The sequence below is a fragment of the Paenibacillus xylanexedens genome (genome assembly GCF_017874615.1).
Classification (GTDB): domain Bacteria; phylum Bacillota; class Bacilli; order Paenibacillales; family Paenibacillaceae; genus Paenibacillus; species Paenibacillus xylanexedens.
The window spans coordinates 1-57,671 of the sequence record NZ_JAGIKV010000019.1; the positions used below are offsets into that span (position 1 = coordinate 1).

Sequence of the window (57,671 nt, forward strand, 5' to 3'; positions counted from 1 at the left end):
TAGACCAAATTAAAACGCGGCTCAGAGTCGCATAAGGATACTGTCAGGTTTTTTAACTTACAAATATTTGAAGAGATTATTGGCAAGTACAGTAAAGAAGATGGAACAACTGTTCAGATCTCAACCCGCTCCATCATTGATGCGACGCAAGATGCGGATATTGCAGCCGCTGCAGGAGTTCCATATTCCATAGGCAGACAAGATATTGGAGATGGTAAATCCAAAATGGTCTCTACGCTCGTATTCAAGCTAAGCGGTGTTACTGATGAGGTATGGCAAAAGTTTAGGGAAAGAGAGGGAACCGGGGTTGATAAGATGAGTGCTTGGGGGTACGGTGATGCTAGAAAATATGAATCCTCCAATCCACAACATATTAAGATTCGCAGTCTGAATATCGGAAGACAAAATGATGATACAATCTTGATTAATACCATGCAAATCTTTGGGGTAGATCCTTTAGATCCGATATCTGTGAAAAAAGGTCTGGAAATCGGGCGTAAAGAAGCCCCACTAATTGTTGATTTTCTGAAGAAAAATTATGATGAATTTGCAGGGCTACAATATGCTGGAACAGCGAACGAACTTTACGTGAGGGAGTCACGTCATATCTATGGCGAGTACCGATTAACATTAGCTGATGTCATGGAAAATCGTGATCATTGGGATGCCATCGGATACGGCTCATACGATATTGATATTCAGAGCACGAGTGTTGGAAATCCCGGCACGATTATGTTGAGTCCGATTCAATATGGTGTACCTTTTCGCTCGCTTGTACCGCTAAAGGTTGATGGTTTGCTCGTCGTTGGACGTGCAGCAAGTTTTGATACAATCCCACACGGTAGTGCAAGAGTTGTCCCACTGGGAATGGCAGAGGGAGAAGCAGCAGGAGCGGCGGTCAAGCTGGCATATATCCATAAGGAGTCCTTCCGCGAACTCTCAACTTCCGAAGAGCGAGCATCTGAACTACGTAAGATGCTGGAGAATCAGGGGATGGATCTGAAAGTACATCGTTTCGAGCAGCCTGATTATATGGAGCATAAGGATTACAAGGGATTGCTGGCTGCAGCGAGTATGTACATGACTTCAGGCAATTATAATAACGATGGTTGGGAACTGGATAAAGGAATGAATCCAGAACGATTTTTAAGTAAATTGAAAAGAATGCAAGCGATGTTTCCAGAAGCCTACACAGGCAGTGCCGACCAAGCTCTAGCAAATATGGAGAATGCCGTAACTCTACCTTTAACGTTGGATCAGGCTGCGTATATGTTATGTCTGGCAATGGGATCTTCAGAAACGGAAACTTCACTTGAACAGGCACTTGCTCAATTACAAACGCAAAACTTTATAAGTGCCGACACGCTTGCTGGCATTACTGATAAGAACAATCTTACCAATGGGGATGCGTTTATGCTCATTCGTGATGTAGTGGAGTATTATTCTGGAGTTGTATTCGACTAATTGGTTGACAATTACTTGTAAATGAACTAATGTGGTCAAAAATGATAACAGCGTTATAACGAGGACATGATTTTGCAAGCCAGCTTCAACAGAGAGGGAACAGTGTGGTGCAAGGTTCCTGTAGCTGCTTCATAAATTCCTACCTCGCGAGCTGCGGAAGAGAATGCCCATACAGGGTTGCAACCTCCGCCGGCAGGGCCCGTTATGCCCCGTAGGACTGCATGTTACAGATCGCATAGGTTGCGAACGGATTAATTTGCAGTTAAATAAGGGTGGTACCACGACACATTCGTCCCTTGACGGATGTGTCTTTTTGCTGTTTATGCGCCGTATTTGATAACAAAAAGGAAGATTAGGAGTGTGTTATGATGCGTCAAAGTGAAATGCTTGTCCCAACATTACGTGAAGCGCCAGCGGAGGCAGATGCAGCGGGACATCGCTGGTTACTGCGTTCCGGCATGATTCGCCAACTGGCAGCAGGGATATACAGTTACCTGCCCCTTGGACGGCGTATATTGTTAAATGTTGAACGGATCGTTCGTGAAGAGATGGATCGTGCGGGATGTCAGGAAGTATTGCTGCCGATTATGCAGCCTGCCGAGTTATGGGAAGAATCCGGAAGATACACACAGTATGGTCCCGAATTGATGCGTCTGAAGGATCGTCATGCACGGGAATTTGCTCTTGGACCAACACATGAGGAAGTCGTAACCGCTTTAGCGCGGGACGAGGTGAGTTCGTATCGTAAGCTGCCATTCACGCTGTACCAGATCGGAACCAAGTTCCGGGATGAACGCCGTCCTCGATTTGGATTGCTGCGCGGTCGTGAGTTCATCATGAAGGATGCGTACTCCTTTGCTTCGGATTGGGAAGAGCTTGATCGGACCTATCAGGCCATGAACACAGCTTATAGTCGCATTCTGGAGCGTTGTGGTCTGGACTATATCCGTGTTGAGGCGGATGCAGGAACGATTGGCGGTCAAGGGGAAACACACGAGTTCATGGCTCTTGCTGATGTGGGTGAGGACACGATTGTAACCTGCAAATATTGTGGATATGCTGCAAATCTGGAGAAAGCGGATTATCAGACTTCTGGAGATATTGAGAAAAAAGAAGGAAGCTTGGAAGTTCCAGCCGACTCTGCGAGTGCAGACTCCGTGCTTCAAACGGATCAACACTCAGGAGCGGAAAACGTAGTACGCATCTCCACACCTGGCGTTCGTACGATCGCAGAGTTAACCACTTTTGTGGGCAAAGGTGCTGAACATATGATCAAAACGCTGCTTTATGTGGCGGATGGTCAGCTCGTCGCAGCCCTTGTACGTGGAGATCGTGAACTGAATGACATCGCATTGAAGCAGGTGTTGGGGGCAGAAGAACTGATCCTAGCAGACGATGCAGCAATTGCGGCACATCCGAACCTGAAGGTAGGTTTTCTGGGTCCGATTGGACTAAATCTGCCGATGGTGGTGGATGCTGACGTGGCAGTGATGAAGAGTGCAATTACAGGAGCCAATGAATTGGATGAGCATGTTTCCGGTGTACGCCCAGGGATTGATTTTGCATTGGAGCGAGTAGAACGAATCCGCTTTGCTGCGGAAGGGGATGCTTGTCCAACATGTGGATCGCCACTTATTTTTACCAAAGGCATCGAGGTTGGACACATATTCAAATTGGGAACGAAATATAGTGATGCCATGGGTGCTTCATTCCTGGATCGTAATGGTCGCCAGTGTGCGCCAGTCATGGGATGTTACGGCATTGGCGTATCCCGCCTGATGGCCGCTATAGCTGAGCAGTATGCAGGAGATGAGGGCATTCGTTGGCCGGCCGCTGTTGCGCCTTATGATGTGCATCTGATTACAGTAAGTTGGAAGGATGAGCAGCAACGTCAGCTCACCCTCCAACTGGAACAACAATTGATCGATGGCGGTTACACGGTATTGGTTGATGACCGGGATGAACGTCCAGGTGTGAAATTCAAGGATGCGGAGCTGATCGGATTGCCTGTGCAGATCGTTATTGGCCGAGGAGCAGCAGAAGGTCAGGTCGAACTGGGATCACACGCACTTGCAGCATCAGGTGAATCGAAACGAATCGGGTTGACTGCACAGGAGGCTGTACTTTATGTGAAGGAACAGCTCACTTCCTAAATTCAGGGATTCGCTAATTATATGAGTTCATATAATAGTACCGAATATGATGCGGTAGATGATTTTGATTGCTGGAGTTCCAATGTGAGCATGAAAAAGAGGGCTAAAGGCGTGCAATTTGGTAGGGTTTTATGAGTGATATCATACGAAATAACTAAATTTGGACATATATATTTAGTATACAGATGATTTTATGATTAAGGATTTGAAGATGATCATACTCAGACAGATTTATGTGCAAGTATGCAATGTTGAGAAGACAGAGATGTCGAAATTAAATGTACAACAAGCGCATGAATACGGTCATTCCGGAGATTTTTTATATAGTTCGGTGTCGAAGGCACATGATAAAGTTGGTCCGTAAAGGCCAGGCTGGGGTTTATTTTTACCTCAGAGGAGAATGTCAGGATCAGCAGGATATGTCCACAGGAAATGTTCAAGTATCTGATGTGGATTGATTTAAGAACTGAGATACAAAAGGGTGTCCCCCTTAACCAGTAATCTGGCTTGGGGGACACCCTTTTGGTTATGACAAGATAGATTCGTTATGTTGTTGCGCCTTATAAGCGATCATGCCTATATGCACTTTGCTTTGCTGAGCTTAAGAAACTGCAGGCAATTTCAATTGTTGACCTGGATAAATCCAGTGTGGATTTTTGATATTGTTCAGCTTTTGCAATGCCTGCCAAGTTGTGCCGTATTGTTTGGAGATAGAGTACAGGGAGTCTCCGGATTTCACAACATGCAGTTTGGCTGGAGCTGGTTTACTTGGTGTTGGTTTAGACGGTTTTTCTGGTTTTGGTGTTTCTGGTTTTGGCTTGGTTGGAGCTGGAGTTTCGGTTGCCGGAGTTTCCGGCTCTACTGCAGGTTTTACCGCTTCACTGATCCGACCATCTGTTTTGATGTCTACAGCGCCAAGCTTTTGCATGTAGTTGATCAACGCTTCATCCAACGCGCCGTACATACCTGTTGTAGCATATTTGGTGAACATGGTGTATTCGTCACCGCCAACAGCAGTGAAATCATTGGTCGCCAGCGTGTATGTTGCTTCCGGATCAAGGGCTTTATCGCCAACGGTTACGGAATGTACACGGCTACCTTCTGCAGCGGAAGTATCAATTTTGAACTTGATACCAGATACTTGCGGGAATCCACCGCTTGGTTCCGGGTAGGAAGCTACACCGACTTCAAGGGCTGCCAGAATATCGGACCCTTTCACTTCAAGGGTTACCACTTGATTACCAAAAGGAAGCACTGTGATGATATCACCTTTGGTTACGATCCCTTTTTCGATGGAAGCACGGATACCACCACCGTTAGTCAGTGCAATATCGGCTTTGCTGACATCACGAATGGCATCTGCAAGCAGGTCACCCAGGTTGGTTTCTCCTGCACGTACCTGTTCACGTTTACCATCCAGCAGAATAGCTGTATTGGCTACTTCTTCTTTCAAGATAGGTTCTTGTTCTTTTTGAATGGAGTTCACGAGAGTCGCGACTTTCTCATCTGGTTTGATGTCTTTTGCTTCCGTTTCATCAATTAATGTTGCTTGTTTCTTTGTTACTTTACCACCGTCTACCCACAGATCGATGACACCGACGTAGTTGGTGTATTCTCCTGCGCTTGCAATCAATGTTCCGTTATCGGATACAAGGCCATCTTGCAGTACAGTGTGACTGTGACCATCGATGAATACGTCGATGCCAGGAACTTCTTTAACAACTTTAAAGCTAGTATCCGTGCTGGATGCATCTTGTCCAAGGTGTCCCAATACAACAACAACATCTACTTTGCTGCGGATTTCGTTTACCAGAACTTTGGCTTCCGCAGATGGATCTGTAATATCAAGACCTTCTACGTTTTTTGGATTTGTTTTGTACAACGTTTCTGGTGTAGTCAAAGCGATGATACCGATTTTCACGCCATCCACCTCTTTAATGAGGTAAGGATCGAAGAGACGTGTTCCGTCTTTTTTCTTCACGTTGGCACTCAGCATGGGGAAGTTCATCATGTCCGCCAGTTCGATCAGGCGATCCGAACCATAGTTGAATTCGTGGTTACCCGGTACGATGGCTTGGTATCCCATTTCATTCATGACTTTCACGATGCTCTCACCATTCACAAGAGTGGCAAATGTTGTACCATGCACAGCATCTCCAGCATCGAGCAAGAGTGTGTTCGGGTTTTCGCTACGATATTTGTCAGCGATTCCAGCTACTTTGGCAAAACCCATAGCAGGTGAAGATTCAACTGCACGGGCATGCGTATCATTCGTATGTAGAATGGTAATGTGTTTGCCTGTGCCCGGAGTGGTATCCGTTGCAGCTGCGGCAATACCTACACTGCCAAACAGCAAACAGACCGTTAGCAGAAGTGAAACGTAATTCTTCCAGATTTTCATATGAATCCGAAACCTCCCATAATAATAATCTACTTGAGCGTTTACACAGCTCAAATAGTATTTTAACAGACTATTATTAGGAAATCTCGCGAATTACGTAAAAATAAGTAACCTGAAAGTGACATGTAAATCTGCTGTTGGAAAATATAAGCTTTGAAAAGAACGTATGTTCTTAAAGAGTGTAAAAAAAATGCTGCGCTTCGCGCGGCAGTCCGGTACGTAAACAAAATTTCTCCAAAGATTCATCCGGTTCAGGCATCACTCCGGAGGTTAGCAATTGAATGGCAAAACGATTGGCCTGTCTTTCCAGTTTACCTGGTGCAAAATAGGAATGCTCCTCCAGAAAGAAACGATTGATCCCTTTATGAAGCCGGTCATGGCCAAGCTCATGGGCGCACACGAACCGTTGCCATTCCGGCGGCAAATCATTGTGTATGACGATAAACCTGCGCCGGAGCTTGCGAAAGTATAGTCCCTTGGTGGACTTCCCCAAATTGGTGAAACGAATCTGTATTCCAACCGCGCGGGCAATGCTGAACGGGCAGTTGGTCCGGTGTTTTCGAATCAGCTTTGTTACGATGTCATCCATATGATCTCACCTGCTGCCTCATTAAATTCAGTGGGTCATGCCTCATGGGCGATTGTCCGATTCGTCTGTCTTTTTGCGTTTGTTCATCTGTTTGGCTTCCCAGAACAGACCTGTCAGCACATCCTTGATTCGTTTCTTGTCTTCTTCATCGAGTGGAATGCCGTCAAACATCAGATCATCATCGTCCTCCAACATCTTTTTGAAATCACGACGGTCTTTGTATGTAGCCCATTCCGGTACGTCCTGAAGTTCAGTGGCACTCCCTGGTTCAATATAACCAGCCTGCTTCATCATCTCTGTATAGGGCACCGAGAGTGCATCTGAAATCTTGCGGATGGTCGCTGGTTTCGGTACACCCCGGACCCCATTTTCAATACGTGAAATCTGTGAGTTGCTTATTCCGGCTGCTTCGGCGAGTTGATTGATGCTGTATCCCTGTTGCTCGCGCAGTTGTTTCATATAAGGACCAAAAGCGTGCTCCACAATTATGCCAACTCCTTCGATTCGTACAAGTGCTTGAAATTAATATTAAGAAGAAAGTTGAATGCGACAACTCCTAAACCTCTGCGGGTGCGCCGTTCCGGATTCGGATCGTTCTTTTGATCGCTGTTATCCCCGGATTTCCTGTTTCCCTTTCCTAAAGGGTGAAATCCGTTGATAAAGGCGAACGCTTTGCTTCTTCAGAATCGATTCCGTCTCCTCCACTACGTTCGCTCTTGGTAAGTACATTAACACATATTTCAAAGGTATCTTCTTAATATTAAAAATCAAATGACTTGTACGGAAGTTCATTAATTAAACAGTACTATAACGTATATATACCATTAGGTAAAGAGATATGAAACAATTATGCCAAAAGGCATAGGAAATGAGAGCGAAGGTTTTATTTTATCGTCAAAACGAACCAAAATGAAGGTTTACTCCGATCTCCAGAAAGTGGTATCCTCAAATAGAAATACGAACACTATACGAACAAAATGTAAAGTTGACGCGACGTGAGGTAAGTAAATCATCTTCTGAAAAGTGGAATTCCCCGGATTATAGCAGTTTGGAGTGATTCCAAAAGGCAACAGGGGGAAATTGAAGAAATGTCGTTATTATTTCAGAGATCTGGATAACTCTAATAAAAGATGAGAGCATGAGGGTTTAACTTTTATAGAATGAATTTTAAGTTACGCAAGAACGAAGAGGGCAGAAAAAAGCTGGAGAAGCGAAGTGTTCGCCTAAAAGCTTTCTGAAAGAAAGCTGCATCGGAAGCATACGCTTATCAATGGATTTCCACTTTTGAAAATATAATCAAAGAAATCCGGGGATAACAGCGATCGGAAGGTTGTTCTGTCATCAGAGTGAATATGCGAAGCTACTAGACTTTCATTCTATAGCGAATGTTAAAGGAGGAGATTGAATATGGAATTGATGCTGCCCGAATTGGACCGACGCAAAACACAAACGGCTGTTGAAGCTGCGCTGGAGAAATACCGAATCTATAAAACCATTGCATTTGAAGAACGAGAGGTTATGGTGACGGCAAGTTATGCCGAGCGTTTCCACGGTGCAACCAATGTGACGGGGGATTCCACGGCGAGAACGGCGATCTACAATGTGGACGTGCAGCGCGCACGTCAGGCATATTGCGATACGATTGATTTTGTTGTGTCCCGGCTGAGTGAAAAGGAACGTGTACTCGTCTGTGAACGGTATCTGAAAGACGATGATGTGTTTGACTATAAGGTGTATAACCATGTGTTTGATCCACCTGTCAGCAAGGATACGTATACGAAGATTCGTACACGTGCTTTCTACAAAATGGCGCTGGCTCTGTCAGATCGAGGTCTGATTAATATGGAGCCTTTGTCTGTGTCCCGCAAAGAGCGACAGAAGCTGGGCTGAGTGAGTGATTGAAGAAGTTGATCCTTTAATATCCAAGGTGGATTGGTTACAATAGTTGAACAAACCACAGTTGGCATCAGCCAAAGGAGAGAAGTCTGCCATGTCGGAAGAAGTCGGAATGCAGGAAATGGTCACGTTGAAGACAATCGCGGAAACGCTCAATACGTCCAATGATCTGAACTTAATGCTGGATACCGTGGTCGGCAAATTACTGGAGTTGACCGGATTAACGGCAGGCTGGATGTTTCTGATTAATGAACGTGGAGACTATACCTGTGTTTCGGATTATAATCTGCCCCCGGCATTACTGCGTAAAGATAAAGAGCCCATGCGAACGGGTACCTGCTGGTGTGTGAACCGCTTTAAGGACGGTCGACTTAATCATGCGGTCAACATCATTAACTGTAAACGGCTGGAGGATGCCGTGGAATTCCAATGGGGAGATACCCATGATATTACCCACCATGCAACCGTCCCGTTAAGGTCAGGTGAGAAGATGCTCGGCCTGCTCAACGTGGCTGCGCCAGCCAAGGAACAGTTCAGCGATAGTGAACTGGCACTGTTACAGGGCGTGGCATACCAGATTGGTAGTGCGGTAGAACGGATGAGATTGTATCGCGCGGAGCAGCGACGAGCTGATCTGTATGCCAAGCTGGGGGAGTTCAGCACGGCTTTGGGACTTGCAGTGAACGAATGCAGCAATTCTGATGCTTTTTCTTTAAAAGTTGTACAGCTGATTGGGCAGCATTATGATTGGCCTTTTGCTACAATCATTCAGCAGAAAAACGGAATGTTCGTTGTGCAGGCAGCCTATGCAGATGATAAGGTTCGAACGTTATCAAGTACTCCGTTATCTATAGAAGTGGCGAGCCACATTAACCATGTAATCAATAGTCATCGTGTAACATCTCTGTCTGGGACACAGATCGCTGAGATATTTACCCTGTGCAAGCCTGACCAGACTACGAATTCCATTGCCTCGGGAATTGCTGCTCGACTTCCGTACCATACGCCGGAGGAAACGGGAATTCTGGTAATCGGAATAGGAACATCAGGTCCTGCGCAGGCGGACCGTGAAGTGCTGGAGGCATTGGCGGAACATATTGCGGCCTCATGGGAGAGTCTGAAGCTGGCGGAGAATCGCCGCGAACTTGCACGAATGGAAGAGAGAAACCGGTTGGCTCGCGATCTGCATGATTCGGTTAATCAGATTTTATTTTCACTGTCGTTAACTGCTAAAGGCGCGGAAAGTATGTTATCCGGCTCCGAGCAGTTGCTCCCGGCAACGGAAGCGATGAAGGATATTCGGGCTTTGTCTCAGGAGGCTCTCAAGGAAATGCGCGCATTGATTATGCAGCTCCGTCCCGCGGGACTGGAAGCAGGGCTGCTCCATGCGCTACAAGAATACGGCACCAGCCAGGGTCTTCAAGTGGTGATGAATCGGACGGGAATGCGGTCTTTACCGCGTAATATAGAAGAAGCATTGTGGCGAATCGGACAGGAAGGGCTGAATAATGTACGGAAACACGCGGATATTCCTTCTGCTGAGGTCACTCTCAAGTTAAGTAATCATGAAGTGGTGCTCACCGTCACAGATCAGGGAAAAGGTGGTGCGAACAGGCCAGAAGCGTCGTCTGGAAGCTCCCTTGGCCTGTCCATTATGAAGGAACGGGCTCAATCGCTCGGGGGCAGCTTAGAAATAGTGAGTTCTCCCCGCAAGGGAACAACAGTAACGGCAGTCATTCCACTTCCGTTCGAATCTGTATAAAGTCAGGGGGAAGAAGAGATGCCGATTACGATTTTGCTCGCAGATGATCATGCAATGGTGAGACGGGGGCTGCACGTTTTTTTGACGACACAGCAAGACATGAAGGTTGTGGGCGAAGCATCCAACGGGCAGGAAGCACTGGCTCAGGCGGAAGCGTTAAAACCTGACGTGGTATTAATGGATCTGCATATGCCGGTCATGGACGGAATTGAAACAGCCAGACGGATGCGCACGTTATTGCCAGAAACGCGAATCATTGTGCTCACCTCGTTTTCCGATCAGGATCATGTGGTTCCTGCTGTGCGCGCAGGGGTGAAAGGATATCTACTCAAGGATATTGAACCAGAGGATCTGGCTGTGGCTATTCGCAATGTACATGCAGGTCAGGTGGAATTGCATCCTGCCGCAGCAGGTCAATTGATGCATGTGATGGCTTCATCCGATTGGTCTATAAATGAACAGCAACCACAGCATATACCGACAGATCGGTCAGCAGACAGTCAACATCAGGAGCCAAAGCAGAAGGGGAAATCAACTGAAGCGTCTCTTGGCGGACTGGATATGCTCACTCGCCGTGAACAAGAAGTCTTGGGGCTGATTGCTCAAGGATTGAGCAACAAGGAAATTGCAGTTCAATTGGTCATCACCGAAAAAACGGTCAAAACCCATGTCAGTCATCTGCTCGACAAACTGGGGCTGGCGGATCGGACACAAGCGGCTCTTCATGCCGTAAGAAATGGCTGGGTCGTCTGACCAATTCCGACATATGTTCATACTTAAGTCGTATAAACTCAACCTAAAGGTTGATTTTTTTGGTATTTCAAGTTAAGTCTATCTGCTGACGATTTGGATGCAAAAGAAAGGTAAGATAAGAATAGAAATAACAGATCGGTTGAAACATGAGAGTTTGAATTATTAAAAAACCAAGGAGAGTGAAATGAATGAATATTGTTATTTTGGCAGGAAGCAATCGGAACAATGCAACCAGTACACGTCTGGGAGAGTATGCTGTGGAGATTATTCGCGGTCAGGGACATCAGGCCAGCCTGTTTGATCTGTATCAGACACCACTTCCATTCTATGCACCAGATGAAAAACAAGCGGATCATGAACATCTGGCAGACCTGAATACACGTATGCTCGCGGCCGATGCGATCATCCTGTCTACACCAGAGTATCACGGCAGTATTAGCGGTGTGCTCAAAAATGCACTGGATCACCTGAGCCAGGCTCATTTCAGTGGCAAGCCCGTCCTGTCTATCAGCTCCTCTGGTGGAGCGGTGGGGGTAAGTTCGCTTTTACAACTGCAAGCGATTGTTCGCAATCTGCATGGAATTAATGCCCAGGAGTGGATATCCATTGGTGGTGCGCAGCGCAGACGATTTGAAGCGACATTTGACGGATACGAGGAGTACGAAGGGAGTCAGGATATAGAGGACCGGGTGCAGCGGGTCATTGGATCGTTTTTAAATCTGGCCCAGACGTTAACGAATGCGCGGAATTCAACCATGAGTTGAGAACAAACGAAGATAAAATGGGAAAAGGAAAAGAGGTTGAGCATTATGATTACAGGCATATTTGAAACACATCTAAACGTGACGGATCTGGAGAGATCCCATCATTTCTATGAAACGGTCCTGGGTTTACCCCATGCCTACGGGCAGAAAGAACGTGGGAACTCCTTCTACTGGATTGGTGGAAAAGGCAATGCCATGCTGGGATTGTGGCAAAAGGAACCTTCCGAGGTGCAGCGTCAGCACTTTGCTTTTCATGTATCTCTGGAGGATATGAAACATGCGGTGGCTCACTTGGAGAACAAAGGAATCAAGACACAGAACTTCCTGAATGATGATATCGGTGAACTGTACGTCTTCGGCTGGATGCCTGCGGTATCTGTATATTTTAACGATCCGGATGGTCATTTGCTTGAATTCATCGCCATGCTCCCGGATGAAGCGAAGCCTGAACTTGGCATGGTGCCGTGGAGTCAGTGGGAGGAGATGCAGGAGAAGACCGTATGATGATTGAAGAATTACAGTTATATACAACACGGTTGGAGGACCTCAAGCATTTTTATCGTGATACGTTGGGAAAGGAGGTGTCCAATGCGACAGATCAGGCCTTCAACCTGCAGGTTGGAAGGACAAAGATGATTTTTAAACCGTGTGAAACAGATCGTGAGCCCTTTTATCATGTGGCCTGGTCGATTCCGACGAATCGGTTCAAGGAAGCGAAGCAATGGGCTGCATCACGTGTTGTTTTAAGCAGAGAAGGAGATCGGGATGAGACGTACTCTACTAACTGGAACTCTCATTCTCTCTATTTCGAAGATCCAGCAGGCAATATTATTGAGCTGATTGCTCATCATCGTATTCAGAACGAGAGTGACCATGACTTCTCGACTCAAGATATATCACAGGTGTGTGAAGTTGGACTGGTGACGGAGGATGTTCTGTCTACGGTGAATGAGCTTCAGCAGATTGGACTCACGCGCTGGGGTGAGGTTAGTGATACCTTTGCTCCTGTAGGAGATGTGGACGGTTTATTTATTGTGGTGAAGAAGGATCGGACGTGGTTTTTCTCTACGCAAAAAGCAGAGATCTATCCGTTGGAAGTATCCATCCGTGGGGTGGGCAAGCTTCGAATTGGCTAAACTTTGCATTCCAGAGCAAAACGGGCATATGTGGAGCCATTCCATCATGTTATAGAAGTAAACGCTTTATTTATTAATTAGGATATATAAGTTGAACTAAATTTACACGATAACGGAGAGGACAGATCTTAGTTCAACTTATATAGTTTCTCTGATGGGTTTACATATGATGAAGGGTGGTGGCAAGCTTGGATCGACGTTTGTTGGAAGATGGACTTGCGATTATCGTTTCCAGTCGGGAACGTACAGGAGATCTGTGGCACGCCCATTATGGGGCGGGTGCGATTGCGGCATATTTTTGGTTACGGGAAAATCGTCTCACTGCCCTTGCCGCCGGCAGTGTTACGGCCGAAGCAAAAGCCATGCTTCGCCAGCATGGAATCAGCCCTGGTCAGACCTCTCCGATTGGTGAAATGATGCCCAGGGAAGATGCCGAAGTGCGTATTACGGACGCATTGGATCGAACGATTGGAGAGCTGCACTGGGTTGGACACCAGGCCATCTACGGGGCAATCAGTCTGAAAGCTATTCGCGAACTGGATGGATGGGGTACTGCAGAGGATATTGGTCGGCTGGTTGAACTGATCGATTCATTCGATCGAACCATCCCGGGAAGATCCTGGATGAACACAACGATGAAAGAAATTCGCAGTCTGAAGCTGGAAAAGAGTGATGGTTTCCCCGAGATCGAAGATCCAACACAGTTGTCACGCCTGATTCTGGATGAGCTTGGTGCGTTCCAGACCATATATCACGCGGAAGCACATCATGATCTAATTGGTCATATGCTCACCTACGGACATGCGCTTAACATATTATATGAATTGGGTTATCCGGCATTATTCCACAAAGGCATTCCGCCTTTCCTTACCATGGTGAAGGCACTACGCTTAAGCCGAGATGTGGATATTGAACAGGAGATGCCGACATTGCAATCACCCGTAGACCTGCTGCCACTGGAACGAGCAGAACGATCAGTGGCGCTCCCTCATGAACTGGAATATTGGCTCACCGACAGACGTTCCCGTGACTGGAACGGAGGTCATGTATTCAAATTCCCGTTCAGCTTCTATCACCACGCCAAGAACGGGGAGCCCGTACCGGAAACGTGGGAGAACTTTCGTTATATCATCGCGTGAGATAAAACATACATTCTAGAAGGGGTGTCCGTCATGACGGACACCCCTTCTAGGCATTATTCTGGTCTACCGAATTATGGGCAACCTGAACCTTTTTAACGGGGCCAAATTTCAAGGATAAAAAGGATCAGCATGACTCTGGACACCAGCATGTATGGTGATTTTCGTACGAGCTGACGCGCTGCCCATATTCCCCAAGAACTCATAAGTGCAATACTCCCCCAGAACATCCATAAGGAGATGCCTTCTGGCGTAAATAGAAAGGACAGCTTGGGCAGTCCCCTGTTGCCAGCCCCCAGAAGAACAGTGGTCATATAGACGAGGGCGAGGAAAAGCAACTCGAAGAGCAGGGTTTGCAGCCAGAAATAATAGATGTTGAACACTCGTAGCATGATGACTGTGATCAGGATGAACAGGATACCAACGGATAAGAATGTTGCCGCGGTCCATCCAATGAGAGATGTTGTCACAACATCTGTTTCCTGATATAAAATGTACATCGCCAACGCATACATAGCGGGACCCGCCATATAACTGGTGACAGCAATCCAAAGATAAAAGAAATACCTCTTTTTCATGGTCATATCCATCCTTTATTGTTCGTAGGATTTGAAAGCTACTTATGTCATATAAACATCATCAGGATGAGTTTGGTTGGACTATCGATAGGAGTTTCTCTCGAGAAATCGGCTTTTAACCGCCCCGGACACGACTACATTCATACGTAATTCATCCCGATTACCATCAGCACGAGTGGGGAAAGGCGGTAAAATGGTATTATCGGATCAGCAGCAAGGAAGACACACCGACAGCTCATACGCTAACGTACAGCCGGCTAGGGGGCCGGTTTTTTAATTCGGTGATTGCATCCTTGCCCTGATCGGGTATTAAAGACTAGATATATAAGTTGAACTAACGATTTACACGAGAACGAAGAGGACAGAAATAACCTGAAGAAGCGGAGCTAAAAGCTTTCTGCAAGAAAGCTACTTCGGAAGCATACACTGCGCCTTTATCCACGGATTTCTACCTTTATATAAGTGGATCAAGAAAATCCGGGGATAACAGCGATCGGAAGGTTGTTCTGTCATCGGAGTGGCAAGTGTAAATATTCTGTAGTTCAACTTATATAGATAACAGGAGGCTACGTGATATGAAAACAGTATTGTATGTTCCACTGGATGATCGTCCAGCGAATCTGGATGATGTGATTGTGCAAGGGAAAGCAGCCGGTATCCATATCGTTACACCGAACCTGAGTGATATTAAGAATCGTCTGGACTCGGAGAAAACCGTAGATGGCACAACGCTGCTCGGCACCTCCACGCCGGTGTATGGTAAACCGTCCAAGATTCACGACTTTATTCTGAAACATGCTGCCAAGGTCGACGGATTCATTATCTCATCCGATATGCTCGCTTATGGCGGTCTGATTGGCAGTCGTCAGCTCCGCGGAGATGGAGGCGGTGCCTATCCAGAATACGATGAGGAAACCACTTCTTTGCTGGATGTGATTCGCGTGATCAAGCAGAAATACCCACGCAAACCTGTATTCGTAATGGACACCATCATGCGTTTGGCTACGACCTCGTTTGCAGATGGCTTGGCGCTTGATGCATATAATGAGTCCCGTGCGTTGATGCAGCAGCCACGTCAGACATACACTGAGTTTGAGGATATTATCCAAGGTTATAACCTGTCCCCGGATGGAGTGGAATATGGGACAACGACCTATTTTGATAAAGAACAGTATTACAATACAAGACAGCATAAATTCAAAACAAATCTGTACATTCTGGATCAGCTGGCTCGCACAGGTTATATCGATTTCCTTGCAGTTGGAGTCGACGATGCTAACACGCAGGGTGTTCAGATCAATGAAATCAAATATGTAGAAGCGCGGATCAATGAATGGTTGGGTGGAACCAATGGGCAAAATCCGGATCGTGCTATCATCTTGCCGGATGCAGATGGTTTGGGGCACGCTTTGGTCGCTCGCATGGCTAACCAGTTGTTCCGAGGCGGCGCGAGGACACGTTACGCAGTGAAATATTTTGGTCCTCACGGAAACTCCATTATTAACACGTATGAATACATGGATGTACACGAGAATGTGGTTCGTCATGTGGATATTGTAGGTGGTGTGCTTGTAGCGGATTCGGCATATCCTGAACCGGAGGTGGTGACGGATGTGGGTGCTGGCTTGGAAAATGAACAGCTAGTGGCTGTAGCAGCCGATCAAGTTGTCCCGTTTGACATGACCTCCGAACTGGATCGTATGACCAAGGGTCATCCGGGAAATTCCGGAGAGAACACAGGCATCGACATTGAGATTATTGCCATTACGGCTCTGGATCAGGTGCAGGCTGCGTTGGAGCAGTTGACGCTGAATAGTGAGCAAGGTCTGCCTTCGGTATTGATTGATTTTGTGGGTAAAGGACCAGCGAATGTCGATGTTGCCGAAGCATTGCTCAACAGTCCATATACCGGACGGGTTCTGGGATACAGTGCATGGAATACACCAGGTAACAAGATCGGTATTGCTGTAGGTATGGGGCAGTCGAGGTACGCATTGATCACAACAGAGAAGCATGAGCATAAGTTACGAGATGCTATGAATGCGCATGGCTCGCTGTTGTTTAAGCGTTTTCTGAAGGATTACTACTACAAAGCGGTAGCGATTGCAGACATCCGCACATATTCCCGAGCCCATGCGCTGTATACCAACGTGGCTACCCTTTCGGATCAAAATATGTTGCTGTTCAACTCGGAGGAAGACTATGCCCATTTGCAAACATTGCTCCGTGATTTGATGCAGACTTATACCACGGCGCTTGCGAATAAAACAGCCTTCCAGACAGGCAATGTGGCGATTAAGCAGATCTGTAATGACGAATTGTCCTATGCGACGTATGGCAGTGCGCTGCTGGAATATGGAAATCCTGATTTCATCTGGGGGCGTGCATTTGAGATTACGTTGAACCCGCAGGTTACGCTGAACTAAACTGTTATCTCACCATGGGCTCCTCATGTTTGGGATCATCACTGGTATGACTGTACTGCTTAATCTCGCCATTGTTAAAAATGATATATTGATACTTCGCTTCGAGTTCATCCGCGAATGTTACGGAGGCACCGTAAGGTGCTTCAGAACTTTTTGAGGAGTAAGTACCTTGTACTTCGATAAGCTGTTCGGGTGAGTAACCTTTCTGTTCAATCAGGTAAGTGGTTACCTGTTGTTCAGCATCATTTTTCTTGAGCGGATTACCAAGCAGTCCGAAGTAAGCCCAGCAGGATATCCCGAGTATAGATGCTAAGATGACAAGTGAAGTGATCTTGAATGTTTTACTCATAGGTATTTCTCCTTCTTTTACGTAAGCGACAATGAATTTGATAATGAAATTTTAATATATTTGGATAAATTTATCAATTAATTGACCTTAAAGCTTACTTAGGTATTCGTTAAAATGATGATTCCAGAATCGTCTTTTTTCCACCCGAACGTCTCCCTTAATCGCACCGAAGTCGTACGTAACACCATCCGCGCTAGGAATGAAAGGGTGTAAGATTGTATTATCGGATCAATAACAAGGGACGCACCGAAAGCACATACGCTAATGTACAGACCGGCCAGGTGGCCGGTCTTTTTGATGCGGTGAATGTAGTCCCGTTACTGGTTCGATAGCAATACAGACTCTGAGTTAAAAGGGGGAGTCTACTGCTGCTGCATTGTCGCTGCACGGTGTGGGCAGATCTCAAACTTGCAGCCAAAGGGGGCGAAATGAATGTGTCTATGAGAAATAAAATTAGCACTGCCATGAGCACCAGTAAAATGAGTACGCTCATTAAAAAAACGCTGAAACAGAAGCTCGCGGTACTTGTTCCAGATTGGGACGGTCGTGTGCTGGATGTACCTGGGCCAGGCGAAATGTTGGCCGGGCCTTGTGCAGTCGTTGCGTTTGCCGAAGAAGTGCCGAAGTCTGCCTGGGCGGGATACCGAAGGATTATTAAAATCTCACCATACGCTCGCCCGGAAGATGGTGGCGCTGAACAAGTGGAAGCTTGGTCAGCTGATCTAATCGAAGGGTTGCACCAGGTAAGACTGGTGGATGAAGCAGGTGAGGCCTTAACTTGCATCTATTTGGGTTCTTCAGATAGTGACCGGGTGGATGCAGGGTCTGGAATGTTTACGCGCAGTCTGCGGTTCGGAGTGTATGTTCCCGAAGACTCGGGAGTTGTCCTCGCTGAAACAGGGGACGCGTGGCTAGCTGCGCTTCAAGACTGGACACAGTCGGAACTTGGTTCGAACTGGTCGGTATATGGTGATGCCTGGCCTGGAGGATATGAGATGCCGTCTGTGTTATGGCGATTGGCTGGATGCAGCACGTCTGTGGCGGGCACTTCGGCATTGGAGGTTCGACAACAGTGGATTGGGCATGTGCTAACCGATCATCCAGTGCTAACACGTCAGACCGTTACCCGGTTGGCCCGGCAACTTGCAGTGCAATCTCGTCTTGCCATCACTGAAACGGATGGCGAAGAGCACGAAGGTAACACGCGATATATCACAGTGGATGAAGTCACGGCAGATTTACAGACGGATGCGTATTTGAATGGTCAGATTCGCCTGACGTTGCAACAGCGGATTCGTCGTCCGGGTACGAATGTACCTTTCATTCGTGAGATTTACCATAGCAAAGGTATGGAGTAAACGTTAGCCCAGAGGAACCTTCTATTAGAGGTTGTTCAAAAAGCCCGCTTTTGATTACAAAGGATGCCTAATGGCATCATCAGCATCGAATATGGAATTCAGCCGAATAAGCATAAGCTTACGAAGTATGTTTCCTTTGGAAACATTGTAGTTGCTCACGTAGTTTTCCCTACGCTCTGCTACTCCATTTCTAACTTCATCCCATCTTCTCGGTACTGAAAACCGATCTTTTTGAACGTGCACTTTTAAGAGTGGTTCCAGATTATAGCTTTGAGATGATTGATATAGCTTCAACATTGTAGCTTCAAATTCATAGGTTCATAGGATCGAAAATTCATAGATCAAGCTTAAAGATCAACGATTCACGAAATTAGTAGTCCAACAAATGAGGTGAGATGGCCATGGCAAGCTCAGTGAAAAAAAGTAAACAGACAGCCCCGCGGTATACACGGGCAGAATTGATGAATCATGCAGAAGCCCTCTTTGCCGTTAAGGCAGAGGTGCTGTACGGTGCGCTGTACGAAGCGGCGCAAGAGACGTTTTCCATAGAAGAAACGCAAGAACGAATTAACCAATTTATGAAAGCGAAGGTGAAGGGATAATGGCAGGTGGAACTTGGGAGCAAACGAATCGTCCGGTCCTTCCGGGCTTATATATGAATTTTCAGGCGGCTGCATCCTCGGCCATTCAAGCGGGTACGCGGGGAACGGTCGTTGTGCCAGTCAAGGCCAACTGGGGTCCTGTGGGGACTTTTGTTGAAGTAGGGAGCGAAGCGGCGATTGAACGTATCTATGCGGCGAATGTGCTGGACAACGGTACGGCTTATACGTCCTTGAAGCTCGCCCTGTTGGGTGGGCCGAAGAAGTTGCTCGCTTATCGGGTAGCAAGTGCTGCGGCCAAAGTAGCCACGCTTACCTTGAAGGACAGCAGTGATGCCAATGTGCTGCAACTGGACGCGAAGTATCCGGGAGATCGTGCAAATAGATTCTACGTCACCATCCAGCCAGGTGTGATTGATAATACGAAGCATGAAGTGCGTCTCTTCGAAGGTAACCGGATGTTGTATGCGCTCCTGACAGCGGATATTACAGCAGCTTCTCTGGCAAAAGAGATTAACGCGGATGAACAAAATGTCTGGGTAACGGCTCAGGCAATTGGCGATGGTGCAGGTGTAGTTGCAACAATTGCGGGTGCGGCATTCAAAGGTGGCGTAAGTGGCAACGATGACCTGACCAATGCAGAATACATTGCTGTACAGGGTGCGCTGGAAGGGGAGCAATTCGACGTCTTGGCTTTGGATCAGGCGGCTGATGCACCTCTGCTTGCTAGTTTTGCGGCATGGGTGAAACGTGTGCGTAGTGAAGGTAAACCGGTGGTGGCTGTATTTGGCGGTTCCGCAGCGGACGATACCTCTGCTACAGCAGCACAAAAAGCGACAGCACGTTCGCTTACGCTCAATCATGAAGGTGTGATTAATGTTGGTACAGGCGTTCGCCTTGGAGATGCTTTCTACAGCTCGGCGGAAACGTCCGCCTATGTTGCGGGACTGATTGCCGGACAACGTCTGAACCAATCCACAACCTATGCAGCTACTCCGTTCGATGATGTGACACGTCGCTGGACGCGTGCAGAACAGGAGCAGGCAGTACAGAATGGCGTATTTATTTTCTTCCATGATGGACGTCAGGTGAAAGCACTTCGTGGTGTAAACACACTGGTAACTCCGGCCGCTGGACAGAATAATGCATGGAAAAAAATCCGTTCCATTCGTGTGTTAGACGCGATCAACACGGATTTGCAACGATCCGCGGAAGATACGTATATCGGTAAAGTGAACAATACCGAAGAGGGTCGTCAAGCACTGATTAGTGCCATGAAGGCCTATTTGGCGCTGCTCGCACAGAGCAATGTGATTGAAGCGGACAGTTATGATGTCATTCTCGATCCGGCATATTACGGCGCGGCACCAGTTCTCAAACCGGAAGCAGATCAGGTATTCCTGCAATGGAATGTGAAGCTGACGGATGTGATGGAGCAGTTGTTTGGTACATTTTACGTGCAATAAGTTTGTGCGAGGAAAGAACCGTTTTCTAGAATAATTACTATATGTTGAACTGATGGTTTACACGATAACAGCGATCGGAAGATTTTTCTGACTGTGGAGTTATACCATGTAATATTTATTAGTTCAACCAACCCAAGGAGGAAAATATATGTTGGATGCGTCAAGAGTAATTCTCGGTACCCATGGTCAGTTGCATATCGATGGTGTGTGGCAGACAAACATTAACAAGTTGGAAGCGAGTGTGGAGATTGAAAAGCGTGAGCTGAATCTGGTCGGTAACGACTGGAAAGTACACAAAAATGGCGCGAAAAAAGGAACAGGCACGATGACCGGCTACAAAGTCACTTCGGATATGATCCAGCGCGGTTTCACCAAATTCGAGATCATTTCCAAGCTGAACGACCCAGAATCATATGGACATGAGAGTGTATTGCTGAGAGGTTGCATGGTGGACAAAATCCAGCTTGCCAACTGGACAGCGGGTGAGGAAGTACCGGAGGAAACGGGCTTTACGTTTGAAGGGTTTGAATTGCTGAATCCGATTGTGGCGAACTAAGCTTTGAAATAGGCAAGTGATTGAGCTAGTTTGCTCAAGCGTGATTGCAGAGTTACTTCATATAATATGGACACCAATGCAGGCCGAGATGATCTCGGTCTCTTTGTTGTCTCTACAGGCTTGGAAGCTTGCATAGTTAAACCCATTTGTGAAATGAGAAGGAGATTACCCCCGATGAGTATGAATGAAAATATGTCCGAAGAACAGATTTTGGATCAGTTGTTTGAAGCAGCAGAACGTTTGCCAGAGGAGAATGTGCGCATTCAGCGTCTGGATCTGCTGTTGACCTTGCGTGGACTGACGTCTTCCAAAGTGGATCACATTCGCGAACGCTGTACCATTCGAAAAACGACCAAAGGCCGCACCGAGGAAAAGGTGGACACCGAAACGTTTAACGCGCTGCTCATTTCCGAAGCAACCGTAAAATTGAAAGTCCGCAGCTTGGAATTGTCCGGCTGGGGTGACACGCGTATTACCGGCCGCATGAAGCTGTCTGGTGGCGAACAGGCGGTACGTCGTATGCTTCTCGCGGGTGAATTGGATGCCGTAGGTGATAAAGTGCTGGAGCTGTCCGGCTTCGGTGTGGAGATTGAAGACCTAAAAAACTGATTCACTCCGGCGGGATGACCACGTTCCTGTATCACATGTGGGTGCGTCATCATCTCCGGCCCGGAGAGTTCTGGTCTTTGCCACGCGGGGAGCGCTCGCTGTTGATTGCGTTCTCGGAAGAAGAGATGGCAGCAATAACCTCGCAAATGAATCGATAACGATATAAGGCAGGAGGTGAAAAAATGGCAGAAATGATTGTAGGTTTGTCTAAATCTAATGCGGAAATGCGGACAACCCTTCGTTATCTGGATCAGATCCAACGCTCAACCGAACGTCTGGGCAGAGTTCGTTATCAGAGTCTGATTAAGGTGAACAATGAACTGAGAACGACCGGACGCAGGTTGGAGCATATTTATAGTATGGCTGTGCGAATCAGCAGGCTGCGAATTACACCGACGATTGGGTTGATTGATAAGCTCAGTCCTGCACTGGATCGCGCATGGGCGAAACTGAATAGTTTCAGGGACCAGTTGGTTACGGCTTCGGGAACAGTATCGTTTGAGGTTCGGCAGAAGATCGAAGTGGCGATGGGCAAAGGTGGGCCAACTGGCCCAACTATGGCTGTCATGATCCAGAACAACAAAAACATTACTAACAATACGAAGGAAGAAGAACCTAAAAAGTGGTGGGAAAACGTACTTGCAGCGGTCCAAGCATTCAATGATTTGAAGGATGCAGCCTTTAATGTAGGAGATATTTTTAAATTGTTCAAAAAGAAAAAAGAAGAAAGTCCTGCATCAGATCCAACCAGAAGTCCAGCATCCAAATGCTGCTGTTGTACAGGTGGAAAGATGGGCAAGAACCGTAGAGTTCGTTCACCGAATGCGGATGGTGGTGGATCAGATCGTGGAAGACGAAATTACCGAAGTGGTAGAAGGTCTAGTAATCGTTCGAACCGGGGCCCATCACCAGTACCCAATCCTGTACCTGATACTCCGACTCCTCCGGCCGATCGCAACCGTAATAGGGGAGGCGGTAGAAGAATACGAGGAAGCGGTAGATTAGGATTTGCGGATGGTGGATTGGGATCTTTAACCGACATGCTGGCTGGTAATGGATTGATGGATAATTTAAGTAGTGGCTTTGCCAAAGGAGCAAAAAGGTTGCTTGGACCCATCAGCATGCTTGCTGATGTGGCAAATGTAGCGACAGCACCACCGGAAGAACGTGGCCGAGCTGTAGGTTCTATGATTGGCGGCACAGCAGGTACTGCGATTGGTAGCGCCATCGGTAGCGTTCTTTTGCCTGGCATCGGAACATGGGTTGGTGGTGCAGTAGGTGGTTGGGCTGGAAGTGCAGCAGGCGGCTGGATTGGAGATAAAGCGAAGGATATTGGAAACTTTATGTCTAGTGCTACCGAGGGTGTAGGGGATGCTTTGTCGGGTGCAGCCGATTATGTCTCTGAGAAAACAAAAAAAATCACCGATGGCATATCCGGCTTCTTTGGATTTGGTTCTAAAAAAGAAGAAAAGACTGTCTCGGCAGCAACGGTGGCTGCACCGTCTCCAGTTGCAACAGGCCCGCAGATGGCACCTGCCTATATGCCACCGGCACTGACCATGACAGGCCCAACGGCATATATGAACAGCAAAGTCGGTCAGCCTACATCTGCTGGATTCATGGGAACAAGCATGATGCAGAGCCAAGCGATGGCGCTTGGTAACGGTGCGCAGACGAATGGAAAATCGTCCACGATGACGGTACAGATATCTGAAGACCAGATGAGCAGTCTGTCCGGTTACTTGAAGGATTTCAAAACCGAAACTACCAATCAGATTGCGATCAATATTCCACCAGGTGCGGTGCAGGTGACCGTGCGCGAAAATGCGATTGATTATGACGCAGTTTCTCACCAGGTGGGGCAACGGATCTCTAACGAGTTCCGCCGTGCGATGCAAAATCGCAAAACAATTATGGCCTAAGCAGAAAGGAGGCCGCAGATATGTCAGTACTTGAAGATAAAGTTGGTCCTAACAAAATGTCATTTACGTTGAAGGACGGCAACACTCCATTTCAATTCCCAGTGAACCCTGAAGAAGTTAATATTTCCAGGTCTAAGGGATATGAAACGGTCAATATGTTGGAGCATGGCGAGTTTGATTTTGCACAAGGGGAGAAGGTGAAGGAGATCACCTTCTCTTCTTTTTTTCCCAAAAGATTTGATCCGTCCTATTGCATGGATGAAAAATCTTTTCTAGATCCACGTGTGGCGATGAATGTGCTGAACACCTTTCTGATCTCCAAAAAGCCGCTGCGTTTCATCATTTCAGAGACGGGCGTGAACGTGCCTGTTTTTATTGTTTCGCTTAATTCGAGCTTTCGTGGGGGGGAGACAGGAGATATTTACTTCGACCTGACCCTGCGCACATGGCGGGATTCCAAGGTGGAGAAGGTGGGTTCTGCCGCATCTGGGAGCAAGTCAGGTTCTCGTACGGATTTGAAAAAGTCTAGCAAGACCTACACTGTCAAATCTGGCGACTCCCTGTCCAAAATAGCAAAGCTTGAGCTGGGTAGCAGTTCCAAATGGAACGAGATCTACAAGCTTAACGCAAAGATCATCGGGAGTGATCCAAACCGGATCAAGCCCGGACAAAAGCTGGTGATGCCATGACCTACAAGGTCATTGTCGACGACAAATATGACATCACCAAGCTGGTGGAGACGATTACACTGAAGGACTCGCTCGACCAGATTGCTTATCAGGCCAACATCCGGCTGGCGGTGTCTGCGTCTTCCGGTCTGCCTTTGATCTCACCGGGTATGGCGGTGCGGATTAGCGGGGTTCCTTTTGGCGAAAAATCAATGGTTCACTTACTGCATCCTGCGGTCATCTGGGAGGTGGAAAGCTCGAACAGCGGCACCAAGCGGCTGTCCCTCACGGTGTACGACCGGATGATTTATCTGGAAAAATCGGAGGATGAGTTCCTGTGGCCGAAGGATCAGACTGCTACGCAGCGACTTAAAACCTACGCCAAAGAGTGGAAGATTCCATATGCTACGCTGCCGGAAACCAAGACAAAGCTGGGCAAAGCCGTGTATCGGTCACAGACGATCTTCTCGATGATGTTTGCCGATCTGAAGGAAACGGCCAAGTCTGGCGGGGAAATGTACCATCCACGGATGACACCCGGCGGGTTGCAACTCTTCCAGGTGGGAAGTAATGCAAAAGTGTATGAGCTGGATCGACTGATTGATCTAACCCAGATGCGTACGCTCGAAGGGGCAGTTACCAAAGTTAAAGTGATGGCAGCGTCGGAGTCTACGAGTGGCAAAGAAGTTCCTTCCAAAGTGCTCGCGATTGAGCAGGATAATGTGGAAGAACTGGGTACATTGCAAAAGCTGGTCGAGGACGATCAGGTGAAATCGACAACCGCGGCGAAAAAACTGGCGAAAAGTCATCTGACGGGTATTCAGGAGACCTTTACGATATCGGCACCGGATATCAATACGATTCGCGCCGGGGACGCAGTGTTGTTGAAAAGACTGACGCTAATCGTCATGTCGGTCAGCCGTGATCTGTCTGCCGGGCCTGGAACGATGACGTTGGAGCTTGGGACTGCTGAGCTAGTGAAAAGGAGGTATTACCTTGAATAAAGATGATCCGTATGGGCATTTTGCCGACGTCATGCGTGGTGCGATGAGCACCCATTCTCGTCAGGCCGTGAGCGGGCTGGGCGCGGTACTGGGTACGATGACCTCATCCGGCGTGAAGCTGGATGATTTCAAGCACGAAGTGCAGGATTATCTCGTGGCCGAGTTGCCGGGCACGCTTGGACTGCCGGAGCGCGAGGCTGCTGGCGCGATTTCCGGTATACCTGACGTGGCAAACGGCGGAACGACGGGCACGGGACGGTTTCTTTTGCAAGAAGAGGAAGTGGAAGAAGCGGTGTGGTCTCTTGGCAAAGGATTGAAAGCGGGAGATCGCGTACTGGCGATGCGGGTGAATGGCGGTAACGACATTGTGGTGCTGTGTAAGGTGGTGAGTGCGCATGCCTAGTTTGTTCCCGGAAACGGGTGTGGTATGGGGAGATGAGGAGGATCTGTCGGGGGCGGTTTCAGAAGAGGTACGCTTTGGACGGAGCTGGCGATTCGATTACGATTCAGGGGATTTTGTACTGACCCCAAGTGGTAAAGTCGCTGCGGCTGGTGGGCATGAAGCGTGGGTACAGTGGTGCATTAAGGCCGTCAAAACGCCAAGATACAGACATGTGATCTATTCCCGAAACTACGGTTCGGAGCTGGAGGATCTGGTGGGTCAGGGTGACAGCCGGGGTGTGATGGAAAGTGAGATTACTCGGATGGTGACGGAGACGTTGCTGGCTGATCCACGCACGGATTCGGTAGACCAGTTCACGTTTGATTGGAATCGGGAGCAGTGCATGTTCTCGTGTCGGGTGGCGAGTGTGCAGGAAGAGATGTTTATTCTGGAAAGTGAGGTGATCTGACGGGATGGCTGAGATTCCGCGTTATTTGGAGGACCAGACGGAGGAACAGATTATGCAGCGTATGCTGGATCGTCTGCCCGCGGATCTGGATAAGTCGGAAGGATCGTTTCTGTGGGATGCGGAGGCTCCGGTTGCGTTTATGCTGTCTGAAGCGGCATTGTGGGCGCAGGAATTACTTCGGCGAGGATTTGCTAGTACTGCGGCGAGCAGTGATCCGAATTTTCGTTCGGAAGAGCTGGATCTGCGGGCGGGAGAACACGGTATTACACGGCGGGCCGCGGTGGCGGCAAAGGGTGCTGTGAGGTTTGCTGGTACGCCGGGGAAAGTGGTACCTGCGGGTACGGTCGTGGCTACACTCGCGGATGAAGTATCTGCTGAAGCTTCGCTCGAATATGAAACGGTGGGGCGTGTGGAACTGGATGCAGAGGGCTCCGGGGTGGTAGGTGTGCGAGCGCTTGTTGCCGGAAAAGAAAGCAATGTGCCTGCGGGCACGGTAACTGTGCTGTCTACACCTGTAAGTGGCGTGACTTCTGTCACGAACGTTGAGGTGATAAAAGGCGGTGCGGATATTGAGGCCGATACGGCGCTGTTGGAACGCTTTTATGCCAAAGTCCGCAACCAAGGGACAAGCGGCAATAAAGCACAATATGTGCAATGGGCCAGTGAAGTGCCAGGTGTTGGTGCAACGCGGGTTATTCCGTTATGGCAGGGGCCAGGCACGGTAGGACTATATTTGCTGAACACGGACAAACGTGCTGCGGGTACCGATCTGGTTGCGGCGGTACAGAAGTACGTTGACCCCACGCAAGATGGACAGGGTGAAGGCGTTGCACCGGCGGGGCCAGTGGTGTCCGTGATGCCAGCCGAAGAAGTGCCGATGAACATTCAGGTGAAGCTGACGCTGGCAAGTGATGCGACACTCGCCGATGTACGAGCATTGATCGAACGCGGGGTGACCGCGTATCTGAAACAGTTGGCTTTTGCCGATCCACTCGTTCGTTACACCCGCATTGCCGCGATTCTGCTGGACATTCCGCCGATTATCGACTATTCGGAGCTGACCGTGAACGGTGTAAGTGACCAGAATATTGAGATGACCTCGAGTCAGGTCGCCGTGCTGGGGACGGTGGATGTGCATGAGTAGTGTTGGGCAGATGGTGGATAACGAAGTAGTTTTGGAGTGCGGAGACCAAGGAAGATTGGGAGAAGTACGCCGATCTGAGTTGAAGCTGGTAAGCGAGACGCTCCATGTTGATGTGCAAGGAAGGGAGGGGACAGGGCATGAGTGCTCCTTCTATTGTAGATGTTGGACTGACGAGTGAGAAAGGGCGGGAGCTGTTCTCGTATTTGCCCAGGTATTATGAGACTTCTCGTGTAATGCAAGCCGATATGCAGGCCAAAGGCACAGAAATGGATCTGCTGTATCAGGCGTTGGATGAGACGTTGGAGCAGTTTTTTGTCCGCACGGCGACGTGGGGGCTGGACTTCTGGGAAGAAGAGCTTGGCATTGAGACAGATCGTCTCAAACCTGTGGAACAAAGGCGTGCGGTGGTCGAGTCGAAGCTGCGCGGGGCAGGAAAGTTCTCGGGCAGGCAGGTTGCGAATGTGGCTGAGGCGTATGATGGGGGCAAGGTAGATGTGACATTTCAGCCGGAAACGTGGAGTTTTACGGTGAGCTTTGTGGATACGAAGGGCAGCCCGCCCAATATCGATGATCTCAAACGTGCGATTGAAGAATTGAAACCGGCCCACATGGCCGTGGAATATAGATATCGTTATCTGGTCTGGGATGATCTGGACGACAAACAGATGACATGGGACGAACTCGATGCCGCGTCCTTGACGTGGAATGAACTGGAGGTGTGGGCGTAATGCCAAAAGAAACAGATCGACTGAAATTGCCTCTTCCCTTGGGGAACGAGAATGTGACCCGAGAGAGTATTAACAGGATTTTTGAAAAGATTGACGCAGGCGTTGCAACACGTGAATCCATCCTTATACCTGCGGAATCTGATCTTAATAGCTATATTACAGAAGGGGAATATTATTGTCCTGCTAATGCTACTGTAGAAACCTTGCTTAATTCCCCAACAGGAGAGGCATTTCACTTGACAGTCGAGCCGCATGCGGGAGTGTTGCAAACCCTGACCACCTTCCAGCCTGGCAACTTAGAGGTGTTCCAAAGAAACTACTATTTCGGATGGGGTGCGTGGAAGAAAGTACCTACTAGAGACGAACTTGAAGTGATACTGCCCCAGGCTGACGAGAATGCTCAGGCGGCTGTTAACGTCGCTGTTAAACCTATAATTGAAAGTTATTCGCCCAACCTTGTGAAGAACTCTTCCGCTAATTTAGGGATGTCAAATTGGAATTACCCAGAAGGGTCTTCTCTTTGGGCGGTTACCACAAGCGTGGACAGCAGGGTATCAAAATACTTCAGCATGTCTTACCCGCTAACTAGTGGTTTATACTCTATGTTGAATTCTGATTCTATAACTGTAAGTCCAGGCGATTACATGTTACAGGCTGTATTCTATACATGGGGAATGAATGAGGGAAATCTATATATAGAAGTATTAAACTCCGCTTCTAATGCGACTATAGCGTCATTGGTAGCAAACGGGAATACGGGTTGGCATCGAAAAACGAAGGTTGTAACAATTCCAGCAGGTGTTTCCGGTATTAAGTTGCGTCTTGTTGTTTCCGGTCCTGTACCAACCACAACTAAAGCAATCAGTAGAATCAAGTTCTCGGGAGGTTCGGCAGATGTGCCGTACAGCGCCGAGGGGGATGATTTGGCGATTTTCGAACAAGGGCAAATGTTCAAATTAACACGCGATAACGGGCGATTGAAGTCAACTCTTTCTACGATTAACTTCAATGACTTGATTACCGCAGGGCAATATTTTGTTAATCCAAGCGTTCCGAATGCCCCAGTGGGCGGTGGTACTGGCGGGTTTTACGTTGAGGTCATTGTTGATTCTGACTTATATATTTTGCAAAGGGCTACCAAACAAAATTCCGTTCCAACTCTTTGGGTGAGGACTAAGCAGGGCGGAGTGTGGGGCGCTTGGGTGTTGCACACACAACCTAAAGTATGGGGGGCGCTATAGATGGCGGTAGTTAAAATATACGGGGATGGACTCCCCACAACAGCAAGCACAACCATGTTCACAGGAAAAACGGATAAGACGTGCATTATAAAATCTATTATCCTATGCAATGTTAACTCGGTGGACACCACCGTTACTATGGTGCTTAACAGCTCGCCTATGCATTATTTAATTTACGCCAAGCCTATGAAAGCAAATCAAACATTGGTTATACCTATCTCTGATATTGTTATCTCTCCAGGAGAAACCATTCGTATGTGGTGCTCAGCCCCATATGTCAACGCTAGGGTGACGGCAGAAGAAAGGGACGGGGCCCCACTTGCACTGGGTCTTAACTCGTTCCGCGTCAGTATGCCAGCAAGCTCAACACCAACAACGATGGTTCCAGCCCTAAGTTACAGTCGATTAGTGAAATCACTTGTCCTTTGTAACGTAACAGGCACAGCGCAAACAGTAACTATCCGTTTTGGGTGGAGTGGCGACAATTGCAATTTGATTAATAAGTACACTATATCCGCAAACGATACAGTTTTGATCCCGTTTGCGGATATGATCATTACGCCAAACGAATTTATCGAGGGATGGTGTTCAGCTTCTGGCGCTGTTCATGCCCATATAGTCATGCAGGTGGTGACCTAATGCCGACACTTGATAATTACGCATTAAGCAATTACGAGTTGGGTGGGCCGGGCGGGGTGAAGTACGCAACGGGTTTGGTGACAACGGGAACGAGCACTATTACGATCATCGCCGTTGATGGTGGAACGTATAGCGCCGCTCCTATAACCGTATCGGGCTTGGGGTTTAAGCCGACTAGAATTGTTATAGAATTGGTGGTTGTAAGATCTTCCGGTAATGTGACAACGTTCCCGTCATCTAGTGAGCTAACCGCAGATGGTAAGCAAACTTACTTTATAGGCGGTCTGAATTATGCTAATTCTAAAGTTGATGGGGCACAGTCTTATGTGGTGGACGGCGGTTTTAGGTTAGGGGTGTACCTTACAAACAGTGAATTCCGATGGCATGCTTACGGTTGACATAGAGAGATAGCAGGGGGAAAGGGTGTGACGTTGTGAGCCGGGAAAGCTTATACTGTTGTCTGTTAAAACCCGAATAAATATATTCAGGAAAGGAAGTGAAAATACAATGCAAACAGGAATGAGAATTATATATATGATCAATACGGTGAAATTGTAGCTTCAATTTGGCAAGGTGACGGCTCGACACGAAACGAGATTACGAAATTGGAACACATTGATCTGGAATATGATGAGACGCCTTAACATTTATCGAATTGTGAAAATTGATCCTTAAACAAAACTGCCAGTGCTGGAAAGGATTCATACCGAACTGACAGTGGAAGAGAACATAAAAGAATTGGAAGACCAAATTTTGCTCATGGCTAATGAAAATACAGGAGCGATTTTGTAATGGTTAACCAAGTGGTTGTAAGGAATGCAACGGAAAAAACCTTGGACAAAGGACTTTATCCAAAAACGGGTCAGGTGTACTTGTTGGATGACATCACCAATGCTGATTATCGGCAAACAGTCGAGGATTACATTTTAGAACAAACTGAAGGGATTTAATGAGCGTACCTAAGTGGTGCGCTATTTTTAAGCTCTAGAGCCGTCAGGGGCTTTCATATTGAATTCAGGGGGAGTTGATCTGGAGACAAGTAGGTAAATGTATTTTGGCAGCAGGTAGCTCAGCGGCTTCATATATAGGACACGAAAAATCGGATGCCAGTCCGGTGTCATATAGAAACGATACCTTTTGTAAAAATATTCAACCCCAAAGGAGGTGAACCATGAGCATAAACCACTTAACCGACTCTATCTCTACAACACTAACTCAGCACTTCCCGAACATCCCGATCCTCCCCCAAACGGGCACTGGTCCCACCCCGGGCATATCCTACCGTCTGCAGTCCGCTCAACTCACCAGGGAACGAAGCGATCGCTTCGTGCAATCTTATGCCTTTGAAATCCGCTGGCTTGACGCAGACAATATCCCGGCAACACTGCCGGATGAGCTCTTTGAAGCGTTGGAAACCATCGACGTGGAGGGCACACCCTATCGCGCAACAGAGCTACGTTGGGAGACGGAGAACGTTACTCCGCGAATGCTGGTGTACTATACCATGCGAACCACCAAAATGTCGGAGCCCGCCAGTACCATGCAACAACTGGAAGAGCGACCCACCACACTTAAAGCTACGAGAGAATAACGATACGAGTTCCACATAACGAAGGTTGCTCTGCCGTTGGACTTGCTAGTGTAACTATTCTTTATTGAACTTAAATAACCAAAATGAGGGGATCTACATGAAAGGAATAGGAGGCGCATTGGCGATGTTTACGAAAAAAGAACCGGATCCTAAAACACCGGAAACTCAACAGAAAAACAACCAGAAATACAGCAAATCACAGTTCGCCGAATCCCGGCAACTTAGCCGGATCGAGAAAGACATTTTGGCAGCAGTTCTGCTGGAACAAGAAACATACACCTTACAAGAAGCACAGCAACACATCCAACAATTTATGAATGGGGAGGCACAATAATGGCTGGAGGAACATGGACAACACAAAACAAGGTACGCCCCGGCGTATATATGAATTTTGCATCAGAGGGCTCATTGCCGGGTACGGTAGGAGAGCGAGGAACGGTGGCATTGGCACTTCCATTGTCATGGGGACAAGCAGGTGCAATCCTGACGGTACAAGCAGGTGAAGATGTACAAGCCAAATTGGGCTATGACTGGACAGCACCGCAATTGCTACTGATCCGTGAGGCATTGAAACGGGCGCAGACATTGCTTCTTTATCGACTCAATGCAGGTACCAAAGCCAAGGCAACCTTGGATAAACTGACAGTCACAGCCCAACACGGTGGTGTGCGTGGTAATGACCTAGCAGTTGTAATTTCCGCAAATATCAATGAACCAGAAGAATTGGATGTCTCCACTTTGTTTGCGGGTAAAGAAGTGGACAAACAAACCGCGTCTACCATCGAAGCTCTGGAATCCAACGCATACGTCACATTTACTGGTGAAGGTACACTCACAGCTACGGCGTCACTTCCACTAACGGGTGGATTGGATGGCGTAGCAACGAACCAGGAGCATTCCGATTTCCTCACCAAGTTAGAGGTGTTAGATTTTAACACAGTTGGTCTGATCTCAGACGATGCCACACTCAAGTCAGTCTACACAGCCTACATCAAGCGTTTGCGTGATACCGAGGGCAAGAAAGTGCAACTCGTTCTGTCCGATTATCCTGCTGCAGATCATGAAGGCATTATCAGTGTCAAAAATGGTGTTGTGCTCGCAGACGGTACCATTCTTACCCCGAAACAAACCGTAGCATGGACTGCCGGTGCAACAGCGGGAGCTAATCTGAATGAATCTCTGACGTTCCGTGCTTATGATGACGCCGTGGATGTGAACGGACGACTGACACATAGCGAGACAGAAGCTGCATTGCGTAATGGCGAGTTTGTCTTTACCGCGAGCAGCAACCGTGCAGTGGTAGAGCAGGATGTGAATACGTTCCGTTCGGTGACACCGGATAAAGCACGTCATTTTGCCAAAAACCGTGTTGTCCGTGTACTTGATGGTATCGCTAATGATATGAAACGGATTTTCGAGTCCTACTATATCGGCAAAGTGAACAATAACGAAGATGGGCGCAGCCTGTTCCGTTCCCAATGTGTCACTTATCTGAAGCAACTTCAGGATATTGGTGCCATTCAAAATTTTGATTCCAAAACAGATATCACTGTTGCTCCGGGCAATGAAACTGACAGTATTCTGATCGAGATTCAGGTCCAACCTGTGGATTCCGTTGAAAAAGTATATATGAAAGTGAAGGTGGTTTAAGATGGCATTTTTGAAAGCAAGCGACACAATCTCCGGCCAGGAAGGCCGGGCATACGCAACGATTAACGGACAGACGGAAGAAATGTTCTATGTGAAGACGCTGGAAGCAACAGTGGAGAAACAAAAAGCAGAGGTCAAAACGTTGGGTCGCCGCGGCGTACAGCACAAAGCAACCGGTTGGTCTGGATCGGGTTCCATGACGATCTTTTATACCACTTCCCGTTTCCGCGAGCTGATGCTCCAGTACATGCAGAATGGTGTGGACACGTACTTCGACATTGAAGTGACCAACGAAGATCCTTCTTCTACGATTGGCAAACAGACGGTGACCCTCAAAGGCGTCAATCTTGACAGTGTAATCATGGCATCTCTGGATACCGAGGCGGAGGCATTGGAGGAAGAAGTGAGCTTTACCTTTGAAGATGTCGATATGCCTGTATCGTTCAATCTGCCGAAGTAATGTAGCGTGGAAAGCATAATGATTTGAGATTCATAAAGAGTATAAATTTACAGCGGGTTTGTAAAAGAAACCTGTTCCACTTGCCTGTGTTACGGGCTATTTGGTGTGTCAAAATACTGTTCTTCGCCGCTTCGTGCGGCGGGGGACCTAACTTTAGAGGAGGAACAATACATGAGTGGATTGAGTATGTTTTTTGCCCAAAATGCAGCAACGGATACAACGGAGGAGTTTATCGTTTCCCCCCGATTCAAAGACGAGAAAGGCGAGCCGGTTGCCTGGAAACTGCGCAGCATGACCGAGGACGAAAACCAGGAATGCCGCAAAGCGGCTACCCGCAAAATTAAGGGCAAGAACGGTGTATACACACCCGACATCGATGCGAATGATTACATGGCTCGTCTGATGACTGCAAGTGTAGTGTACCCTGATTTGAAAAACGCAGAACTTCAGCGTTCGTATGGCGTAATGGGAGCGGAATCGCTTTTGCGGAAAATGCTGTTGCCTGGGGAATTTGCTTCGCTGGGTGAACAGGTTCAGAAGCTGAACGGCTTCAATCAGGACATGAACGAACTGGTGGATGACGTAAAAAACTAATTAAAGAGGGCGATTCCGAAGCCAATCTGGCTTATTACGCTCTCCATGAATTAAACATTTTGCCGCATGAGCTAATGGCCTTCTCCATGCGAGAACGAGCGGCCATCTATGCGATGATCTCCATCCGGGTGGAGGAAGAGAAGAAAGAGCGGTCCAAGAGCCGCGCCCGGAAGAAATAAAAAGGAAAGGAGGGAGAAATGAATGTATGCCATGTTTGCAAGACTGTACCTTACTTCAACACGTATAGTAACGCAATTTCAACAATTACCTGCTGCTATAAGTACCATGTTTAATTCTGCTCGACTGAACAGTATTGCAATGGCATCCAAATTGCTACAGGGCGTATCCGAGGAACAAGCCAAAGTGAACGCGGCTTTTGCAGAAGGAGCCGGGCGTGTAAGAGCCTGGATCAGCATGATGAAATCAGCAGGACAAGCGGTTCTTGTTCCAGCAGCACAAGAAGAGGATCTGAAGCATCGCTATATGGCTGCTACGGGTGATGATGCTCAGGGGGAGACGATCTTCAATCGCTACCGTGCGGAAGCTTTCAAGAGCGGACAGAATGTTACAGACGCTTTGAAAGGTGCGCTATCGTTCATCCCGTATGCACAGAATACGGACCAAGTTGATCAACTGAGGGATATGGCTAAGCGGTTGAGCATGTTATCTCCAGATGGCAAAAACATGTCGGATGCATCCAGTGCTTTGGTTGCTGCCATGAACGGAGACAACGGTGAACTTGCCAATTCTTTTAACATTCCTTCTGAAGCACTTAGCGGAGCAGGTCTGCAACAAACCATCGATTCATCCAATCTGGATGGGTTCATCCAAAAGTTGGATGTCATTTTACAAAAGCAAGGCTATACCCAACAGGCTTTTGACACCATGCTGGATTCACCGTTGCAGAAGTGGAATGCACTGGTGAATCAGTTTAATGGGGTTCTGGGACAAATTGGACAGGTAGCTCTTGTTGCCTTGACGCCTCTACTAGATCGATTAAATGAGGCTTTTGCCAATGGTGAATTCACTGGCATTATTGAATGGCTTAGCAATGCATTTACGGTTGCTGCAAACGCGCTGACGATGTTGGTAGACGGGATTTTGTATATCGCGAGTGTGATCCAACAAAACTGGGATATTATTCAGCCGATCCTTATGGCGCTTGCGCTTGTGGCTCTGGCTTTGGTCATTATCCAAGTTTACAGTCTGGTTGCAGCCTGGTTATTACTGAATTGGCCTATTCTGCTCGTCATTGCCGCCATCGCAGCTGTTATCAATATTTTAAGCATGATGGAAATATCGGGAACTGAGATTTTGGGAGCGATTATCGGTACATTTATGCTGCTTGGGGAGATGGTACGAGTTGTAATCGCTACAATGTGGAATTATTTTGCCATCTTCGCAGAGTTCATAGCCAATGTCTTCAAAGACCCATTCTATGCATTTCAAAAATTGCTTTACGATTTGGGAATGTTCGGGATGCAGATATTTTACAATCTTATTGTAGGAATTGAGGACTTTCTGGGCAAAGCGATGGGGGCAATTGGGAAGGTAGCTTCCTTTATTAATGATATCTTTGGTACAAATTTTGCTGTCATGTCCGAAGCCGATATCAACATTGCTAGTAAAAACGTCAAGGGTTGGATGGATACATTGAAATCATTTGAGCCACAGAGTGACAAAGATGTATTCCACATGAATCGAATGGACGGAGAATTCGATCCAAAGGTTTCTGACAAGGGACAAGATGCAGCAAAAAAACTATTATCAAAAATACCTTCTCTGCCTGATCCAAATTCCAAAGAAACAAAATTACCCGGAAACTTCGGCGGCTCAACTCCAAAAACACCTTCCATGCCATCGATGCCAACTGCACCTGCTCCCACCGTTGTTCCCAACAGCAACATGAGTAACATTAACAAAATTAACAATATCGGACAGGTGGACAAGATCGGTGACGTGGACGGCACAGTGGATGTAACCAGTGAGGATTTGAAACTGATGCGTGAGCTTGCCGAGATGCAGGCCATTCAGCGATTCGTCAGTCTGACGCCAACCGTTCAGGTCACCACAGGGGATATCAACAGCGGACATGATGTGGACAGCATCATCAGCAAAATCACCGATGGACTGAACAGTCAGATCGTCTCCAGTGCCCAGGGGGTGTATGGATAAGTGGAATATTATATTCAACTAAGCTTCAATAACCGCTCCGAATACATGTTTTTCCCGGTCACACCAGAGAGCATTGAGTTTTCGGATTCGGGAGACGGCAGTACGTTTAACGTTAGCGCTTTGGGTGAAATTAACGTGATCAAGTCGCCAAAGCTGCGTGAAGTCAGTTTCAGCGGGATTTTTCCGGCAGACTACAGCCCGTATCATCTGAACTACGATGCAAGACATCCGGCAATTCAGAAGCAGTTTTACCGTGATCCTTATGAATATGTGAAAAAGATCATCCGTTGGATGCAGACGGGTAGACCCGTCAGATTGTTCTTTTCCAGTGCAAGGTACACCATTAATATGGCGGTTTCCATTGAGAGCTTCGACTGGAAGGAGACTGCGGGTACGGTGGGGGATATCCAGTATGATATCAAGCTGAAGCAGTTCATTTTCTATGCCGCCAAAAAAGTAGTGCCACTCAAGGACAGCAAGGATACTGCTGCTTCGAAAACAAAAACCAAAGCCTCCCGGCCCAATGAAAAAATCCAGCCCAAGACCGTCACACTCAAAGCCGGAGACTCCTTGTGGTCTGTAGCGAAAGCCCATCTGGGAGATGGATCTCGCTGGAAAGAATTGCAGAAGCTGAATGGCATCAAAGATGCACAACTGAAGAAGCTGCCGATTGGACTTGTGATCAAGCTTCCGTGAAAGGAGAGGCAATATGCAAGAGCAGATCAGGCTGGATGATAAGCTGGCCAACATGAAGGAACGGTTATTACTGGATGACAAGCAGGGCAACATCTGGGACATTAGCGAAATTGCCGGTGACATTACGTACAAAACCTCCCGCATCGGCAAACCTTCCTCTCTGGAATTCACGTTGATCAAGGGCAGTCTGTACCAGAATAAGAAATTCACATATGAGAATGGATATGTCGTGAAATATATCAGCAACGAGGTAGGCATATTTTACGGATATATCTTCTCGGTGGATAGCGGTAAGGACGAAAGTGTCAAAATCAAAGCCTACGACCAGATGCGTTATCTGACTGCGAATCAGACGTACAAGTTCGTTAATGCCACTGCTGCGGATGTAATTAAACGAATTGCAAAGGATTTCCTGTTGAAAACGGATGATCTGATTCAGCCGAAATATGTGATTCCACGCATGTTATTTGATAACAAAAAGCTGATTGACATGATCTGTGAGGCGCTCGACCGAACGTTGATTTATGGCGGTAAAAACTACATCTTCTACGATGATTTCGGCAAGCTTGTGCTTCGGGATGTGGAAGAGATGCCTTACGGCTTTGTTATTGGGGATAACAGTCTGCTCACGGATTACAGCTATACGCGGTCGATTGACGACCAGACATATAACAAGATCAAGCTGTACCGGGATAACAAGGATACGGGAAAAAGAGAAACGTTTGTTCATCAGGATTCAGGCAGCATCCGTCAATGGGGGCTGCTTTTTTTGTACCAAAAAGCCGATGATGGCCTGAACGAAGGTCAGATTGATGACATGCTGAAGACCCTGATGACCCTCCGTAATCGCGAGACGCAGACGTTGAAAGTGGATGCGCTTGGTGATTTCAAGGTGAGGGCAGGCAGTTTTGTCAACATCCAGATCGATGAACTGAAGATTAATCAATATTTTCTGGTAGACGAATGTACGCATAAGATACAGGGGGGCGTGCATACGATGTCGCTGGATTTGAAGGTGGTGTAACGATAAATGATGCTGGATGTGATTAAAAAGGCGGCGGTGGCCGCTGTAGATGCCAAGTCTCCCGTTCAGGTAATGTACGGAAGCGTGACAAATACGCAGCCTCTGGAGATCACCGTTGAACAACGGCTGGCATTGGCTGAGCCTTTTCTGGTACTGCCGGAATCCGTAGTGAACAAAGTTTGGACCGTGGGTGACCATGTCTTGTTGTTACGTGTTCAAGGCGGAGACAGCTTTGTCGTGCTGGATCGGCTGGTGAATCCATGATTCCACAGGGTGCGCAGATTAGCGCAGAAGATCAGGAAGAAGCTGCTGTGCTTCCAAGTCTGACGTATGTGTTTCAAGCTTCTGGACAGCGAATTGGAAGGCTGCAACTGGATGGAAAAGATGCGGTAAAACAGGCGGTGTATAAAGCGTTGTCCACACGCCGCTACGAGCATCTAATCTATTCCTCGGATTACGGTATGGAATGGTCCTGGGAAGGAATGGCCGGGAGATCCATGGTTGAATCGGAACTGGAACGCTGGATTCGCGAAGCATTGCTTCCGGATGATCGCATTTCGGATGTAACCGAGTTCGATTTTGTCCACGAGGCTGACGGGGTACGGGTTTCTTTTACCGTGGAAACGGATTTTGGCAGCTTCAGGGAAGAGACGGAGGTGAACATGAATGTATGAAGAGCAGACGTTTGAAGTTATTTTAAACCGAATGCTGGATAGGGTACCAGATGGTGTGGATAAACGTGAAGGCAGCATTATCTATGATGCGCTTGCGCCAGCGGCTGTGGAAATGGCTCAGATGTATATCGAGCTGGATGTGAACGCTAATCTGAAGTTTGCAGATACAGCCTCTGGAGAGTATCTGGATCGCGCGGTGGCTTGGTCGGGCATTAGTCGGAAGCCGGCCACGAAGGCGCGTTGGGTTGGTAGTTTTCGGGATAACGAAGGGAAGCCTGTTGAAGTTCCTTTGGAGAGTCGTTTTTCCACTGGGGATCGGGTGTATGTTGTTGTGGAACGCATCGCGGCAGGGCAATATGTGTTGGAATGTGAGGTGGCGGGAGCGGAAGGTAATGAATATACGGGGGCACTGCTGCCCATCGATTATATTGCTGGTCTTACCACAGCCGAATTGACACAGTTGCTGGTTCCTGGAGAAGACGAGGAAACGGATCAGGCTTTGTATGATCGATATCAGGACAAAGTTTCCCGTCCGGTTACGAGTGCCAACAAATATCAGTATGAGTTATGGGCACGGGAAAACTCTGGGGTTGGCAAAGCCAAAGCTTTTCCACTATGGGATGGTCCGGGTACAGTCAAAGTGGCATTGCTGAATAACGAAATGCAAACACCTGCTGAGGCGGTCATTAAGGCGGTGCAAGAGTATATCGATCCAACCCAGGATGGAATGGGCGAAGGCGCAGCTCCAATCGGACCTGTGGTCACGGTGGTGGGGGCGGAAGAAATACCCATCGATGTAGAAGTACAGGTCACGCTTGCTTCCGGTTCAACGTATGAGGGCGTGAAGACACTGATTGAAACGGGAGTTACGGCGTATCTGAAAGAACTGGCTTTTGCGGATCCGTTGGTTCGTTGGACACGTATTGCCAATGTCATTCTGGATATTCCGCCCGTAATCGATTATAGCGATCTGCTGGTGAATGGTGGTATGTCCAATCTGGAGGTCGCCCCCGGCGCAGTAGCTGTTCTTGGGACGGTGAAGGTGACATGAGTAAAGCAGAGGTATTAATGACTCTTTTGCCCCCGTTGTATGAGAATGTGCTGGAGATGCAGCTTCTTACGGAGACCGAAGGTGTTGAGCTGGACAAGCTTACGGTGGGTTTGGAAAGTGTGTTGGATCAATTCTACCCGGAGTCTGCGACCTGGGCACTGGAACGTTATGAGAGGGATTTGCAGATTCCGACGAATCAAGCCAAGCCAGACGACCAGCGAAGATCCGTAATCATTTCCAAAATGCGCGGCAGCGGCAAAGTCTCTGGCTCCATGCTCAAAAACGTGGCGCAGGCCTACGAAAGTGGCGGGATTGATGTATCGGTTGATTCGGGCGAGTATCGCATCTTGATTCGTTTCATCGATACATGGGGCCTGCCACCCAATTTGGACGATTTAAAGTCAGCGATTGAGGATATTAAACCAGCACATATGACTGTGGAGTACCGTCTGCGGTATTTGACGATTGTGGAGGTTGAAAGCATGACGCTGGATGAGATTGAACAGACCCGGCAGGATAAATTTGCAGGAGGTGGAGCGTAAATGAATGAACCAAAAACACCGAATTTGGGATTGAATAAGATTGACCGTTCCTCGCCATCGACGACCTATTTTGATCTGGACAAGTATCTGGATCAGAACTGGGAGAAGGTTGATGAGGGTGTGGTGAAAGTCGAAGAAAAGGCTGAGGAAATCGCGGCACAGATGAGTAGTATTCAGGAGCGGTTGGATACGGAGAAGCGTAGATCGGTGACGTTGGAGCCTGGGTTGCAGATTATTAATGCTGAACGCACCTCGGCATTTAAGTTGGAAGGATTGAAGGGCCGTACGCTTGTGAATTTGTTGGGGCGTGATGGTAATTTCGGAGTAGCTAATAATTGGAGTGAATTCGCTGGTACAAAGGCAGTAGCCAATAACATTTTAACCGTAACAGGTAACGGATCAGATATAAATCCTCAAGTGTCCAACAATAAATTAATTTCCTCTTTTACTCCAAAAGTAGGAGAAAAATTGTTCTTACGTGTTCGAGCAACTCCTGTTGTTGGAACTGTTCAACAATTGCAGCTCTATCTCTATTCGGCCACTCTTAGCAGAGTCACTGCCAAAAACATCAGTAATCCGCTAAATGGAACAACTTATGACATGTATGGATCTATCACAGTAACACAAGCAATCGTAGATGGGTGGAATTCAAGCTTAGGATTAAAATTAGCGGCAACATATGCTACAGTGGCGGCTTCAAACGGGTCACAAGTACAATACTCTCGGGCAGCAATTTATAAAATATCAGAAGCTGACAAATCGTTGACAGATGATCAAATCGCAGCTAAATATCCTTACGTTGACAGCTTGCAACCAGTAAAGAATCCATATGCAATTCGATATGGAGAGAATTTGTTGCCGCCACTTTATGATTGGAACACTGTTGGGATCAATCCTGCATCTATAAAGGGTGCTTACAAATCTACGTACACAGTTACAAATTCTAAGAACGCCTATTATTATTTAGACTTAGTCCTTTCGGGAGGAGTTTCTTACACTTATAGCGCGGAGCATAATGGCTATTTGTCCGTAACCGATCCAATTAATAATAAAGTTATTGTGGAGAATACTCCTAACCAATCACTAACTTTCACCACAACAGAAGCATTAACCGTCCGTATTTACTTTTCCAACATCTACAATATCCCAAAAGATGGATCATACTTCTTCAGTAATCCAATGCTCTCGATTGGAACAACAACCAAACCATTCAAACCACGTGAAGACGTTATGCTCGCATTGCAAACGGAGTTATACGCTAATCCATTAACAGATACGGATGCAGACGAAGTATTTGAGAAGGACGGTCAATATTTCAAATTGATGAAATGGAAGCGGATTGCCCTGGATGGAACATTAACGCATTCCTTTTTTGGATCAGGTACAGGCTTTAAGGTTGTCAATGCACTTTTACCTGGGTCTCCAGCCGCAGATGGATCAGGTTTACTGACTAAATACCATGGGAAAATTATTAAGGAAACAGATTATGCAACCGTTAGTAGTCAAGCTGATAATCTGAACATAGGATCATCCGGTGCTAATGACGTATTCGATAACTTTCAAATTTCTATAGCCAACACCGACAGTGGATGGGGAGACTCATACACACCGACAGCAGATGAGATTAAGACGTATTTCATGGGATGGAAGATGTACACTGGGGATGCATCTGACTCTCCTTATACGGGTAGTGGATCAAAGTACTGGAGATATATAAATATACCAGTAGGAGATGCAAACACTGTAGACGGATCTGCCACGAGTACTTTACCAACATCAAAAGTACCTAATTACGCACCATACCAACTTCTATACAAACTTGCAACACCTGTAGTCGAGCCTATCACGTCAGAGGGGCAATTGACGTTTGTAGAAGGCGATAATCAGGTTGAGGTTGGTACAGGGATTGTGTTGCGGGAAAGCGTTAAGCCCCAATTAAGCGGCGATAAGTATTACATTAACTCCAAGGTACTATCTGGTAGCCTTACAAAACACACGCCGCGTAAGATCAACAGTATTTTCCGTGACAGCAAACTAGACAAACCGAAATGGTTAGATTATGTGGATGGAGGAAGTAATGGGATAACATCCCAAATACCTCAAGCTTTATATGATCCATCCGCGGCTTACAGCTTCACATACTTGATGATGGACACATCTCCGGTAGTGTCATTTGTCGGCTCAATGGCAGACAACGAAAAGGCGTTGCTTATGAATCTGACTGATACCGTGCAGCAGAATGTGGCAGCCTTATCCATGTTAAAAATTGCTATTCCAAGTGGAGATACACTTAAAAACTACGTAGACAATAAGCCATGGCAGAAGTACAAAATTACACAGGATAACGGTAGCGTTATTCAACTCGCCCACAGTTCTGACTTGAATAATATAAAGACTGGTGGACAGTACGATTGTTTCAACGCTATAAATGGGCCGGAAGGTTTGGCTAAAGCTTGGTTTTACGTTGAGGTTCTTGTGCATTCAAACGCACCAACTCATGTAATTCAACGCGCATCGAGATTGGATACGCATAATACACCAACTTTATACATGCGAACATGTATGGATAATATATGGAGCGCATGGAGTCCTGATGTTTTTCAATCTGGCGTTAATGCTAAAAATGGGATCGTGGATGCCATTAGCGCCATGGGAACTAGCGCATCCATGAATGACACATGGTCAACATTAGCAAACAAGATAAAGCAAATTAAAACTGGTAAGCAATTTGCGACAGGACAATTTGTTATAGGCTCAAATGGAACTGGTTCAGTGGATGGATTGGCATTTAAGCCGCGCCATATAACATTTGCAAATGCTACTAATACCCCAAACTATATTTATTATGGTATCTACAGTGAAGAATCACCAAGGAATAACTATGGTACTGGTGGTACACGTGTTATTAACAGAGTGGTTGGTTTAGATAACGGCTTGTCTGTTGATGATAAAATCATACCTACTGTAAATGGTTTTAATGTGAGTGGCACAGGAATAACAGATCAAAGGACATACAACTATTTTGCAACAGAGTAGCGGTGTCCCAATAGTTTTTATAGTTTGGCATATGAAGAATTTGTATGTAACCAAAAGGAATTAAAGTCTTAGCTTTATAAGTTCAACGACTAGAATTAAAACCAAAGGAGGTGAAACCATGGAACGATGGGACACCCTATGGAGATGGGGAATTGCGCTCATGAGCAGCTCAGTAACCTACTTCTTCGGTGGCTGGTCAGGTGTACTCGGTGTACTACTTGTATTCGTCATCCTCGACTACCTTACCGGCATCGCGGCGGCGGGTATGAATGGCAAGTTAGAAAGTAATGTAGGGATGTTCGGCATCGCGCGGAAGGTATTTATATTTGCAATGGTATCGGTGGCTCATCTGGTGGACGGTGTTCTGGGAGACGGACATTTGTTCAGGGATGCGGTCGCCTTTTTTTATATCGCAAATGAGTTGTTGTCCATCATCGAAAACGGGGGCAAGTTGGGCGCTCCGATTCCGCCAGTGATTCGGCAAGCCATTGAAGTGCTCAAGGGCAAAGGGGGAACCGGGGAACTCCCCGGTAACTTCTCCCCGAAGGGCAAAGATTCTTTTTCCAATCCAGAAACAGAGGATGTTGAACCTTCTGAAACTCAAGATAACGTTAAATAGTTTGAAATATTTTTAGTGTCTTCTTTACTATACCGTTGCTGAACATCGCAAGTGTAGTTTTTTTGAACTATATACATCTATACAGATTGAACTTAACATTTTTACACAATAACGGAGAGGACAGAAAAAACCTGAAAAAGCGAAGCGGTCGCCTTTATCCCCCGGATTTTCCCCTTTATAAAGAGAATCAAAAAAATCCGGGGATAACAGCGATTGGAAGGTTATTCTGTCATCGGAGTGTTCGTGTGAACAAGGCTCAGTTCATTTCCAACACATCAGGGACACGCACACAAGCAACCCTTGATCCAACCGCATTAACTATAGGAGCATTTTGCATCAATCCAGAGAGTGACATCCAATCAGCAATGTATAGATCAGAATGCTCTAATCTGTCTATACTTGTACCCGGGAACGCTTGAATCGAATGATGTAAAATGCAGATACAAACGGCAATTTGCCGCATAAAGGGTGTGAGAAACATGCAAACGAGAAGTTCGGGCAACACACAGGGCATTGACGTCTCTCGTTACCAGGGCAATATTGACTGGGCCAAGGTGAAGGCAAGTGGCATGACATTTGTGTTCATCAAGGCGACTGAGGGACAGACGTATACCGATCCGAATTACCAGAAAAACGTAACAGGCGCACTGGCGGCGGGTATGCTGGTCGGAACATATCACTTCTTCCGCGCGACGTCTACCGATGGTGCTAAGGCAGAAGCGGCGCATTACGCCAATACACTTAACAAAGTGGGAGGCGCCAAGGCACTACAGCTGCCACCTGTTATGGACTACGAGAACAACCCCGGCAACCTGAGCAAAGCGCAGATGAATACAGTTGCCAAAGCTTTTTTAACCGAATTACAACGTCTGACAGGTGTAAAACCGATCATATACACGGGCAATTCATTTGCCAGGAATTTTGATACATCACTCAGCTCATACGATCTGTGGATCGCGCGTTACAGCAACACCCGTGTACCGGAAGACCAGCCGGCATGGAAGCGTTGGACGTTCTGGCAGTATACGGATTCAGGCAAGGTGAATGGCATTAGTGGCAACGTGGATATGAATGAATTCGAGGGAACAGCGGCAGAGCTCAGAGCAAGATACGCAGCAGCCACTCCGAAACCACCGGAGCCATCCAATCCAACGAATCCAAGTCATCCGAATCCACCAACCGAACCACCGAAAGGGGGCGAACCGATGACAGCCGAAGAGAAAGCAGCGTTTGATGTGCTCAAATCCCAGGTCGACAAACTGCAGGCGCGTCAGCAAATGGAAGTTCCAGTATGGGCAAAAGCAGCTGTGGATGCAGCACTAGCATATGACACCAAAAATCCATTGTTCAGCATCGATAATGGGGCGAGTTATGATTTTTACCGTTTTATTACCGTGATGCATCGCAGAGGTTTGTTTAAAAAGTGAGCTGATTCTTAGCAAATTAAAATGTTGATCTGATCTGAATGTGGATTAAGTGGAGAAGGGACACGGGAGGCTTTTTGTCGAACTGTGTTCCTTTTTTGTGTTTTGTGTAAGTAATATTAACGCATATAATAAAGTTGAAGACTTATGTCTGTAAATCTCTTGTCTAATTGATTAATGTGATGTAAAGTAAGTTACACGAAATTGTTTTTCACCACAGTTTATTTACACAATCCTCCTCATCATGACAAAACCATAACATATGAAGTTATTGTAATGTCTCCCTGTTGTACAATCCAACATCTCAAGATGACTCGCTCATACATTTTACACATCCAATCTGCAAGAGAAAGCCACCGATTTAAACAACTTACACATCTGAACAACCTAGCCTATGTTGAGTTTCTTTCATCCGTAATGCAAACGAACTATACCGAATCCGGCTCCACACTCCATGCTCAACACGACACGCTCAAGGAACAGACTTTATTGCGTAGCCAGCAGCGTAGTATCCATATGCCCATCAGTATTTTTAATCTACCAACTTAAACCTGCTCTTACCAGTGCGTACCCATTCGCTGTTGCTTATTGACCTAAGTTCAAATAAAACGCAACACCTCCATAGATCCATCTCAGAAGATACATTGTTGAACGGTTTCTTTTTCTATATAAGTAATCAACCAACGTCCTCAATCCTGTGCACGATGATCTGATATTTACCTGTACTCCATACGTATCCGATGCTGTTTTTACATTTTATACACATGCCTTACTTTTCCCAGAACTTTAATTCAGGTATCACAGGCATTTAAAGCCTTTTATATGATACATAGCACCAAATCGATTGCCAACATTGGAGATCTTTCATGCCAGCATCACACACATTATGAGACAGGGAAGGGTGTTGTACGTATGCGAATGAGAAAAAAATGGATGTCCGGTGTTCTAACGATGGCTTTGAGTACCGTATTGGTATTGTCCGGTTGCTCCAGTAATGAGAGTGGGGAGGTTATGCCTGCTCCGGCGGAAGGAACTGACCCTCCAACCGAAACGGTAGCGCAGGATACGATGATTATGGGGCGTGGTGGGGATTCCGTAGCACTCGACCCGGCGATTATAACAGATGGGGAGTCGCTGAAGATTGGGCATCAGGTGTTTGATTCATTGCTGGACTACAAGGAAGGCGGAACTGAGGTCGTTCCTGGACTAGCAGAGAGTTGGGAGATTTCGGCAGATGGGCTCAAGTATGTGTTTAAGCTGAAGTCCGGTGTGAAATTCCATGATGGAACTGATTTTAATGCCGAGGCTGTTGTGTTCAACTTCAACCGCTGGGGTGATCCGGCGAGTGAATATAAATTCGAGGGAGATTCCTTCGATTATTACGACTCCATGTTTGGTCCAGAGGACGGACGTGTGATCAAGGGAGTGAAGGCGACGGACGAGACTACGGTGGAGTTCACATTGAACCAGCCACAAGCGCCTTTCCTGCAAAATATTGCGATGACGCCATTTGGCATTGCCAGCCCAACCGCGATTCAGGAGAAAAAAGAAAACTTCAAGAGTGAGCCTGTGGGCACCGGCCCATTTGTATTCAAAGAGTGGAAGCGTAACGACTCCATTACCCTGGAGAAAAACGCGGATTATTGGAAAGAAGGACTGCCAAAGCTGAACAAAGTGATCGTGCGTTCCATTCCGGATAATACCGCTCGCTTCAATGCCCTGCAAAACGGCGAGATTGATGTCATGGAAGACCTGAATCCGGACGATCTGTCCATTCTTGAAGGCAACAGCGAGTTGCAGAAGATCGAGCGTCCACCGTTCAACGTGGCGTATATCGGCTTTAACTTCAAGAAGAAACCATTTGATAATGTGAAAGTCAGACAAGCCCTCAATCATGCGGTAAACAAGCAGGCCCTTATTGATGCATTCTTTGCTGGACAAGCTGAGCCTGCCGTGAACCCGATGCCGCCAACGCTATGGGGATACAACGATACCCTTGAGGATTACCCTTATGATCTGGAAAAAGCAAAAGCTCTACTAGCCGAAGCTGGCTTCCCTGACGGATTGCCTGATCCGGTAACTTTCTATGCAATGCCGGTATCCCGCCCATATATGCCTGATGGCAAGAAGGTAGCGGAAGCGATTCAAGCTGATTTTGAGAAAATTGGCGTGACCACGAACATCGAATCCCCAGAATGGGCGACGTATCTGGATGATGCCAAAGCCGGGGAGAAAGATGATATCTACATGCTCGGCTGGACGGGTGATAACGGGGACCCGGATAATTTCCTGTACACGTTGCTCGACAAAGACGCCATTCCGGGCAACAACCGCAGCTTTTATGTCAACGAAGAGTTGCACACATTGCTGACGAGGGCACAGACAGAAACCGATCAAGACAAACGTGCGGAACTTTACAAACAGGCACAGGTCATTATCAAGGAAGACGCACCGTGGATTCCACTCGTGCACACGACGCCAATTCTGGCGGGTAAAGCCAACCTGAAAGGTTTCGTTCCTTCTCCACTGGGCACCGAATCCTATGCCGGTGCTTATTTCGAGTAAGCTGTAAGCTGAACTTATCAATTTCAGGATAAATGCGATCTGAAGATGGCACTACAGTTCGGAGTGATTACGTTTTAATTCTTTCTTTCAAAGCGCTGGTGAGACGCAATGCTTGGCAGAACCCACATCCGGACGTAACTATCCAAAGCATGCGTTTCTGCCAGCGCTTTTTATTTTGCACGATATGTCGAAGGCAGGTGAACAGGATTGAACAGCTATATTGTCAAACGTGTGCTTGTGTTGCTGCCCGTACTGCTGGGCATGACCCTGATTGTCTTTTCCATCATCCATGCCATTCCGGGTGACCCGGCTGAGACCATACTTGGGCAAAAGGCGACCGAACAATCCAAGCAGGCCCTTCGTGATCAGCTCGGTCTGGATAAACCTTGGTTCCAGCAATATTTCGCCTACTTGGGCGATTTGCTCAAAGGTGACCTGGGAACATCCATTCGCACCAAGGTGCCTATTGCCCAGGAAATTGTGCCTTATCTGACAGCAACCCTTGAATTAACGATGGCAAGTATGTTGTTTGCTGTCATTATTGGGGTGAATGCCGGTATTGTCAGTGCATGGAAGCATAACTCCTGGTTTGATTATTGCTGCATGGTCATTGCTCTAGTGGGTGTATCGATGCCGATTTTCTGGCTCGGTCTGATGGAACAATGGTTGTTCGCGAACAAGTTGCAGTGGTTGCCATCCATTGGACGCATGAATGCGCGTGATCCGGTGGAAGCCATTACGGGCTTGTATGTGCTGGATACGATGATTGCTGGACAATGGAATCAGTTGTGGACCGTAACGAAACATTTGATTCTGCCAAGTGTTGCACTGGGAACGATTCCGATGGCTGTTATTGCCCGGATGACTCGTTCCAGCATGCTGGAAGTAATGAGTTCCGATTACATTCGTACAGCAAAGGCGAAGGGACTGGGGCCGTTTTTTGTTGTATATGGACATGCACTCAAAAATGCGTTTATTCCCGTGCTCACGGTCATTGGCATCCAGACCGGATCGTTGCTCGGGGGTGCGGTGTTGACCGAGACGATCTTCGCCTGGCCGGGCGTGGGACGTTATATATATGAAGCGATTAGTTCGCGGGACTATCCGGTGATCCAGAGTGGCATTCTGATCGTGGCGTTCTTTTTCGTGGTGATTAACCTAATTGTGGATCTGCTCTACGCCGTGTTTGATCCTCGTATCAGTTATAAATAGGAAATTCATCATTTGGGTTGATGAACTGAACTTAATATAAGATAACTTTAATAAATTACACGACACGAAGATTGTAGAACCAATTAGTAGAAGCGAAGTGGTCGCATTTATCACCGGATTTTCACCTTTAAATAGGTGGATCAATATAATCTGGGGATAACAGCAATCAGAAGATGATACTACAATCGTAGGGCTTGAGTGTAATAGAACGTGCTGATCTTTTGTTATATTCATATCCAAGAAAGGAGACGCCGTATGGCCAAATTATCGACCAATACCGGACCATCCATTGACGCTGCGTCAGCGAGTACATCCGGTCCATGGCGGGAAGCTTGGAGAACGTTTCGGAAAAATCGGCTTGCGCTTGCAGGTCTGATTATTATCGTATTTTTTATCCTGTTGGCCTTCCTCGCGCCATACATCGCACCTTACGATTACAAGGAACAGGTGCTGGTGGATCGGCTTCAGGCCCCTTCGGCAGAGCATTGGTTTGGTACCGATGATCTGGGGCGTGATGTATTTTCCCGAGTGCTGCATGGGGCGCGTATTTCCTTGTGGGTGGGCTTTTTCTCCGTTATTGGTTCCATTATCGCGGGTACGTTGCTTGGTTTAATTGCAGGATTTTATGGGAAATGGGCGGACATGCTTATCTCGCGTTTATTTGATATCTTGCTCGCCTTTCCCGGGATTTTGCTAGCCATCGCCATTGTGGCGATATTGGGCCCGTCGTTGCAAAATGCACTGCTCGCCATCGCCATCGTGAACATCCCGACCTACGGAAGATTGGTACGTTCACGGGTACTCAGCTTGAGACAGGAGGAATTCATTACGTCGGCACGGACACTTGGAGCGAGCAATGGGCGGATCTTGTTTCGCCACATCTTGCCCAATAGCCTTACTCCGCTGATCGTGCAAGGTACACTCGGAATTGGGACGGCAATCATCGAAGCTGCTGCACTCGGATTTCTAGGCATGGGTGCGCAACCACCCGACCCGGAATGGGGTAAAATGCTGTCAGACTCCCGTCAGTTTATACAAAAAGCACCGTGGACACTGATCTTCCCCGGCGTTTCAATTATGTTGACCGTTCTCGGCTTCAACCTCATGGGCGATGGACTGCGTGATACCCTTGATCCGAAAATGGCCAAAAAGTAGAATTATCAAACTCAAACTCAAACTCAAACTCAAACTCAAACCGTAACCGTAACCGTAACCGTAACCGTAACCGTAACCGTAACCGTAACCGTAACCGTAACTTCTAACCCAAGCTCGAACTCAAACTGCAACTTTGATTTGCAACCCTAGCTCTGCAACCCTAACTTTTTCTATAACGCAGCATGCGTGCCAAAGCTAACGTTAACACTAACCGTAAGCACTAATTTTATCGCGACCCAATTTGTAGCTGTAACGCTAACCTCTGCTCCGACTCTAACGAACCCGGGAGACCTTATTATACGATTTCCAGCCAATTTCCCATTCTAACGAACCTCAAACGCGCTATTTTGTGAAAAACCTGCCGAAAGTCTCAAAAGGTTGGCTAAACTCGAGAAATAGCGTGAATACGATTCATTAGATTATGAAGTCATCCTAAAAAGGCCATTTAACGCCTCTGAGGTTCGTTAGCGCGTGACTACCTTGCGGCTCGAGACATTCAAGCAACCACAATACCAACATACAAACATACCAATATACCAACATACCAAAGTACCCATATAACCTACATCAGTCTCAACACAGTAAGACCGAGGATACTCCAAGGTACATTAAATGAATATGTTTTAACGCTATCTACTATATCAACAGACACATTACAATCTTTCCCCATGCCGGTTCGAACTCTGGTTCGAGGCGGCTTTTGTTTTACCCGCGGGATTACGGTAAAATGATTGGTGATGTGCAAAAGTTGAAGAGTTATTCGATCTTTTTGTTAAAATAACCGCCTGCGTATTGACACCCAATTTTCCCATATGTTATATAAAAGGAAGGGTTTAGCACTCCGATCATTAGAGTGCTAACAAATGATGTTTTCAATACACGACTACATATGGAATGATTCTGTTTTTGAAAATAGATATTGAACCTGAGTAGAACATGCGAAGCCAAGGTATGCAACAGACTTGAAGCAAGATTCCACGTTTAAGAGATATCACTTCATTGATGTCCTTTATCCTAAAAAATCAGTCGCTGATCAGATGCAAAAGTAGTGCAGGGGACGAAATCGATTTGGAGGAAGCAGAGCGTTCGCCTTTATCACCGGATTTCTCCCTTTTAAAAAGGGAATCAAAGAAATACGGGGATAACAGCGATCCGAAAAACGATTCGTAACCGGAACGGCTACATTGCAGAACGTCGTGCACTTATTTTTACAATGAGCCAGTTAGAAGTGAAGCACAATATCTGTGGACTAGAGCGATCAAAGGTTTTTGAGTCTACTAATGGCCGCAGGATAATCTCAGTTAGTTTCTATTTTCAATCAAATCATTCGATATCCCAATTTGAAAGGAGTCCAACCACTCATGGCTAAAAAAGAATTCCAGGCAGAATCCAAACGTTTGCTGGATATGATGATCAACTCCATTTATACGCAAAGAGAAATCTTTATGAGAGAATTGATCTCCAACTCCAGTGACGCCATTGATAAAATTTATTACAGAGCACTGACGGACGATGCGCTCGTTTTCAACAAAGAGGACTACTTCATCAAGCTCACGATTGACAAAGAAAACCGCACGCTCACACTGACGGATACCGGAATCGGGATGACGCAGGAAGAGCTGGAGAACAACCTGGGGGTTATCGCGAAGAGTGGTTCCCTGGCGTTCAAGAAGGAAAATGAAGCTAAAGATGGCCACAACATCATCGGACAATTCGGGGTTGGTTTCTACTCGGCATTTATGGTGGCGGACAAGCTCACCGTAACAAGTAAAACGCTGGGCAGCGACGAGGCTTGGAAATGGGAATCCGAAGGCGCGGATGGTTACACAATCACACCAGCTGAGAAAGATTCCGTAGGTACAGAGATCGTCCTGACGATCAAAGAGAATACCGAAGAAGATTCGTATGACGAATTTTTGGAAGAGTATCGCCTGAGATCCATCATCAAGAAATACTCCGACTTCATTCGCTACCCGATCAAGATGGATGTAACGGGTCAACGTCCGAAAGAGGGCACGGAGAACGAGTTCGAGGAATACCAAGAAGAACAAACCGTGAACAGCATGGTGCCGATCTGGCGTAAAAATAAAAGCGAACTGACCGAAGAAGATTACAATAACTTCTATATGGAAAAACGCTACGGTTTTGACAAACCGCTCAAACACTTGCACATCAGCGCAGATGGCGCTGTGGTATACAATGCAATCCTGTTTATTCCGGAGAACACGCCGTTTGACTACTATACCAAAGAGTATGAAAAAGGCCTGGAACTCTACTCCAACGGTGTATTGATCATGGATAAATGTGGGGATCTGTTGCCAGATTACTTTGGATTTGTCAAAGGTATGGTGGATTCGGAAGACCTGTCCCTGAACATTTCCCGTGAGATGTTGCAACATGACCGTCAGCTTAGCCTGATCGCGAAGAACATCAAGAACAAAATCAAGAGCCAACTGCAAAGCCTGTTGAAGGACGAGCGTGAGAACTACGAGAAGTTCTACCAAGCGTTTGGTCGTCAATTGAAATATGGTGTATACAGTGACTATGGTGTGAACAAGGATACATTGCAGGATCTGCTGTTGTTCACGTCTTCCAAAGAGAGCAAGCTGGTCAGCCTGGACGAATACGTCTCCAGAATGCCGGAAGATCAGAAGTACATCTACTATGCATCCGGTGAGTCCATCAGCCGTATTGAGAAGCTGCCACAGATCGAGGGTGTTCTTGAGAAAGGGTACGAAGTATTGTACTTTACCGATGACATCGACGAGTTCGCAATCAAGATGATCACGAACTACAAGGAGAAAGAATTCAAATCCATCTCCAGTGGTGACCTGGGTATCGAAGATAACGCGGACAAAGAAGAAACGGACGCTCAGGACAACGACAACAAAGAGTTGTTTGAAGCGATGCAAGCTCAATTGGCGGGTAAAGTCAAAGCAGTTAAAGCTTCCAAACGTCTCAGAAGCCACCCGGTATGTTTGTCCACCGAGGGTGAATTGACGATTGAAATGGAGAAAATCCTGAAAGCTATGCCGAACAGCGAAAACGTACAAGCCGACAAAGTGCTTGAAATCAACGTAAATCACGATGTCTTCAAATCGTTGAAAGACGCTTTCGCGCAGGATCAGGAAAAGCTGAACCTCTACACTAGCCTCCTGTACCATCAGGCATTGCTGATTGAGGGATTGCCAATTCAAGATCCAGTAGAATTCACCAACGATATCTGTAAGGTTATGGTGTAAACTTCCGTACAAGCGTGCGATAATACATCCTTGATGCAAAAATCTACGCAGCGTCAAGAGTCAAATTGCGTGAGCATTAAGGCTAGAAGTTAAATGACTTCGCTGCATCTACCATATTCATCCGACAGGGCATTTCCGTCCTGTCGGTTTTTGTTTTTTTACCCACAACGGGGAGGGCGCGGGGGAGGCAGACTATCATTGAAGCAAATGATGATATTTTCTAAATTGAACTTGATTTTCACTCGATTTTAGCGAGCTGAATGATGAATACCATTATGTATTTAAAGGACAGCAAAAGTAGTGAAGGGGACGGAATCGATTCTGAAGAAGCAAAGCGTTCGCCTTTGTTTCCGGGTTTTTCCCTTAATAAAGGGAATTCAGAAAACCTGGAGACAACAGCGATCAGAAGAACGATCCGTAACCGGAACGGCTACCTGATGGCACAGTGAGTACTTATGGTTGTTCTGCCATGAGAGCGAGCATATGTGAATAATGAGTTCAATATGAATCATTGTCATTTAGATGCACGGATGATAGTCTGGCAGGGTATAATAAGAGAAGATGACTGTTCATTACAAGTTGATGTAAGAAGATATGACAATCGCAGACAGGTTTTACTTTTCGAAACCACAGATGTTGTGTATAATCACTCAAAATAGAGACAGTCGGCTAGGAGTGATCCCCATGCAATGGAACGATCTGAGAGAACATAGACAATATCCTGAATTAACCAAATTGGATGGATCTCGTGCAGCGTATGAAAGGGACTATTCGAGACTCATTCATTCACCGACCTTCCGTCGGTTACAGGGCAAATCCCAGGTGTTTGGCGCAGGAACGGGTGATTATTATCGTACTCGCTTGACCCATTCCCTGGAGGTGGCACAGATTGCACGAGAGGCTGCCCGAAGTCTGATTCGTCGTTTTCCTGAGGTGGACTGGGACCGCGCGGACAACCCCGGCCTTATTATTGATTCAGAAGTGGTGGAGTGCGCTGCAATCGCACATGATTTTGGTCACCCGCCGTTTGGACATAAAGGTGAAGAAGTATTAGATGGTATTCTGGATGACCTCATTAACACCGAGGCTAAGAAAATCATGAAAAAAAGCCGCAGCGCCAAAGTTCCCAAGGTCGAGTCTGAAGTCCGTGCCGAGTTAAAACGGAAATACGAACATTTTGAAGGTAATGCGCACAACTTCCGTCTCATTATGCACTTGGAGAAGCGTGAAGATATCGACGGACTGAACCTGTCTGATGCGGTATTACTAGGAATCAACAAGTATCCGTACCCTGGGACAGAGAGCAAAAAAGGCATGTATCATCATGAGTGGCAATATATCCGGGAGATCCGTGATCGCTGGAACGTGCCGGCAGGCAAGAAGACGCTGGAAGCACAGTTGATGGACCTTTGCGACGATATTGCGTACTCCTCGCATGACCTGGAGGATGGCATCAAAGCAGGCAAAATTGAAGTACATGAGCATTTCCTGCAAGATCCGCATGTGAATCGACTGATTGTGGATAAAATTACAACGCTGGAGGATCTGTTCTGGAACGGATGGACCCGAGAAGCGATTGGGCAAAAGGTAGAAGAGGTCCTCGCTTCGTTCCTGCGCATCTGGAATGAAAAGATGCCGTTTTGCGAGCATGACTACTCGCGTACCCGTCGTGAAGTGAAAGCCTATTGGGTCAGCTTTTTTGTAGGCAGCCTGGGCGTTATTGACGACGGCGACTGGAAGAAGGTAACTTTTGTACGTGAAGGGGCTGAAGACCTCGACATGCTGCGTACGGTGAGTGTGCTCAAGAGTTTTGCCTGGGTAACCATGATTCGTGACCTGCGTGTGCAGCGGCTACAGAAGCGCAGTGAGTGGATGATTAAGCGTTTATGGGATGCATTCCTCGATCCGGAAACGTCCCAATCCATTATTCCATCCGACTGGCTGCAGCGGTATGAGAAGGATCAAGCAAAAGCCCAGCCGATCTGGACTTGGGAACACATGGTGATCGATTATATCGCAGGAATGACGGATGCATTTGCCGAGAAAATATATAATGAACTCTACGGTCTGAAGGTGGGTTCGATCTACGATCTGGATTAAAATTAACCGATATAAAGGGAGATGAGACGCGTGGCTAAGCGAATGAGTGAGACGTTCAGTCTGGGCGTACTTGACCTTGTGCCAAGGTTAAACGATGCCACAGCGGAACAGGCACTTCAACAATCGGTGACACTTGCGCAACATGCCGAGGCTTGGGGATACGCACGATACTGGACGTCAGAGCATCATGATATGGCTGAACTGGCATCGGCCTCTCCCGAAGTACTGTTATCCCACATCGGAGCAAGGACAACAACGATCCAACTTGGCTCTGGTGCGGTCCTGTTGCCCCATTACAGCCCTCTCAAGGTTGCAGAGTCGTTCCGTCTGCTGGCTGCGCTCTATCCGGGGCGCATTGAGCTTGGGCTCGGACGTGCTCCTGGGGGTGGACCTCATGCCACGATGGCACTCAGTGGCAATTACTTGCAGCATGTGTCCAAGTTGCCCGAATCGCTCGCAGCACTCACGGAACTGCTAGAAGACCGCTACATGTACGAGGATCATCCCGTGACAGCTCGTCCGATTCCCAAGCTTCCGTTATCACTCTGGATGTTGGGAACTAACGTGAAGAGTGCAGAATTTGCGGCACGGTTTGGCATGGGATATGTCTTTGGTCAATTCATGAGTGATGCCGATGGTACAGAGGCTGTAAGGCGATACCGAGAAGGATTTATTCCTAGTGCAACGATGAAGGAGCCTGAGGTTATGGTGGCAGTCAGCGTATTGTGTGCCGAGTCAGAGACGGATGCTTTGGACTGGAGTCGTGACATGGCGGAGAGGCGCAAGCTGCTGGATGGGAAAGAACATTCAACTGAGCCGAATTCAAGTGGTACCGCGGTCTCTAATACGAATGATGAAGCCGTTAATGATCAAAATGAATCGGTACGGCACTATGCAGGTACACCTGAGCAGGTATGGGCTCGATTGCAAGAGGTGAGTCGAAGGCTGGATACGGAGAGGTTGCTTCTGGTTACGGCAGGACCAGACTATGAGCGCAGGTTGGATTCATATCGATTGCTGGCTGAGCGTAAGACGGCAATACTGAACTAGGCTGATCGCTTTATGATGTTAGCCGTTGAAATCCGAATAAACCGAAGAGCTGCAGATCGGGAATTTACCGTATGCTGCAGCTCTTCGGTTTGGACTTTGTCAAGATTCAACAATCTTTTACAAAACCAAGCATCTTAATGACAAAATAATGTTATAATACTTTACGTCTATTTTCCTATCGATATAATATAGAGAAGTTCTTTTGACAAGCGGTCAAAAGAAGGGGAAAACAATGACATAAGCACCTGAATTCGGGATGACCGAAGAGGTCAAGGGGGAAATCATATGTTCAGCAGATTCAAGATCAAGAGTATCGGTCTGCGTATCAGCATCGCGTTCTACTTGTTAATCCTCTGTTTAATTATTTTGAGTGTCACGATTGTCACCCGGATGAATTCAATTGAAACCAACACGAATGAAATTACGAACAATTGGATGCCATCAATCCAGCAAATTAACCGATTAAATTATACCACAGAGCATGTCCTGTCACTGAGTTATCGTCACTTTGACGCGGATGAAACAGACAAAGCATTTTTGTCAGAAGAGCGTACCAAGTATATTCGTGAAACGACGCAGGCGATTAAAATCTATGATCAGCAGGAGAAGTCTGCGG

General features: G+C 47.0%; 53 protein-coding genes (1 of these 53 running past the window's edge). 48 read left to right on the forward strand and 5 right to left on the reverse strand.

Translation table 11 applies throughout. The features are described 5' to 3' along the window. Positions 1-78: 78 nt before the first annotated feature. Both J2Z28_RS21795 and J2Z28_RS21800 read left to right on the forward strand, forming a co-directional pair. A complete protein-coding gene (locus J2Z28_RS21795; protein ID WP_342357536.1) occupies positions 79-1,464 on the forward strand; it encodes an FAD-dependent oxidoreductase in 1,386 nt (461 codons plus the stop codon). Positions 1,465-1,832: 368 nt separating this feature from the next. After that, positions 1,833-3,617 carry a proline--tRNA ligase gene (locus J2Z28_RS21800; RefSeq protein ID WP_211084362.1) on the forward strand — a complete coding sequence of 595 codons (1,785 nt, stop codon included), beginning with the start codon at positions 1,833-1,835 and terminating at the stop codon, positions 3,615-3,617. Positions 3,618-4,218: 601 nt separating this feature from the next. Here the strand turns inward: J2Z28_RS21800 and J2Z28_RS21805 are convergent. The 3 genes from J2Z28_RS21805 to J2Z28_RS21815 form a co-directional block, all read right to left on the reverse strand. Then, entirely contained in the window at positions 4,219-6,018 is a 1,800-nt protein-coding gene (locus J2Z28_RS21805; protein ID WP_211084273.1) for a 5'-nucleotidase C-terminal domain-containing protein, read from the reverse strand. 172 nt (positions 6,019-6,190) lie between these two features. Further along, positions 6,191-6,607: an ImmA/IrrE family metallo-endopeptidase gene (locus J2Z28_RS21810; protein ID WP_017690190.1), complete on the reverse strand. Its 417-nt coding sequence runs from the start codon at positions 6,605-6,607 to the stop codon at positions 6,191-6,193. Between the two features lie 42 nt (positions 6,608-6,649). Beyond that, complete coding sequence (locus J2Z28_RS21815; protein ID WP_026081239.1) at positions 6,650-7,093, reverse strand: helix-turn-helix domain-containing protein; 444 nt, start codon at positions 7,091-7,093, stop codon at positions 6,650-6,652. Between the two features lie 921 nt (positions 7,094-8,014). Here J2Z28_RS21815 and J2Z28_RS21820 point away from each other — a divergent pair. The 7 genes from J2Z28_RS21820 to J2Z28_RS21850 all read left to right on the forward strand — a co-directional run bounded on the left by J2Z28_RS21820 (position 8,015) and on the right by J2Z28_RS21850 (position 14,057). Beyond that, a complete protein-coding gene (locus tag J2Z28_RS21820; RefSeq protein WP_017690187.1) occupies positions 8,015-8,497 on the forward strand; it encodes an ArpU family phage packaging/lysis transcriptional regulator in 483 nt (160 codons plus the stop codon). Positions 8,498-8,552: 55 nt separating this feature from the next. Then, entirely contained in the window at positions 8,553-10,265 is a 1,713-nt protein-coding gene (locus tag J2Z28_RS21825) for a GAF domain-containing sensor histidine kinase (protein WP_244988464.1), read from the forward strand. 18 nt (positions 10,266-10,283) lie between these two features. Beyond that, on the forward strand, positions 10,284-11,018 hold the full coding sequence (locus tag J2Z28_RS21830) for a response regulator (protein WP_211084274.1): 735 nt from the start codon (positions 10,284-10,286) through the stop codon (positions 11,016-11,018). A 188-nt stretch (positions 11,019-11,206) separates the two neighbouring features. Beyond that, positions 11,207-11,782: an NADPH-dependent FMN reductase gene (locus tag J2Z28_RS21835; protein WP_036611439.1), complete on the forward strand. Its 576-nt coding sequence runs from the start codon at positions 11,207-11,209 to the stop codon at positions 11,780-11,782. A gap of 45 nt (positions 11,783-11,827) precedes the next feature. Then, complete coding sequence (locus J2Z28_RS21840) at positions 11,828-12,286, forward strand: VOC family protein (protein WP_211084275.1); 459 nt, start codon at positions 11,828-11,830, stop codon at positions 12,284-12,286. Continuing rightward, the gene (locus J2Z28_RS21845) at positions 12,283-12,918 is read left to right on the forward strand and encodes a VOC family protein (RefSeq protein ID WP_211084276.1); all 636 of its coding nucleotides are present in this window, start codon (positions 12,283-12,285) and stop codon (positions 12,916-12,918) included. Before J2Z28_RS21840 ends, J2Z28_RS21845 begins: the two co-directional genes overlap by 4 nt. A gap of 179 nt (positions 12,919-13,097) precedes the next feature. Next, complete coding sequence (locus J2Z28_RS21850; protein ID WP_415841535.1) at positions 13,098-14,057, forward strand: hypothetical protein; 960 nt, start codon at positions 13,098-13,100, stop codon at positions 14,055-14,057. Positions 14,058-14,152: 95 nt separating this feature from the next. Here the strand turns inward: J2Z28_RS21850 and J2Z28_RS21855 are convergent, their stop codons facing one another. Further along, positions 14,153-14,635: a hypothetical protein gene (locus J2Z28_RS21855; RefSeq protein WP_211084278.1), complete on the reverse strand. Its 483-nt coding sequence runs from the start codon at positions 14,633-14,635 to the stop codon at positions 14,153-14,155. 575 nt (positions 14,636-15,210) lie between these two features. On the opposite strand from J2Z28_RS21855, the gene J2Z28_RS21860 reads away from it, so the two are divergent. Next, positions 15,211-17,061, forward strand: a complete 1,851-nt coding sequence (locus tag J2Z28_RS21860; protein WP_211084279.1) for a DUF4127 family protein — start codon at positions 15,211-15,213, stop codon at positions 17,059-17,061. Positions 17,062-17,065: 4 nt separating this feature from the next. Here the strand turns inward: J2Z28_RS21860 and J2Z28_RS21865 are convergent, their stop codons facing one another. Next, the gene (locus J2Z28_RS21865) at positions 17,066-17,410 is read right to left on the reverse strand and encodes a YfjL-like protein (RefSeq protein ID WP_211084280.1); all 345 of its coding nucleotides are present in this window, start codon (positions 17,408-17,410) and stop codon (positions 17,066-17,068) included. A gap of 434 nt (positions 17,411-17,844) precedes the next feature. Between J2Z28_RS21865 and J2Z28_RS21870 the strand changes: the two genes are divergently transcribed. The 38 genes from J2Z28_RS21870 to J2Z28_RS22055 all read left to right on the forward strand — a co-directional run. Further along, entirely contained in the window at positions 17,845-18,768 is a 924-nt protein-coding gene (locus J2Z28_RS21870; RefSeq protein WP_211084281.1) for a hypothetical protein, read from the forward strand. Between the two features lie 401 nt (positions 18,769-19,169). After that, the gene (locus J2Z28_RS21875; RefSeq protein ID WP_017690177.1) at positions 19,170-19,370 is read left to right on the forward strand and encodes a YqzN/YkzM domain-containing protein; all 201 of its coding nucleotides are present in this window, start codon (positions 19,170-19,172) and stop codon (positions 19,368-19,370) included. Further along, on the forward strand, positions 19,370-20,833 hold the full coding sequence (locus J2Z28_RS21880) for a phage tail sheath subtilisin-like domain-containing protein (protein ID WP_211084282.1): 1,464 nt from the start codon (positions 19,370-19,372) through the stop codon (positions 20,831-20,833). Before J2Z28_RS21875 ends, J2Z28_RS21880 begins: the two co-directional genes overlap by 1 nt. Positions 20,834-20,981: 148 nt before the next feature. After that, a complete protein-coding gene (locus tag J2Z28_RS21885) occupies positions 20,982-21,389 on the forward strand; it encodes a phage tail tube protein (RefSeq protein WP_036611426.1) in 408 nt (135 codons plus the stop codon). 174 nt (positions 21,390-21,563) lie between these two features. Further along, positions 21,564-21,998: a phage tail assembly chaperone gene (locus J2Z28_RS21890; protein ID WP_017690174.1), complete on the forward strand. Its 435-nt coding sequence runs from the start codon at positions 21,564-21,566 to the stop codon at positions 21,996-21,998. A 182-nt stretch (positions 21,999-22,180) separates the two neighbouring features. After that, the gene (locus J2Z28_RS21895) at positions 22,181-23,920 is read left to right on the forward strand and encodes a hypothetical protein (protein WP_211084283.1); all 1,740 of its coding nucleotides are present in this window, start codon (positions 22,181-22,183) and stop codon (positions 23,918-23,920) included. A 56-nt stretch (positions 23,921-23,976) separates the two neighbouring features. Continuing rightward, positions 23,977-24,609 carry a LysM peptidoglycan-binding domain-containing protein gene (locus J2Z28_RS21900; RefSeq protein ID WP_076209869.1) on the forward strand — a complete coding sequence of 211 codons (633 nt, stop codon included), beginning with the start codon at positions 23,977-23,979 and terminating at the stop codon, positions 24,607-24,609. After that, positions 24,606-25,592 (forward strand): XkdQ/YqbQ family protein, encoded by a 987-nt coding sequence (locus J2Z28_RS21905; RefSeq protein ID WP_211084284.1) that lies wholly within the window; start codon positions 24,606-24,608, stop codon positions 25,590-25,592. The genes J2Z28_RS21900 and J2Z28_RS21905 overlap by 4 nt, the downstream gene beginning before the upstream one ends. After that, positions 25,585-25,995: a hypothetical protein gene (locus tag J2Z28_RS21910; RefSeq protein ID WP_145320658.1), complete on the forward strand. Its 411-nt coding sequence runs from the start codon at positions 25,585-25,587 to the stop codon at positions 25,993-25,995. The genes J2Z28_RS21905 and J2Z28_RS21910 overlap by 8 nt, the downstream gene beginning before the upstream one ends. Continuing rightward, a complete protein-coding gene (locus tag J2Z28_RS21915) occupies positions 25,988-26,443 on the forward strand; it encodes a DUF2634 domain-containing protein (RefSeq protein ID WP_211084285.1) in 456 nt (151 codons plus the stop codon). The genes J2Z28_RS21910 and J2Z28_RS21915 overlap by 8 nt, the downstream gene beginning before the upstream one ends. 4 nt (positions 26,444-26,447) lie before the next feature. Then, positions 26,448-27,587 (forward strand): baseplate J/gp47 family protein, encoded by a 1,140-nt coding sequence (locus tag J2Z28_RS21920; RefSeq protein ID WP_211084286.1) that lies wholly within the window; start codon positions 26,448-26,450, stop codon positions 27,585-27,587. 137 nt (positions 27,588-27,724) lie between these two features. Further along, positions 27,725-28,315: a YmfQ family protein gene (locus J2Z28_RS21925; protein WP_211084287.1), complete on the forward strand. Its 591-nt coding sequence runs from the start codon at positions 27,725-27,727 to the stop codon at positions 28,313-28,315. Beyond that, positions 28,315-29,556, forward strand: coding sequence for a pyocin knob domain-containing protein (locus tag J2Z28_RS21930; RefSeq protein WP_211084288.1), 1,242 nt, complete (start codon positions 28,315-28,317; stop codon positions 29,554-29,556). The genes J2Z28_RS21925 and J2Z28_RS21930 overlap by 1 nt, the downstream gene beginning before the upstream one ends. Further along, positions 29,557-30,195: a hypothetical protein gene (locus J2Z28_RS21935; protein ID WP_211084289.1), complete on the forward strand. Its 639-nt coding sequence runs from the start codon at positions 29,557-29,559 to the stop codon at positions 30,193-30,195. Further along, on the forward strand, positions 30,195-30,593 hold the full coding sequence (locus J2Z28_RS21940) for a hypothetical protein (protein ID WP_211084290.1): 399 nt from the start codon (positions 30,195-30,197) through the stop codon (positions 30,591-30,593). Before J2Z28_RS21935 ends, J2Z28_RS21940 begins: the two co-directional genes overlap by 1 nt. 393 nt (positions 30,594-30,986) lie before the next feature. Then, positions 30,987-31,145 (forward strand): hypothetical protein, encoded by a 159-nt coding sequence (locus tag J2Z28_RS21945; RefSeq protein ID WP_211084291.1) that lies wholly within the window; start codon positions 30,987-30,989, stop codon positions 31,143-31,145. Positions 31,146-31,366: 221 nt separating this feature from the next. After that, positions 31,367-31,786, forward strand: a complete 420-nt coding sequence (locus J2Z28_RS31705) for a phage tail terminator family protein (protein WP_342357534.1) — start codon at positions 31,367-31,369, stop codon at positions 31,784-31,786. A gap of 124 nt (positions 31,787-31,910) precedes the next feature. Continuing rightward, positions 31,911-32,120 (forward strand): YqzN/YkzM domain-containing protein, encoded by a 210-nt coding sequence (locus J2Z28_RS21955; protein ID WP_211084293.1) that lies wholly within the window; start codon positions 31,911-31,913, stop codon positions 32,118-32,120. Next, the gene (locus tag J2Z28_RS21960; RefSeq protein WP_211084294.1) at positions 32,120-33,436 is read left to right on the forward strand and encodes a phage tail sheath family protein; all 1,317 of its coding nucleotides are present in this window, start codon (positions 32,120-32,122) and stop codon (positions 33,434-33,436) included. The genes J2Z28_RS21955 and J2Z28_RS21960 overlap by 1 nt, the downstream gene beginning before the upstream one ends. A 1-nt stretch (position 33,437) precedes the next feature. Next, on the forward strand, positions 33,438-33,896 hold the full coding sequence (locus J2Z28_RS21965; RefSeq protein ID WP_017690162.1) for a phage tail tube protein: 459 nt from the start codon (positions 33,438-33,440) through the stop codon (positions 33,894-33,896). 171 nt (positions 33,897-34,067) lie between these two features. Next, entirely contained in the window at positions 34,068-34,490 is a 423-nt protein-coding gene (locus tag J2Z28_RS21970) for a phage tail assembly chaperone (protein WP_211084295.1), read from the forward strand. Between the two features lie 201 nt (positions 34,491-34,691). Continuing rightward, positions 34,692-36,665, forward strand: coding sequence for a hypothetical protein (locus tag J2Z28_RS21975; RefSeq protein ID WP_211084296.1), 1,974 nt, complete (start codon positions 34,692-34,694; stop codon positions 36,663-36,665). Continuing rightward, the gene (locus J2Z28_RS21980; protein ID WP_074093888.1) at positions 36,666-37,361 is read left to right on the forward strand and encodes a LysM peptidoglycan-binding domain-containing protein; all 696 of its coding nucleotides are present in this window, start codon (positions 36,666-36,668) and stop codon (positions 37,359-37,361) included. A 13-nt stretch (positions 37,362-37,374) separates the two neighbouring features. Further along, positions 37,375-38,385, forward strand: coding sequence for an XkdQ/YqbQ family protein (locus J2Z28_RS21985; protein ID WP_211084297.1), 1,011 nt, complete (start codon positions 37,375-37,377; stop codon positions 38,383-38,385). 6 nt (positions 38,386-38,391) lie between these two features. Next, positions 38,392-38,649, forward strand: a complete 258-nt coding sequence (locus J2Z28_RS21990) for a DUF2577 family protein (protein ID WP_211084298.1) — start codon at positions 38,392-38,394, stop codon at positions 38,647-38,649. Next, positions 38,646-39,059, forward strand: coding sequence for a DUF2634 domain-containing protein (locus J2Z28_RS21995; RefSeq protein ID WP_145146399.1), 414 nt, complete (start codon positions 38,646-38,648; stop codon positions 39,057-39,059). Before J2Z28_RS21990 ends, J2Z28_RS21995 begins: the two co-directional genes overlap by 4 nt. Continuing rightward, positions 39,052-40,110 (forward strand): baseplate J/gp47 family protein, encoded by a 1,059-nt coding sequence (locus tag J2Z28_RS22000; RefSeq protein WP_211084299.1) that lies wholly within the window; start codon positions 39,052-39,054, stop codon positions 40,108-40,110. Before J2Z28_RS21995 ends, J2Z28_RS22000 begins: the two co-directional genes overlap by 8 nt. Then, on the forward strand, positions 40,107-40,652 hold the full coding sequence (locus tag J2Z28_RS22005; RefSeq protein ID WP_211084300.1) for a putative phage tail protein: 546 nt from the start codon (positions 40,107-40,109) through the stop codon (positions 40,650-40,652). Before J2Z28_RS22000 ends, J2Z28_RS22005 begins: the two co-directional genes overlap by 4 nt. Next, positions 40,653-43,688, forward strand: a complete 3,036-nt coding sequence (locus tag J2Z28_RS22010) for a pyocin knob domain-containing protein (protein ID WP_211084301.1) — start codon at positions 40,653-40,655, stop codon at positions 43,686-43,688. A 118-nt stretch (positions 43,689-43,806) separates the two neighbouring features. Further along, positions 43,807-44,307 carry a phage holin family protein gene (locus J2Z28_RS22015; protein WP_211084302.1) on the forward strand — a complete coding sequence of 167 codons (501 nt, stop codon included), beginning with the start codon at positions 43,807-43,809 and terminating at the stop codon, positions 44,305-44,307. Positions 44,308-44,786: 479 nt separating this feature from the next. Further along, the gene (locus J2Z28_RS22020; RefSeq protein ID WP_211084303.1) at positions 44,787-45,734 is read left to right on the forward strand and encodes a glycoside hydrolase family 25 protein; all 948 of its coding nucleotides are present in this window, start codon (positions 44,787-44,789) and stop codon (positions 45,732-45,734) included. A 915-nt stretch (positions 45,735-46,649) separates the two neighbouring features. Beyond that, positions 46,650-48,296, forward strand: a complete 1,647-nt coding sequence (locus tag J2Z28_RS22025; protein WP_211084364.1) for an ABC transporter substrate-binding protein — start codon at positions 46,650-46,652, stop codon at positions 48,294-48,296. Positions 48,297-48,503: 207 nt separating this feature from the next. Further along, a complete protein-coding gene (locus J2Z28_RS22030; RefSeq protein WP_017690144.1) occupies positions 48,504-49,508 on the forward strand; it encodes an ABC transporter permease in 1,005 nt (334 codons plus the stop codon). 255 nt (positions 49,509-49,763) lie between these two features. Beyond that, positions 49,764-50,663, forward strand: a complete 900-nt coding sequence (gene nikC, locus J2Z28_RS22035; protein ID WP_211084304.1) for a nickel transporter permease — start codon at positions 49,764-49,766, stop codon at positions 50,661-50,663. A 1,361-nt stretch (positions 50,664-52,024) separates the two neighbouring features. After that, positions 52,025-53,905 carry a molecular chaperone HtpG gene (gene htpG, locus J2Z28_RS22040; protein ID WP_211084305.1) on the forward strand — a complete coding sequence of 627 codons (1,881 nt, stop codon included), beginning with the start codon at positions 52,025-52,027 and terminating at the stop codon, positions 53,903-53,905. 684 nt (positions 53,906-54,589) lie between these two features. Beyond that, a complete protein-coding gene (locus J2Z28_RS22045) occupies positions 54,590-56,005 on the forward strand; it encodes a deoxyguanosinetriphosphate triphosphohydrolase family protein (protein WP_017690141.1) in 1,416 nt (471 codons plus the stop codon). A gap of 21 nt (positions 56,006-56,026) precedes the next feature. Then, positions 56,027-57,055, forward strand: coding sequence for an MsnO8 family LLM class oxidoreductase (locus tag J2Z28_RS22050; protein WP_415841488.1), 1,029 nt, complete (start codon positions 56,027-56,029; stop codon positions 57,053-57,055). A gap of 285 nt (positions 57,056-57,340) precedes the next feature. After that, positions 57,341-57,671: the 5' portion of a methyl-accepting chemotaxis protein gene (locus J2Z28_RS22055; protein ID WP_076251419.1), read on the forward strand. It continues 1,382 nt past the right edge of the window; 331 of the gene's 1,713 nt are visible here — the first part of the coding sequence; the start codon lies at positions 57,341-57,343; the stop codon falls past the right edge of the window.

Coding starts and splice junctions, on each gene's coding strand:
- J2Z28_RS21800 (WP_211084362.1), top strand. CDS start 1,833: ATGCGTCAAAGTGAAATGCTTGTCCCAACATTACGTGAAGCGCCAGCG.
- J2Z28_RS21805 (WP_211084273.1), bottom strand. CDS start 6,018: ATGAAAATCTGGAAGAATTACGTTTCACTTCTGCTAACGGTCTGTTTG.
- J2Z28_RS21810 (WP_017690190.1), bottom strand. CDS start 6,607: ATGGATGACATCGTAACAAAGCTGATTCGAAAACACCGGACCAACTGC.
- J2Z28_RS21820 (WP_017690187.1), top strand. CDS start 8,015: ATGGAATTGATGCTGCCCGAATTGGACCGACGCAAAACACAAACGGCT.
- J2Z28_RS21830 (WP_211084274.1), top strand. CDS start 10,284: ATGCCGATTACGATTTTGCTCGCAGATGATCATGCAATGGTGAGACGG.
- J2Z28_RS21835 (WP_036611439.1), top strand. CDS start 11,207: ATGAATATTGTTATTTTGGCAGGAAGCAATCGGAACAATGCAACCAGT.
- J2Z28_RS21840 (WP_211084275.1), top strand. CDS start 11,828: ATGATTACAGGCATATTTGAAACACATCTAAACGTGACGGATCTGGAG.
- J2Z28_RS21845 (WP_211084276.1), top strand. CDS start 12,283: ATGATGATTGAAGAATTACAGTTATATACAACACGGTTGGAGGACCTC.
- J2Z28_RS21855 (WP_211084278.1), bottom strand. CDS start 14,635: ATGAAAAAGAGGTATTTCTTTTATCTTTGGATTGCTGTCACCAGTTAT.
- J2Z28_RS21860 (WP_211084279.1), top strand. CDS start 15,211: ATGAAAACAGTATTGTATGTTCCACTGGATGATCGTCCAGCGAATCTG.
- J2Z28_RS21865 (WP_211084280.1), bottom strand. CDS start 17,410: ATGAGTAAAACATTCAAGATCACTTCACTTGTCATCTTAGCATCTATA.
- J2Z28_RS21875 (WP_017690177.1), top strand. CDS start 19,170: ATGGCAAGCTCAGTGAAAAAAAGTAAACAGACAGCCCCGCGGTATACA.
- J2Z28_RS21880 (WP_211084282.1), top strand. CDS start 19,370: ATGGCAGGTGGAACTTGGGAGCAAACGAATCGTCCGGTCCTTCCGGGC.
- J2Z28_RS21885 (WP_036611426.1), top strand. CDS start 20,982: ATGTTGGATGCGTCAAGAGTAATTCTCGGTACCCATGGTCAGTTGCAT.
- J2Z28_RS21890 (WP_017690174.1), top strand. CDS start 21,564: ATGAGTATGAATGAAAATATGTCCGAAGAACAGATTTTGGATCAGTTG.
- J2Z28_RS21895 (WP_211084283.1), top strand. CDS start 22,181: ATGGCAGAAATGATTGTAGGTTTGTCTAAATCTAATGCGGAAATGCGG.
- J2Z28_RS21900 (WP_076209869.1), top strand. CDS start 23,977: ATGTCATTTACGTTGAAGGACGGCAACACTCCATTTCAATTCCCAGTG.
- J2Z28_RS21905 (WP_211084284.1), top strand. CDS start 24,606: ATGACCTACAAGGTCATTGTCGACGACAAATATGACATCACCAAGCTG.
- J2Z28_RS21915 (WP_211084285.1), top strand. CDS start 25,988: ATGCCTAGTTTGTTCCCGGAAACGGGTGTGGTATGGGGAGATGAGGAG.
- J2Z28_RS21920 (WP_211084286.1), top strand. CDS start 26,448: ATGGCTGAGATTCCGCGTTATTTGGAGGACCAGACGGAGGAACAGATT.
- J2Z28_RS21925 (WP_211084287.1), top strand. CDS start 27,725: ATGAGTGCTCCTTCTATTGTAGATGTTGGACTGACGAGTGAGAAAGGG.
- J2Z28_RS21930 (WP_211084288.1), top strand. CDS start 28,315: ATGCCAAAAGAAACAGATCGACTGAAATTGCCTCTTCCCTTGGGGAAC.
- J2Z28_RS21935 (WP_211084289.1), top strand. CDS start 29,557: ATGGCGGTAGTTAAAATATACGGGGATGGACTCCCCACAACAGCAAGC.
- J2Z28_RS21940 (WP_211084290.1), top strand. CDS start 30,195: ATGCCGACACTTGATAATTACGCATTAAGCAATTACGAGTTGGGTGGG.
- J2Z28_RS21945 (WP_211084291.1), top strand. CDS start 30,987: ATGGTTAACCAAGTGGTTGTAAGGAATGCAACGGAAAAAACCTTGGAC.
- J2Z28_RS31705 (WP_342357534.1), top strand. CDS start 31,367: ATGAGCATAAACCACTTAACCGACTCTATCTCTACAACACTAACTCAG.
- J2Z28_RS21955 (WP_211084293.1), top strand. CDS start 31,911: ATGTTTACGAAAAAAGAACCGGATCCTAAAACACCGGAAACTCAACAG.
- J2Z28_RS21960 (WP_211084294.1), top strand. CDS start 32,120: ATGGCTGGAGGAACATGGACAACACAAAACAAGGTACGCCCCGGCGTA.
- J2Z28_RS21965 (WP_017690162.1), top strand. CDS start 33,438: ATGGCATTTTTGAAAGCAAGCGACACAATCTCCGGCCAGGAAGGCCGG.
- J2Z28_RS21970 (WP_211084295.1), top strand. CDS start 34,068: ATGAGTGGATTGAGTATGTTTTTTGCCCAAAATGCAGCAACGGATACA.
- J2Z28_RS21975 (WP_211084296.1), top strand. CDS start 34,692: ATGTATGCCATGTTTGCAAGACTGTACCTTACTTCAACACGTATAGTA.
- J2Z28_RS21985 (WP_211084297.1), top strand. CDS start 37,375: ATGCAAGAGCAGATCAGGCTGGATGATAAGCTGGCCAACATGAAGGAA.
- J2Z28_RS21990 (WP_211084298.1), top strand. CDS start 38,392: ATGATGCTGGATGTGATTAAAAAGGCGGCGGTGGCCGCTGTAGATGCC.
- J2Z28_RS21995 (WP_145146399.1), top strand. CDS start 38,646: ATGATTCCACAGGGTGCGCAGATTAGCGCAGAAGATCAGGAAGAAGCT.
- J2Z28_RS22000 (WP_211084299.1), top strand. CDS start 39,052: ATGTATGAAGAGCAGACGTTTGAAGTTATTTTAAACCGAATGCTGGAT.
- J2Z28_RS22005 (WP_211084300.1), top strand. CDS start 40,107: ATGAGTAAAGCAGAGGTATTAATGACTCTTTTGCCCCCGTTGTATGAG.
- J2Z28_RS22010 (WP_211084301.1), top strand. CDS start 40,653: ATGAATGAACCAAAAACACCGAATTTGGGATTGAATAAGATTGACCGT.
- J2Z28_RS22015 (WP_211084302.1), top strand. CDS start 43,807: ATGGAACGATGGGACACCCTATGGAGATGGGGAATTGCGCTCATGAGC.
- J2Z28_RS22020 (WP_211084303.1), top strand. CDS start 44,787: ATGCAAACGAGAAGTTCGGGCAACACACAGGGCATTGACGTCTCTCGT.
- J2Z28_RS22025 (WP_211084364.1), top strand. CDS start 46,650: ATGAGAAAAAAATGGATGTCCGGTGTTCTAACGATGGCTTTGAGTACC.
- nikC (WP_211084304.1), top strand. CDS start 49,764: ATGGCCAAATTATCGACCAATACCGGACCATCCATTGACGCTGCGTCA.
- htpG (WP_211084305.1), top strand. CDS start 52,025: ATGGCTAAAAAAGAATTCCAGGCAGAATCCAAACGTTTGCTGGATATG.
- J2Z28_RS22045 (WP_017690141.1), top strand. CDS start 54,590: ATGCAATGGAACGATCTGAGAGAACATAGACAATATCCTGAATTAACC.
- J2Z28_RS22050 (WP_415841488.1), top strand. CDS start 56,027: ATGAGACGCGTGGCTAAGCGAATGAGTGAGACGTTCAGTCTGGGCGTA.